Below are 50,667 nucleotides of genomic sequence, written 5' to 3'. Positions count from 1 at the left end.
TTCAATGACGGCATGCCACCTGTGGTCGCGGAAGAAAAACTTAAAATACTGTCCGGGATTAGTTGACCACTACAAGGCGTTACTGAGATCGGTTTGTTGACGATGGGTTAGGCAGCTTCGGATGACGCTTCAGATTCAATGAAGGGCTCATCGCTACTCTCTCCAGTACAGGAAGCCAGCCAATACTCGACTTCGGCCTGCAGCCAGCCTACCGAGGCACCTACCAGTGATACCGGAAGCGGAAATGCTCTCTCGTGAATGTATTTGTACACCGTGGCCCGAGCCAGGCCTGTTAGCTCAATAACTTGCTTTATTCGGAGGACCCGAAGGCCCGTTTGGCCTTTGCCTTCCTTTCCAATAGTGACGGCCCATGGCGTAGTGTGCTCTGCATTTCCGGCGACGGAATCACGCTCGCGAATTCGTTCAACAATCCATCGCTCTATTCGATCTGCTGTCCAGCCAACTGACATGCCACCAAGCTTTATGGGGCAGGGGAATAAGCCTTGGCCTGAAAACTTATAAATTGATGAGCGGCCAAGGCCTGTCTTTTGAATAACGTCTCTGAGCCTGAGGATTTGCATGATTGACCTCCCGATCTCTTGGTTCAAAAGATCGGAAGGGCATGTAGAAAATAATCAGATTGTCCGCTACCGAGGTTCGCTGGGCTTGGTTATCTGCAGTGAAAGACACCGCGTTCAAGGCGTGCTCACCAGTGGCATAAACGGTGGTCCGTCTGGTCCGGAATCATTTCTGCGCTCTCGGTATCGTGGAGAGCAAAGGGCAGGTCAGTGGTGGAGTGGCTATGCCCGTCGTTGCCAGTGCGCTGTGTTCTAGCTCATAGATATCGGTAATGCTGTTAGCCGTTACCTTTTCCTTCTTCGGATTGAAACCTAGAGCCAACGCAAACGTATTTGTTTGGGCCAACTGGTTTTGATCCGGCGTCGTAATCTCCAGTGCGAATTGACTGTGTTTGCCTTTGTGAGGGCTTGGGAGGATCTGGAAGTGGTAGTTGTGGATTTGCTCAGGTAGAACTTCCGAGTCCTTAAGAGCTTTTTTTATCCCAATAGCGATGCTACGCACGGTAGTCCTCAAGTTCACTTCGATCAAGTGAAGCAAAGGCAGGTTGGGTTGTTTGCTTAGTACGGCCTTTTTTTGTCCGGGATGCTCGTCGTCATCCACTTCGATGATTGCGCGATAGGCCGACAGCCACTCTCCTCGGATTTTCTTGCTGATGATGGCATCAAGGTCGACGACTGCCAGTTCTGATAGCTCCTTCCAGAGTTCCGATAATGTCCGTGAGGCTAGATCATGGCAAAGCCAGTTCAGGAAAATCCAAGGGGCGGAAGCGTTAAGATTGCCTGCCCGGTTTGCGAGCTTGACAAGCTCGTCACTTTCGCCAATCTGTCCTCTTGAAGCACGCATTAGCTTCGAAAGGTGATTGAGCAATTTCAGGCGTTGGTAGTGAAAAAAGTTAAGGTCTTCTTCTGTAAGCGGCGGAACTGATCGCTGAAAAAAAATCACTATGCCCCTACGTGCACACTGCTGACCGAAGCCAGGATGCCTTAGATTTAGTGCGTGGACGCTGTTATACCGTCCAGTTAGGCCTGTTGCGTTTCCGCCCGGGAGTGAAACCCGAACATAGTGAAACTCCCGGAGCTTCGTCATTTGGTTCTTAACCTGTCGGGTAGCCAACCCAGTCCTTTGAGCAAAATCAGAAAAACCGACATTTCTGATTATTCCCCCCGCGTCGGCCTCCTCAAGTAAGGCAATCATCAGCACCCGCTGCGGTATCGTTAACTGATGAGGCCGTGCACTAATCGAACGTGAACTCCATATCAGTAACTGGTCGATTTTGCGTTTGTGTAGGTGCGGTTGTTTGCTGAGGGTAAGCGAGCATATTTTCGGTTCTTCAATCTTGATCCGATACCGGACCTGAGGGACCTCCGTTGGTTCGGTCTTTAGGACTTCCAGAATGCCTAATGAACGCAGCTCTGTGACGACCGTGTAGAACCTCGACTTCGGTAACTCGATTGCGCGAATGATTTCCATCACCTGGTCTAGCCAAGGCGACTGATCGCCATAACGTGCCGTGAATTTCAGTAGAAAGAACTTCGAAAATGGTGAGCAATCGATGTGTGAAAGGCGTAGCAGCATGACAATTTTAGTATATTGAGTAGGTACGATATAGCATACTCATGCAACATAACGTTTGTACAACGTTTTGATCATGATATGGTCTTATGAGTGACGTTAAATGATAACGAGAGTCATTATCAAATTTTGGGGGTAGCCGCCAAGTGAGGTCAAGAATTGAGAAATGGGCTGATCGAGTTCAGAGAGATGGGCTTGAAGAATTCGCGGTCGGGTACCTTCAGGAACGCAAAGTGGACCTCCCAGTCAATAACCGTTGGAGGTCTGTGGCCGATATGACGCCACGAGCAAAGTTAGCCGAAATGGTTGCAGAAGTCCTGCGTTCGGAGGATGGAGAATTTCGGTTTAGATTGCTGCAGGATGCTGTAAGGCAAAAAAGAGCAGCTTTGGTCCGTGAAAAGGAGAAGCGATCGATCAAACGCCTGGATCTCAGAGACTCTGTGTGCGCCAAATTGGAGTCGCTGTCCAAGGTTAGCAGGCTGCGTCAATCGACACTGGTTGAGAATCTGATAAACGATGAAGCTGAGATCAGAAGGAGTGAGAGTGTTACCCTGAAGCATCAGCGCCAGATAATGAAAGAGCGTTCTCAAATACTGAAGGCGAAAGGTGATGAGCTCGAATTTCGTGAAAAACGGTTATCTCACCAGGAAGGGAGCCTCTCCAAGAGGCTGTCTCGGTTGGAGGCTTATGAAAGACTGGTAAACGCGATATTGGCTTGTGAGGCGAATGACCTCGATGGGGTGATGAATGTCTCCGAGAAAGGCATTGAATATGTGCATGCCTTCACAGCCTCGCGTGACTTGGCTTGTGAGATTCGGGACGTAAAAAATGCTTGGGAAGAGGTTTGTAACAAGCATGGCTCGGGCATCAAAGATGATTGATGCAAGCAGCAATCAGAGTATTAACTGGGTTTTTTAGTTCGATCTAGGTAATCAGCCCATTCCTGCATCATCACCTTCCGATCTTCAAGGCGCGCAGAGCGGTTGTAAGCAGCTGCAACCTGATTGCGTTGCTTGTGGGCCAATTGAAGCTCAATTATTTCCGGTAGCCAGCCCAGTTCATGCAAGAGGGTCGATGCGGTCGCTCGAAACCCATGTCCGACCATTGTGGAACCGTCGTAGCCCATCGACTTGAGTGCTACGTTAATAGTGTTCTCTGACAGTGGGCGGCCCCGTTTGACGGATTCGAACACCAGACTTTGATGGCCGGTAATGGCCTTGAGCTCTTTCAGGATTTCGACGGACTGTGTCGACAGGGGCACAATATGATCCGGCACTTGGCCTGCTCTCTTGGCCTTCTGAGTGCCTTTCATGCGCTTGCCTGGAACGACCCAGATGGCAGTGTCCAGATCGATCTCGCTCCATTCCGCGTTTCGCAGTTCGCCCGGTCTAAGGAACAGCATAGGCGCGAGTTTTAAGGCAGCTCTGGAGGATGCGTGCCCTCCGTAGGCGTCGATTGCTTTGAGCAGCTTGCCTAACTCATCCGGGTTGGTAATCGCGGATCTATGTCTTGTTGGCGTGGTTTTGAGTTGGCCTTTCAGCGTGGCTGTGGGGTCTACCTCAGCACGATCAGCTGCTACTGCAAAGCGAAAGATCTCGCCAATGCGTTGCCGGATTCGATGAGCGGTCTCGAATTTGCCCTGTTCTTCAATGGGTCTCAGAGCTTCCATGACAGTCGCTGGCTTGATTTCCCTGATCGGCACGTGACCTAGTTTAGGGAAGGCCCAGGTTTCAAGCCTTCGCTTCGAGACTTCCAGCGTGCTGTCGGCAAGTTCTCCTTTCTTGAGCTCGAGCCAGTCCTCCGCAACGGCCTTGAACGTGTCCGCTTGCTCCTTTTTGGCAGCTTTCTGCTCTTTTCTCACCTCGTTTGGATCAATGCCGTCGGCAATCTGCTCCCGGGCCTCCTTTCGACGCTCCCGAGCCAGTTTCAGCGAGACATCTGGGTAGACGCCAAGTGCAAGTGTTTTCTCCTTGCCGTCGAATCGGTATTTCATCCTCCAATACTTCCCAGATGGCTGGATGTCCAAGTAAAGTCCGGCGCCATCGGCGAGCTTGGTTCGTTTGCCGAGCTTCTCGAACTTGGCGGATTGGACCTTTTTGTCGGTCAGGAGGTTTATAGGCCTGGACATGGCGGGGCTTGAACTCTTTTTGGGGGTACAAAATCTACTATAGCGGGGTGTATTTCAGTTTGCACCCCAAATGTACCCCCAGAATGCGTAGATTGGGGCGGAATATTGTGGATCGATAAGGATGCGGGTTGTCGGTAAAGTACTTTAAAAACAGTTAGTTGATGCTTGCGATGGATCGGTACGGAAGGGTAAATGGTGCCCTCGGCAGGACTCGAACCTGCTACCTTCCCCTTAGGAGGGGGACGCTCTATCCAGATGAGCTACGAAGGCGCTTCTTTCAGAAGATCGGTATGATAACGGCCTGAGGCTTATGGCTCAAGGTGTTACCGTGTTTTCTGTTGGTCCGGGAGTTTGCTTTGTCTGACCCTTTCTCGCTAAGCATTGTTGTGCCAGTCTGGATGGAGGCTTCGGGCGTTGTGGAAACGCTTGGCGCTCTGCAACCGTTACGTGCCGCGGGGCACGAAGTGATTGTTGTGGATGCGGGGAGCACGGACGGCACAGCCAGACTGGCACGCCCGCTTGCGGATCGGGTGGTTCAGTCAGAAAAGGGCAGGGGCGCGCAGATGAATGCGGGTGCCTCTGTTGCCAAAGGCCGTGTTTTGATGTTTTTGCATGCGGATACCCGCCTTCCGTCAAATGCACTGGATTGCCTGAGTGAGTTTGTTGCAAGCGATAAAGCCTGGGGCCGCTTCGATGTGCGCCTGAGCGGCCAGGGTTCGATGTTCCGGGTGATTGCCTGGTTCATGAATCAGCGTTCGCGGTTAACAGGTATTTGTACCGGGGATCAGGCGCTGTTTGTGCGCAGGGAGATTTTTGAAGCTCTGCGCGGGTTTGATAGCCTGCCGATCATGGAGGATATAGGGTTCTCCAGGCGCCTCCGCCTGGTTTCCCGGCCCTTTTGTATTCACGATCCGGTGGTCACCGACAGCCGGCGCTGGGAGCAAGGTGGCGTCTGGCGTACGATTTTTCTTATGTGGCGTTTACGCTGGCGCTACTGGCGCGGCGAATCACCCCAAGCGCTTGTTCACTCCTACCGTTCGGATGTTCGTAATGGCAAAGATTGAAGCCCCCAGTGCGCTGTTAATGCAATTCGCCAAGTGGCCGGAAGCGGGGCGGGTGAAAACCCGCCTTATTCCGGCACTGGGTGTTTCCGGAGCGCTGGATGCGCACTTAACCCTCACGCTTGCTGTGCTGGATAACCTGTGTGGCAGTGGCCTTCCTGTACAGTTCTGGTGGGATAGGGCAGTTGAGGCTGTGCCAGAGGATGCGCAGGAGGTTGTTCGCGCCATCGAGCATCAAGGCCTGGAGCAACGAATACAGAAGGGCGCTAACTTGGGCGTTCGTATGCAGGGTGCGCTGGACAGCGGCCTGGAGTCGCACCCGTTGGCGATTATTGTGGGCAGCGATTGCCCTTCGGTTGAGCCGGGTTACGTGCACCAGGCCGTGGCTGGTCTGCAGGAATACGATGTGGTTTTGGGGCCGTCTGATGACGGTGGCTACGTGCTGATTGGCGCTCGCCGGGTGGTTCCGCACATGCTCGATGATATTGCATGGGGCACGGAGGGGGTTCTTGAGCAAACCTGTGAACGGCTCAAAGAGCTGGGGCTCAGCGTTGGTTTGCTGGAGCCCCGCTGGGACGTAGATGAGCCCGAGGATTGGGCGCGTTTTCAGCTTACTTTGCGGTGACCGGCGGTTGCTGAAGAATAAGATCGCGGGCTTTATTGGCACTCAATCCTTCGCCTCCGGTCACTACGCGCAGCGCCCTGTCACGCTTTAGTACCGAATGCCTGAAGGTGGCTTTCAGCTCTTCAAGGCTGACGGCTTTAACGGCTTTCGCGAGCTTCTCGCGAGAATCAAAGCCATCTGCACCGCGGTCAATCTCGCGCCAGTAGCGCTCCGAGATTTCCCCCAACTGACGATCCCGTTCCATAAGGCCGCTGACAACCGCCTGTTTTTCACGCTCAAGGCGCTCCTCACTCACCTTGCCAAGAGTGTTCTCGAAGCCGTCAGTGAACTCGCGAACCGCTTGGTCAATGGCCTCCTGGCTGGCAGTGGGGGATTGAACCACAAAGCCCAAGGCCGGAGTTTCGAGCATCTCGAACGGTGTCGCGTACACAATGTAGCCAAGCTGGCGCGTGGTACGGATTTCTTCATAGAACGGGCTGCTGATAATCTGCGCCAGCAGGCGGAAGCGGGCGCGCTCTTCAAAGCTGGTGGTCTTGCCCTGAGTGTAAAGCGTGTACCCGGTATCCGGATGTTCGACGTTCAGGGAAACCAGCATTTCCTCTGCCGGCAGCTTGCGCACACGGCTGCGCTCGACCGCTACAAAGTCACTCTTGCCCAGAACAATCGCATCAATCTGCTGCGCCAGGTTGAGTGCGTAGGCTTCTGTAATGTTGCCGTGAACCAGCAGCACGGGATCGACTTCCGAGAGCAGGGCCTCGGCAAAAGACATGAGTTCGTCGAGGGTTACGTCTCTGGCAGCGAGGAGCTTTTCTTCGGTGCTCCAGGTGTCCTCGAGCAGAGCTGTCTGGATGAACTCCGATGTCTGTTCCACCGGGCGGTCTTTGGCTTTGTTTTGTAGGCTGTCTATCAGGTTTTGTCGGGCGATATCAAACCGCTGTCGGGTGACCTCCGGGGTGGCAACCTGCATGAGGATGCGGTTCATCAGAGTGTGCAGTTTGTCGCTGTAACCACCAACCCGCACTGTAACGCCGCGCAAGTGCGGATAGATGCTGTAATCCAGCCCGGCAAGGCGTGCGGAATAGGCCCAGGCGTTCAGATTGTTGTTGATACTGTCGACCAAAAGCCGTGTGAGAACATGGCTGCGAGCAGATACCCGTGCCGCCGGCGTGCGCAGGCTGAAAAATACGTTGGCTTTTGGCGTGTTGAAGCGTGTATCCCGGGCAAACCAGATCGCCATACCCTCGTGATTACCCAGCAGTTCGGGCTTATCCATGGTTTTGCCCGGCACCATGGCCAGGTTTTCCGGCACAAACGGGTTGGGCAATGGAAGCTCGAGCGCTTTGGCGAGTGCGTCTGGTGCTTGGGTTTGCAGCGCTTCCGCATTCAGGGGCTCAATTTGCCAGGGTGTTTCATACCACTGAGTGAGGTTTGGATTCTTCAGCCCGAGCTGTGGTGCGAGCAAATACACCATTACGTTATCTGGAGTCAGTCTGGACAGAATATCCCGGTACTGATCCGGTGCGTAACGTTCCATCAACCAGGGTGCACTTAGAATGTCGTCTGCCGGGTAGTCCTGGAGTTGGCTCGACAGGCGCATGGCCTCATGCATGGGCTCGGCCTGTTCGCGAAAACGAAAGTCGATTTGTGCCAGCCGCTGCATTTCGTCAAAACGCTGTTGGTTGATGCCTTGCTCACGAATGATGTCTATGCACTGGAACACCAATGGGATGATCTCGTCATGCCGGCCCAGGCCTTCGGGCGTCAAGGCAATGCTTATGTCCAACGTAGCGTTTTCGCCCGTGTCCATACCAATGCCTGCTGACAGGCTATCGGCCAAGCCGTTTTTCTTGAGCACATCAAACAGGCTCCCGGGGCCTTCGTGGCCCAACAGATTGGCAATGTAGCTGGCGGGCTTTGTGCGGTAGTTTTCTTGCTGCGATGGAATCGGGAACGATAGCGTCAGGCTGCGTACATCCTTGATTGCTTCTGCAGTTACCTTGGCGGGCAGCACATCGGCTTCAAGTAGGCTGGCGGAGTGGACCCGTTGTTGCAGGTTGCGGTTCTCAATGGCGTCAAAGCGCGCTCGCACCATGGTTTCAAGCGTGTCGAGCGGCTGCGGACCATATACTGCGAGGGTCATCAGGTTGGCCGAGTAACGGGCTTTCCAGAACTCGATCAGATCGGGCCGAAGCGGGTTGTCGTCGGTGTTTTCAAGTGTGGTCAGGTTGCCGACGGCGAACTGGTGGAAAGCGTGCTCAGGATTGCTGGTGGCTTTCTTGACGGAATAGAAGCGCCGACCATCTTCCATTTGTTTGGAACTGAATTCTGAATGAACCGCGTTGCGCTCGCGGTCGACAAGTTCGGCCGTAAACAGTGGGGCTGCGAACTGTTGGGCGAAGCGATCCAGCGCGGGCTCCAGGTAATCGGCCTGGATATCAAAGAAGTAGTTCGTATTGCTAAAGGCGGTAAAGGCATTATGACTGCCGCCGTGGCTTTTGATGAACTGTTGATATTCGCCCGGCTCCGGATACTTTTCCGTTCCCAGGAATAGCATGTGTTCCAGAAAATGTGCGATACCCTCGCGCTCTTTTGGATCATCTCCACTGCCAATGCCGACGTTCATGGAGGCAGCGGCTTTGTCCGCGTCCTTATCGGATACCAGAATCGCTCGTAAGCCGTTATCCAGCTCAATGAAGCGGTATTCGTTGTTATCGTTCGGGCTCTTTTCCGGCGTTTGTGCCGCTGAAGCAAACGAACTGACAAATAACAGCAACAGCAACGCAAGCGCATTTGTCGTTAGAACCTGCATTCTAGCGTTCAAGTGAATACCAATTCGCATAGGGCCTCTGTTATCCGTTAAGGAGCTTCTGGAAAGTTATTCTGATATACGGTCTGGCGCAGAAACGATGTGCTCCGTTTCAATGCATCATTGCCTTACGGGTATTTTCTGGCTGTTGGTCCAGAGTCTTGCGAGCCAGATCTGCCGCTTTGTCACCATCAAGTTCGCCTGAAGCAATGCGCTCAAGCACGGTTGCCATGATAGCGACGGACTGGCGGTAATCGGCAAACTCTGCCTGGAAAGCGCTATCGATTGCTTGATAGACGGCCTGGATTTTCTGTTCCCGGTCTCCGGAATTTTTCGCAGTGTCGTTGATGGCTTTCAGGCAGGCACGGGCAATCGTGATGTAGCGTTCGGCGTTCGGGTTGTCATTCTGCATTGTCTGGTTTCCGGATATTGCTTGGTTTGTGAAAAGGGTTGACGCCTGAAGAGGCAGCAAGTTCCGGATTATCGCATTGCTGGCAGGCTGTTTCATTGCTTTGCGGTAATTCAGCCGCGGGGAAGGCATACGCGGATTACTGTGCTAATCTCAGATTCGTCATGTCGACAATAAATACAGGCACGCTGGCCAGATGTTAGAGTAATAGCTCTACTTAAAACAACAGGTTACAGAGTGAAAACTCTAAAAATTCCGATACATGAAAGCTGCATTTAGTTACAATGCCGCCTTACATGACCGCCATAAGACTTTGGTCTAATAAGGTCAGCTTTAACAGACAACAACAGAGCAATATGCAGGGTGGATTATCAATGAATTATTTCCTGACCGGTGGTACGGGGTTTATCGGCCGCTTTCTTGTAGAAAAGTTACTGGCGAGGGGCGGTACCGTGCACCTGCTTGTGCGCGAGCAGTCTGCGGGCAAGCTCGACGCGCTCAGAGAACGTTGGGGCGTTGACGAGTCCCGTGTTAAGGCTGTGTTTGGCGATCTTACCCGCGAAAACCTGGGTATTGATGCGAAAACCCTGAAAGCGCTGACAGGAAAGGTCGACCATTTTTTCCATTTGGCTGCCGTTTACGATATGGGTGCCGATGAGGCAGCTCAGCAAGCCACGAATATTGATGGTACCAGGGCCGCAGTTAATGCTGCCGGCGCGATGAAGGCCAAACATTTCCACCATGTTTCGTCTATTGCAGCCGCGGGCCTGTTCAAGGGCACTTTTCGCGAGGATATGTTTGAAGAAGCTGAGAAGCTGGATCATCCGTACCTGATGACCAAGCACATATCTGAAAAAGTTGTCCGTGAAGAATGCAAAGTGCCATTCCGTATTTATCGTCCGGGTATGGTGGTCGGTCACTCTGAAACCGGCGAAATGGACAAGACTGATGGGCCTTATTATTTCTTTAAAATGATTCAGAAGATCCGTCGCACATTGCCACAGTGGGTGCCGACGATTGGCGTGGAAGGTGGTCGCCTGAACGTTGTCCCCGTGGACTTTGTCGTTGATGCCATGGATCACATCGCGCACCTGGAAGGCGAGGACGGAAAGTGCTTCCACCTTGTTGATTCTGACCCATACAAAGTGGGCGAAATTCTTAACATATTCTGTGAGGCAGGCCACGCACCCAAGATGGCTATGCGTATCGACTCTCGCATGTTCGGTTTTGTGCCACCGTTTATCCGCCAAAGCCTGAAAAATTTGCCGCTGATTAAACGGCTGACCAGCGCTGTGCTGGACGATATGGGCATTCCCCGCTCAGTGTTGTCCTTCATCAATTACCCCACCCGCTTCGATGCCCGTGAAACCGAGCGCGCGCTGAAAGGAACGGGTATAGAAGTGCCCCGCCTCGAGAGTTATGCACCGGTGATCTGGGACTTCTGGGAGCGCCATCTCGATCCTGACCTGTTCAAGGATCACAGTCTGAAGGGCACTGTTGAAGGTAAGGTGTGTGTGATAACCGGTGCAACCTCCGGTATCGGCTTGGCAACGGCTGAGAAGCTGTCGGAAGCTGGCGCTATTCTGGTGATTGGCGCCCGCACCAAGAAAAAACTGGACGAGGTGGCCGCCGCCCTTGAGGCAAAGGGTGGCAGTGTGCACGCCTACCAGTGTGACTTCTCCGATATGGAAGACTGCGACCGGTTTGTGAAAACCGTTCTGGATAACCATGGCCATGTTGATGTGCTGGTGAACAACGCCGGGCGTTCGATCCGTCGTTCGCTGTCGTTGTCCTTCGATCGCTTCCATGATTTTGAGCGCACCATGCAGCTGAATTACTTTGGCTCTGTTCGCCTGATCATGGGCTTTGCACCGTCCATGCTGGAGCGCCATCGTGGGCATGTAGTGAATATTTCTTCCATTGGTGTTCTTACCAACGCGCCACGCTTTTCGGCTTATGTAGCGTCCAAATCGGCACTGGATGCATTCAGCCGATGCGCAGCGTCTGAATGGTCAGATCGCAACGTAACGTTTACCACCATCAATATGCCGTTGGTGAAAACGCCGATGATTGCGCCTACTAAAATCTATGACTCGGTACCGACGCTCTCGCCGGAAGAGGCGGCAGATTTAGTGACGAGCGCAATTGTTGAGCGCCCCAAGCGTATTGCTACGCGCCTTGGTATCTTTACTCAGGTGGTGCACGCATTGGCGCCGAAGATGGGTGAAATCATAATGAATACCGGGTATCGCATGTTCCCGGATTCATCTCCGGGAGTAGGTGGCAAGTCCATTGCAAGGCAGAAGGTATCCACGGAGCAGGTGGCATTCGCTGCTGTTATGCGCGGTATTCACTGGTAAACAGTATTTTTTGTAGCTTTGAATCGAAAAAACCCGCATTTTAATTGCGGGTTTTTTTGTGGGTGCTGTTTGTCGAAGTATAGCCTGTGCTATTCGGCTTCATCCGGAACCAGTGGAGGCGGAAACCCGCCCAGGTCTAGCCAGCGATTGACTATCCCGCAGAACAGGTCGGCTGTTTTTTCCGCATCGTAGGCAGCGGAATGGGCTTCTTTACTATTGAATGGAATGCCCGCCAGTTTGCAGGCTTGCGCCAGAACCGTGTGACCATAGGCCAGGCCAGCAAGGGTGGCCGTGTCGAATGTGGAGAAAGGGTGGAAAGGGTTCCTGTTGATCTCCGCTCGTTGTGCTGCAGCAAATACAAAGTTGTGATCGAAGGTGGCGTTGTGTCCCACGAGCACTGCGCGCTTGCAATCGTGTGCCTTGACCGCCTTGCGGATGGGGCTGAAAATTTCGCTCAGACCCTCGCGCTCAGGCACGGCTTCCCGTTCCGGGTTCCAAGGGTCGATCCCTGTGAAGTCCAGCGCAGACTGTTCCAGATTGGCGCCTTCAAACGGGTCAATCTGTTGCACATGGGTTTCGGCCCGTCGCAACCGACCGTCTTCGTCCATAGTCAGTATTACGGCAGCGATTTCCAGCAGCGCGTCGCGTTCCGGATTGAACCCGCCGGTCTCCACATCGACAACAATGGGCAAAAAACCGCGGAATCTGCGGGACATGGGGTGCGATTGTCTGTTTTCGTCAGTCACTAAAGCTCCGGTTGTGGCCGTTTATCAGGAAGTCAGAATAGGTTTATGCCAAGCGCCAGTTAATGGTTTCGCCGGCTTTCAACGGAACAATGGCACCACCCGCCAGTGGCAACTCATCGGGCATTGTCCAAGGTTTCTTCACCAGTGTAATGGTATCGGTATTTCGCGGAAGACCATAGAAATCCGCACCGTTCAGGCTGGCGAATGCTTCCAGTTGGTCAAGAATGCCGAGTTCTTCAAAAATCTCCGCATACAGTCCGATGGCGCCATAGGCCGAATAACAACCTGCGCAGCCGCAAGCAGCTTCCTTCTTGTCCTTGGCATGCGGTGCGGAGTCGGTTCCCAGAAAGAATCGCTTGTCGCCGCTGGCAATGGCATCCCTCAGGGATTGCTGGTGCCGGTTACGCTTCAGGATCGGGAGGCAGTACAGGTGAGGGCGTATGCCACCGACCAGCATGTGATTGCGATTGTACATCAGATGTTGAGGCGTAATCGTTGCCCCAAGGTTGTCGCCCTGATGATGCCGAACAAACTCCGCGGAGTCGGCGGTGGTTATATGCTCAAGTACAACCTTGAGGTTGGGGAAGGCGTCCAGTGTGGGTGCCAGAACGCGTTCGAGGAACACCTTCTCCCGATCAAAAATATCGATGTCTGCATCGGTGACTTCTCCATGAACAAGCAGCAACATGCCGCATTCAGCCATGGCTTCGAGTACCGGATAAATGTTGCGGATGTCCTGCACGCCGGAAGCGGAATTTGTGGTGGCTCCCGCCGGGTACAGTTTTGCTGCAACAACGCCATCTGCACTGGCCTCAAGGATGTCTTCGCGGGACGTGGATTCTGTCAGATAAAGCGTCATCAGAGGCCGGAAGTCTGTGCCCTTGGCTGCTGTCAGTATGCGATCCCGGTACGCCGAGGCTTCAGCGGTGTTGGTTACCGGCGGAACAAGGTTCGGCATAATGATGGCGCGGCCGAAACAGGCGGCGGTTGCAGGCACAACATCCGTTAGAACATCGCCGTCTCGAACATGGAGGTGCCAGTCGTCGGGGCGCACAAGGGTAAGCTGTTCGGTCATTTGCTGGCTTCCGCAATACCTTCAAAGGGAAAAAAAGAGGCGTGAAAGGCGCGTTCGCTTTGGAAGGCGCTTTGGCTCGGAAAAATTTTGCAGATTATAGCAGAACGCGCCGGTGATTGTTTTTCCTCTCACCGATTAAAGAACACTGAATCGGTGCCGATAAACAGGGAAACCACGAAACATCCGTGAAACAACGGTATGACCGCTATGGCACTCGTTTTCACCAAAAAATCGCGAAATCTGCTGGGAATGCTGACGCTAGGTATCTTTTTGCCCGGGTCAGGCCTGGCTGGAAGCTATGGCGCGGGAATCTCAAACAGTCAGTGGTACCTTGCCGAATCCGTGTTCGAGTGCTCTATGGTGCATGAAGTTCCGGGTTATGGCCGGGCTGTTTTTCGTCACAGAGCGGGAGAAAGTCTGTCATTTTTCCTGGAGTCTGAATCTCACCTTATGCGCCCCGGGCGAGGTGCCCTGGTTGTTGAGGCGCCTGCCTGGCGGCCGGGTATCGCACCAAGGCCTGTGGGGGTGGTAGACATATCCGAGGGGCGCCGTCAGGTATCTCTTGAAACGCGACAGGCTATGATTCTCGCACAAAGCCTTCTTGAGGGCATGCGCCCCACGGTTACCCGTGCTTCCTGGTACGATGGCAGCCCGGTTCGTGTGCAGGTTTCCAATATCAATTTCAACGGCCAGTATCAGCGCTATCGTTCGTGTGTTGCGAATCTGCTGCCGGTCAATATCGATCAAGTCGGGAGATCACGAATTGCCTTTGCCAGCGGCAGCAAGAGTCTGTCTGAAACGGATATGAATACGCTGGACGATATCGTTGCTTATCTCATGGCCGATTCCACGATTGAGCGGGTATTTGTTGATGGGCACAGCGACAGCATTGGAAGCCGTATTGATAATCGCGCATTGTCTGAGGATCGCGCCAACGTGGTAGCGGATTACCTGAAAAGCCGGGGAGTGGATCCGAACCTGATTACGGTGAGGGCCCATGGCGATCAGTACCCGGTATCCAAACGGCCTGCCGATAATCGCCGCACAACCATCCGCTTGCAGCGCGAGGGCGAGCGCCCGGGATTGCAGCAGGCGAATGGATATGGTGGTGCCTCTGCGGGCTAATACTGCTGGCCTGAGAGTCTGCCACCTTCAATAAATCAGTAGATCGAACTCAGTACTTCCAGGTGAGCATTCACGCTTTCCGCGAGTGCCTTCAGGTGGTAACCACCTTCCAGTGTCGAAATAATCCGATCGTTGCTGTGCTCGGCCGCTACGCCAGCCAGAATTTCGGTTAGCCAGCGGTAATCCTCGGTTTCCAGATTGAGTTCCCCCATAGGATCGAGGCGGTGAGCATCAAATCCTGCGGATATAAGAACAACCTGGGGTTTGAAGGCGTTCAGGCGCTTGATCCACCCGGATTCCACCCGTTTGCGGAAGTCTGCAGCGGAACAGCCCGCTTCAATGGGGACGTTCACAATATTATCGGCTTGCCGGTGCACGTGCGAGTGCGGATAGAAGGGGTGCTGGAAGCTGGAGCACATGAGTATGCGTTCATCTCCGCTCACAATGTCTACCGTGCCATTACCTTGATGCACATCAAAATCAATGATGGCTACCCGCTCAAGATGATGGAAGTTGAGTGCGCGCATGGCGGCGAGTGTGATGTTGTTGTAAAAACAGAAACCCATGGACCTGCTGCGCTCAGCGTGGTGCCCGGGAGGCCGTGCACAGATAAACGCATTGGTGATCTGGCTGCTCATGACCATATCCACAGCCTGAATGTTGGCACCGGCTGCGAGTTTTGCGGCGCGCAGGGTGTCCGGCATCATGGCAGTATCGGGATCGGTGAATACCCGCCCTCTTGTGGGCTGCATCATGTCGAGCTGTTGCAGGTAGCGCTCGGGATGCACACTTAATAGCTGGTCGCGGGTGATTTCTTCGGGCCGCACCCAGTCGAGTTTCTCAGCAATTCCAGTGTCGGCTATATAACTGATGATGGCTGCCAAACGACCGGGGCTTTCCGGATGCTCCGGCCCCATGTCGTGCTTCATGCAGTCATCGTGGGAAAAAAATGCGGTGGTCATAAATCTCGAGGCGCCCCACTATCTATACTTGTATTTTCTTTAATCCTATCAGGGATAATCCAATGGTGCCGCGTTTCTTTGGTCTTACAGGACCGGTAGGCATTTCACATAGGCTCGTCTATGCCTAAGATAGGGCAGTCACATATCAAAGGAGAGTCAGCTTGAGCACCCGGTACCTGGAAAGTCTGTTCAATCCTGCTTCCATAGCGGTGATAGGGGCGTCGGAACGGTCAGACAACCTTGGCGGTATGGTGTTACGAAATCTGATGAGTGGCGGCTATCCCGGCAAGCTGCTGGTAGTAAACCAGAACGATTACGATAATGTGCACGGTGTGCCCTGTGTCAAAAAAGTGTCCAGAATGGAGTTTTCGCCGGACCTGGCCATTGTCTGTACCCCGCCGGATACGGTCGCCAAAACCATAAGGCGCCTGGGCGACGCGGGCGTGCGCACAGCCATTGTGATGACCGGCGGCATGTCTCGTACTCACAGTAAAACCGATCAGCCGCTGATGTATTCTGTTCGGGAGGCGGCCAAGGAAACCGGCATCAGAGTTTTGGGCCCCAATACCATCGGTCTTATAGTGCCGGCCAGGAGCCTGAACGCCACTTATGCACACATGGGTGTCCTTCCCGGTCGTGTGGCGTTTGTAGGGCAGTCTGGCACCATTGCCAGTACAGTGATTGACTGGGCATTTGCCCGCGGAGTTGGATTTTCTTGCTTCCTCACGCTCGGCGATGGCATGGACATCGATCACGATGACTTGATTGACTACCTTGCCCAGGATACCCAGACCCGCGCCATTCTTCTGCACATTGAACATATTCCAAATGCACGGCGGTTCATGTCGGCTGTGCGGGTGGCGTCCAGAACCAAGCCTGTGATTGCTGTAAAGTCCGGAAGAGTGCCGGAATCCGAGTGGCTAACCCATGAGTTGCCTGACGGCATCAGGCGCAGTGACCCCATATACGATGCCATGCTGCAGCGTGCTGGTGTTCTGCGGGTTGACGGTCTTGGGCAGATGTTTGATGCACTGGAAACGCTCACACGTATGCGACCGCTGCGCCGGGAGTCCCTTGCGATTATGGCCAACGGCGTGGGCCCCGGGGTGCTGGCGGTTGACCGGCTGGCCGATCTGGGCGGGGAGCTTGCCGGCCTTTCGGAATCCAGTACTAAGGCTCTGGCGGAGTTATTGCCGCCATACTGGACGCGCAAGAACCCCATCGACCTCAACTACAATGCGTCCCCTGAGTTGTACGGAAAAGCAATCAAGATTTTGGCCAAGGACCCCGAAATAGCCAACCTGTTAGTAATGTATGCACCCAGCCTGACAGAAGACAGCCTGCAGATTGCCGACGCTGTGGTGCAGGCTGCCAAGGGCACGCGGCTCAACATTTTCACCTGCTGGCTTGGACAGAGTACGGTGATGGAAGCCCGGGAGGAATTCTATCGTGCCGGATTGCCATCGTTTTTTAATCCGGAAAAAGCGGTCGTAGCCTTTATGCAGCATGTGCGGCACCAGCGTGTTCAGCGCCTGCTGACTGAGACTCCCGATTCCTTTACCGACCACTTCTCTGATCACGCCAAAACGCGGCGTGTTGTGATGAACGCGCTTCGCGCAGGTCGCAAACATTTGTCGAGCCGGGAAGCCCGGGACGTGGTCCGTGACTATGGCATTAACGCTATTGAGACGGTTTATTGTGATGACGTAGAAGAAGTTCTCGAGGCGTTCTCCATAGAGCGGCGTCCGGTGGACGTGACGATTATTCATGAGCAGGCCTGCCACCCGTTTGTAACCCTCACTGTCGCCCAGCGCCGCTATAAAGGCACGGTACAGAAGCTGAACAGTGAGAACGCGATTATCGATGCCTGCCGTTTCCTGATGGAGGAATACCAGAAGCACTTCCCGGACAGCGGATTTCTCGGCTTTGCCATGCAGCGGTCTTATCAGCACGTTGGAGGCATTGAGTTCAGTGTAGGGATCACGAGGGACGCCCAGTTCGGTCCACTGGTGGTCTGCGGAGCCTCGGGTGCTCACATCAACGTAATGACGGATCGTCAGATTGCGCTGCCGCCGCTGAACATGGTTCTCGCCCGGGAGTTGTTGCGCCGTACCTATATGTACAAGTTGCTCAGGGAGCATAGCCTGAAGCCTGAATCGGATATCCAGGCCGTCTCGGAAACGCTGGTAACCCTTTCCCAGATTGTGATCGATATACCCGAGATCCGCGGGCTGGAGATTTCGCCGCTGTTATTCAACGAGCAGGGCGCAGTCGCCGTTAACATTGCGATCAACCTGTCTGAAACGCCCGGCCGACCGATTATTCAGCCTTACCCGAGAGAGCTTGAGGAGTGGCTGGTGCTTCCCAAATCCGGCCGTCGGGTGATTATCCGCCCGGCCTTGGCAGAAGACGAACCCTCGCACCGGGTGTTCCATGAGCTACAGTCGCCGGAATCCATTCGCTATCGGTTCTTTCAGTACCGCAAACATTTCTCCCGGGAAGATGTCGCGCAGATGGTGCAAATCGACTACGACAGGGAAATGGTCTTTATTGCCAACGCACCGAAAGAAGACGGTGAGGGGGAAGAAACGCTCGGCACTGTAAGAACCTGGACAGACGCAGACAACCTTCAGTGCGAGTTTGCCGTGATGGTGCACGATAAAATGAAGGGTGAAGGCCTGGGTGTCGCGCTGATGCAGAAAATGATCGATTACTGCCGCGCCCGGGGCACGGTGGAAATGGTTGGCAACGTATTGGCAGATAACCGCCCCATGCTGCAGCTGGCGGAACACTTGGGCTTCGAGATCAAATATAACCTTGAAGAAGAGGTTATGGATTTGCGGCTGGTACTGAATGAACCAAAGAACGACTGGCAGAAGGAGCGGCTGGGAGCGATTGCCCACTGAAGCCTTACGTTGGAAGGCTTCAGTGGCGCCTGAGTGATTACTCCTCGACGATCGCGGAACGGTCTTCACCGCCCATGGCTTCGAGCAATCCAGGAATCAGTTTCGCCAATTCCAGTGTCATGAGGGTGAAGGCCGCATCGAACTTTGCGGCCGCATCATCTACATCCACGTCGTCGAGCTGATCCTGAAGCGTTTCGCCAAATTTCAGCCGACGGATGCCCATTTCTTCATCCAGCACGAAGGACACGTTGTCGTCCCAGGTCAGGGCCAGCTTGGTCACTTCCATTCCTGCGTCGAGGTGATTACGGATTTCGTCTGCCTTGAGGTTCAACCCCTTGCAGCGAACCACGCCACCGTCTTCGGAGGGGTCTTTGAGCTCACACTCATCACCGAGCACCACGGTGCCGGGCAAGTCGATGGTTTCATTCAGCCAGCCCGTAAACGTGAAGATCGGAGCCTGTTCCAGAACAGGCGGGCGTACGGGCAGCGAGCCCAAGCTTTTACGCAGGGTTGAAGCAAGGTCTTCCGCCTGTTTTGCAGAGCCGGCATCGACCACCAGAACACCGTCCTGCGGCGCCAGATACGCAAAGCAACGACGGTTCCGCGAAAATGCCTGGGGCAGCATTTCCAGCATCACCTGCTCTTTGATTTCTTCTTTCTCCTTACGACGAACCTTGCGGCCCTGCTCGATCTCAATGGCTTCGGCTTTGTCTTCTACCGCATCCTTTATCACTGGCCCGGGCAGGATTTTTTCTTCCTTGCGCAAGGCAATCAGGTGGTAGCCATTGGCGCTGTGAACCAGCTGCTCGCCGTGCTTGCCAAGAGGCGGAACCCAGCCCTGGCGCGCGGTTTCTTGTGGGCCACAGGGTTTGAACGCATCGCCGCTGAGCTTTTCTTCCAGCTCTTCAGCAGAAATATCAAACGGTTTGGTAAAACGGAAAACGCGGGCATTACGAAACCACATCAGGCTTGATCCTTGTCTTTCATATTTGGATGATTTCTACGAGCACTGTCTTGACGATAAAACCGAACACTCCCGCCCCCAGCACAGTGAACAGGGCGATGGTGCCAAACTTTCCGGCCTCTGATTTTTTGGCTAAATCCCAAACAATAAAGCCCATCCAACCAATAAGGCCTGTCAGAAACACCAGCATGGCGATCTGCGAAAAAACTGCTTCATTCATGATTTGCTCCGAGCTTAATCTGGATTAGTGTTCGTCTCGCAGGAAAACCCAGCTATTTTTGTCGGATTGGTCTTCACTGAAATAGTAGCCATCAAGGTCAAAACCCTTGAGGTCGTTTGCATCGGTAATACGGTTCAGGATGGCGTAGCGACACATAAGGCCGCGGGCCTTTTTGGCGTAGAAACTGATCATTTTGTACTGACCGTTCTTCCAGTCCTTGAATTGGGGGGTGATCAGCCGTCCTTCGAGGTCTTTTTTCTTCAGGCTTTTGAAATACTCGTTCGAGGCCAGGTTTACCAGCACCTCGTCATCGCTCTTGAGCAGGCGATTTATCTCCCGGGTGAGGCGATTGCCCCAGAACGCATAGAGGTCCTTGCCGCGTTTGTTCTCAAACTTTGTGCCCATTTCCAGCCGGTAAGGCTGCATCAGGTCGAGCGGTTTGAGAATGCCGTACAGCCCGGACAGCATGCGCAGATGCTTCTGGGCGAAACTGAAATCCTGCTCGCTGAAACTCTCGGCATCCAGCCCTGTATAAACGTCACCCTTGAACGCCAGAACTGCCTGCCGGGCGTTCTTCGGAGAGAAGGGGGTGTGCCAGCTTTGAAAACGCTCGGCGTTCAATTGGCCCAGCTTGTCGCTGATGCTCATCAGGTTGCTGACCTGGTGGGGCTCCAGTTCTTTGAGCTGATCAATCAGTTCGCAGGCATCGTCCAGAAAGTCCGGCTGGGTATAGGTTTCCGTTGCCAGCGGGCTCTCGTAGTCGAGGGTTTTAGCAGGTGAGATAACCATCAACATGTCAGGTAATTCCTCATTGCAGAAACGTGAGTAACTGTTCCCGGGTAAATGGCCAGTCGAGTTCATGCCCGGTATCGTTCCGCCGCAGCACGGGAATCCGCGTGCCGTAGCGCTCTACCAACTCTTCGGACTGTGCAATATCCACCACGTCTACCGGTATCGGGGCGGGCATAGGCGTGCTGATAAGCAAGGCTTCGGCCAGCTCACACAGGTGGCATTGGGAGGTCGTATAGAAAAACAGTTCCATTACCTTGGTTGAGCGTCTACTTGCTGGCCGTTTACACCTGCGCTGTCTCTGCCCATAAGGTACAGGTAGACAGGCATCAGCTCTTCCGGTGCCGGATTCTGCTGCGGGTTTTCTGCCGGGTAGGCATGGGCTCGCATATTGGTTCTGGTAGCACCGGGGTTCAGGCTGTTTACGCGCACGTTGTGATGTTTGTCGTCAAGCTCATCAGCGAGGAGCTGGCTCAGGCCTTCAACGGCAAACTTGGATACTGCGTAGGCGCCCCAGTAGGCTTTAGCTTGGCGGCCAACACCGGAGGACGTGAAGATAACCGATGCAGCGTCTGATTGGCGCAGCAGGGGGATCATTGCCCGGCTCAGCAGGAACGGCGCCGTAGCATTCACGTGCATGACCTTGTTCCAGGTTTCCGGGTCGTACATTTCTACCGGGCTGCGGTCGCCAAGAATACCGGCGTTATGCAACAGACCATCGAGTTTCCCGAAATTGTCTTCCAGGGTCATGGCCAATTCTTCGTAGTCTTTTACAGCTGCGCCTTCAAAATTCATCGGCACAATGGCGGGCTTCGGGTGTCCGTCGGCTTCGATTTCGTCGTAAACCGACTCAAGCTTGCTCACGGTTCTTCCAACAAGAATCACAGTGGCGCCGTGGGCAGCATAGGTTTTTGCGGCTGTCCGGCCGATACCACTGCCTGCACCGGTCACCAGTATGATTCGGTCTTTCAGAAGATCAGCGGGTGCCTGGTAATCTTGCATAACCTGTCTCCGTATCAACCTGAGCGTTGGCCAAAATTGGTCTGTTTCAGAAGCGCGCTATTGTAACAGCTTTGCGAGATCGTTGACGGTATCGGCGATGATGTCTGCATGCCATAGGTCAACGGTTTCTGGCTCTTCGATATAGCCGTAACGCACGGCGATGGTTTTCATGCGGGCATTGCGACCGGCTTCTATGTCCCGTTCATGGTCGCCTACGTAAACCGCCCGGGCAGGATCCACCCCGATCTGTTTGCAGGCGAGAAGCAGGGCTTCAGGATGAGGTTTGCGATTGGTGACGTGGTCGGGGCAGACCAGCGAGGCGCAACGTTCCGCAAGGGCAAGCGCCTGAACCAGTGGCGCAGCAAAGCGTACCGGTTTGTTGGTCACAATGCCCCAGGGGATTCCACGTTGTTCCAGGGACTGAAGAAGTAAATCCATGCCTTCGAAAAGACGGGTTTCAACGGCGACACCCGCCTCGTAAAGATCCAGAAAGGCGGTGTGTTTGGCAAGGTAGTCCGGGTGCTCAGGTTCCAGCCCAAAGCCTACTCTCACCATGGCCCGGGCGCCGTTGGAGACCGATCGGCGTATGTGCTCCGCCGGGAGTGCCGGAAAGCCGTGCTGCTGGCGCAATTGGTTGAGACAGCGGATAAAATCCGGCGCTGTGTCGATCAGTGTGCCGTCCAGATCGAACAGAACGGTGGAGGGCTGTTCAGTCTTCACGAATGTCCCTGGCGTGCATCAGGTAGTTTACATCCACGTCCCGTCCCAGCTTGTAAGAGCGGGTAATGGGGTTGTAAGTCATTCCGGTCAGTTCACGCACATCCAGCCCGGCGTGGCGCAGGTAATCGGACATTTCTGATGGCCGGATGAATTTTTTCCATTCGTGGGTGCCCTTGGGCAGCATGTTCAGAACGTATTCTGCGCCAACAATGGCAAACAGGAAGGATTTTGGATTGCGGTTGATGGTAGACACAAACAGGTGTCCGCCGGGCTTGAGCAGGGCAGAGCAGGCTTTGATAACCGAAGCCGGGTCGGGCACGTGCTCCAGCATTTCAAGGCAGGTAACCGCATCGTACTGGCCGGCATGTTCGGGGTCCCGTGCCAGTTCTTCAGCGGTGATTTGCTTGTAATCCACCTTGATTCCGCTTTCCAGGCCGTGTAACTGCGCAACGGCCAGAGGCGCTTCACCCATATCTATGCCGGTTACATGAGCACCGCGCAGTGCCATGCCTTCCGAGAGCAAGCCACCGCCGCAGCCGATATCCGCAATACGCTTGCCAGCGAGTGATACGCGCTCGTCGATATAGTTCAGCCGCAACGGGTTAATGTCATGCAATGGTTTGAACTCGCTGGTAGGGTCCCACCAGCGGCTGGCAAGGGCTTCAAACTTGGCGATTTCGTTACGGTCAACGTTCTGGTTTGTCATGTTACCTTCTGCCTGATCAATCTATCGAAATTCGGTTAGTCAGCCTGTTGTTCTCGGATTTTCCCGGCCCAGTCTTCTACACGAAGCATAAGATCCGGAACATCTATGCGCGTCAATTTTCCATCCTGTACCTGAGGTACACCGTTAATCCAGCTATGGGTTACTGCACGACCGTGGTTGCTGTAAACCAGATGAGAGGCGGGGTCATAAACCGGCTGAATAAACGGATCGCTGAGATCGATGGCGATAAGGTCGGCCAGCTTGCCCGCCACCAGTGAGCCCAGCTCGTGTTCACGGCCCAGCGCTTTGGCACCGTTGAGTGTCGCCATCTGCAGAGCTTGGTGCGCAGAAAGAGCGGCTGCATCGCTGGCGACCACTTTCGCAACCATGGCAGCGGTGCGGGTTTCGCCGAACAGGTCCAGATCGTTGTTGCTGGCGGCCCCGTCTGTTCCAATTGCCAGGTTTACACCGCTTTCCATAAGCCTGTGGACCGGGCACAGGCCGCTGGCGAGCTTGAGGTTGGATTCAGGGCAGTGGATAACGTGCGCACCTGTGTTTGCGAGCCGGGCAATGTCCGAGTCGCTGGCCTGGGTCATGTGAACGCACTGGGTTCCGGGCCCAAGAACGCCGAGCTCCGCAAGTCGTTCGACGGGGCGTTTGCCCTGTTTTTCCACGGCCTCCGCCACTTCAAATTCGGTTTCATGCAAGTGAATCTGGATGCGTACACCGGTTCTTTCGGAGAGCGCGACGGCTTTGGTCAGGGGTCCATCAGATACGGTATAAGGCGCATGTGGGCCGATCGCGGGCATGATGTAGCTGTCACCTTTCCAGCTATTGATCAGTGCACCGCCTTTGCTGAGATATTCATCAGGTCCCGCGCCCCAAACCGTGGGAAAGTCCAGTAACGGAAAGCACACCTGTGCGCGCATGCCGGTGTCGTGAGCCATTTGGGCGACAATCTCCGGGAAAAAATACATATCTGAAAAAGTGGTCGTGCCGGTTCTCAGCATTTCTGCCATGGCCAGCTGAGTGCCGTCGGCAATAAACTGTTCGCTGACAAAACGACCTTCTGCGGGCCAGATATGATCATTAAGCCAGGTACTCAGCGGAAGGTCATCTGCCATTCCGCGAAACAATGACATGGCCGCATGGCCGTGCATGTTGATCAGCCCGGGCATAACCACGTGGTGGGACAGGTTAATCGTCTCACGGGTACGAAACTCGCGATCTGCCTGCGCCACGGGTAACACAGCTGCAATTTTGGCGTCCTGTATGATTACAGCCTGATGCTCAAGCACGACGCCGTGCGGTTCGATCGGAATCAGCCAACGGGCGTTGATGCGAATATCGGCTGCGGTAATGGTATCTGCCGTCATTAACCCTGCCTTGCAGTGCCGGCGACGAATTTGGTTGAGCACAAAATGTGCACAGGGCCGCCGGATAATGAAATGTAGCCCGGGAGTATAACCGTTATACTGGCCGTTTTCAGCGTTATGAAATCGGAGCTATACAATGACTAATTCCAGGGAATCTACTCCCCTACGTGTCCCTTCTTCTGATGCCTCAGGCACGGTCGCGCTGAAGTGGCATGGCAGTAGCCTGGAATTACTGGACCAGCGCCTTTTGCCGGCTCAGGAGCACTGGATAACCCTGAAAAGCGCTTCCGGCGTTGCACAATGTATCCAGGATATGGTGGTACGCGGTGCGCCGGCTATCGGTATCAGTGCAGCCTACGGTGTGGCATTGGCCGCCGGCCGCGCAGAGGGCGAAGACTGGCAAGCTGAAATCAACCGGGCGATGCGCGAATTATCCTTGTCCCGGCCAACGGCAGTGAACCTTTTCTGGGCCCTGCAGCGAATGGCGCGAGTGTTTGACGGCTGCGGCTCTCTCTCTGAGGCGCAGAAACAGCTGTCCGATGAAGCGGTTGCGATTCATGAGGAAGATATTGCTGCAAACCTGTCAATGGCAGAGCACGCCCTTGAGGCAATGGGGCTGTCTTCAGGCGTCGGCAATCCTGCTCCCATTTCGGTTCTAACCCACTGCAATACAGGTGCGCTTGCAACCGGTGGCTATGGCACCGCGCTGGGTGTTATTCGCCGGCTCCATGAAAATAAGTTGCTCAAACGGGTCTATGCAGACGAGACCCGACCCTGGCTTCAGGGCAGCCGCCTTACGGCATGGGAGCTGATGCGGGATGGTATTCCGGTGACTTTGAATGCCGATGGCGCTGCGGCGGCCATTCTGGCAGCGGGCGAGGTTCGGTGGATCATTGTAGGTGCTGACCGGATTACCGCTAACGGCGATGTGGCTAACAAGATTGGCACCTACAGCCTTGCGGTGCTGGCACGGTTTCATAAGGTCGGGTTTATGGTTGTCGCGCCCTCAAGTACCGTGGACATGGCTCTGGAGTCTGGTTCAGACATACCGATTGAGGAGCGTGATGGCGGCGAAGTTCGTGAGATACGCGGTATCCCTTTGGCTCCGGAAGGTGTGCCGGTATTCAATCCGGTGTTTGATGTGACGCCTGCAAACCTGATTGACGTCATCATCACTGAGAAGGGGGCCGTGCGGAATCCGGATGTCCAAGGGATGCGAGACTTATTTGGATGAGGGCTTCTTCCCGGTGAGAGCCTTGTCTTCAGCCGGCTTGTTCTCCGGGTTCTCTAAGCTGGCGCGGAGCTCCGCAACCTGCTTTTCCTGATCTTCCGCAAAGTGCAGAGACATTTCGAAACTCTGTCGGGTGAATTCCAGCACTTTGTGGAAGCCTTCGTCTGAGAGAGTGCGTGCGGAGTCATGCCGACGGAAAATATTGATAAATTCCCGCTCCCGCTCGAATTGCAGAGGCACTCTGCCTATGCCCCAGTCGTTCAGGATCTGCCAGACCTCCGGATTGTAATTCCGGGTGGTGCGCATGATGAAAGGAATGGGATCGTTCCGTGCAATCAATGCCGCCAGGCGGAGAATCAGCTCGAAGGACAGCGTGGCCGTTCCGTTCTCAATGGCTTCAAGAACGGACTTGTCGCGCAGATCAAGAGCTTCGCTCATCTCCGATAGCGTCAGCCCGGCCACTTCCCGTATATCTTTCAGGGATCGGCCAGCGGCCAACATGGTTCGGAGCTGATCCTGAGAGTTGATGAGCGCGCGACCGACCCGCAAGGATGTATCGGTCGCGCGCGCGCCCAAGCGGAACGCCGATCCGGTCAGGCTGGCCAGCCGGTCAATAAGGCCTTCTGGCGTCTTTTCCGTTGCTGCCGGCTTGCGAAGATCATCAACCTCTTCCAGCGAGCGCATAGCATGGAGTGCATCCAGCAGCATGCCCTGCAGAACGCGGGCCTTGTTCTGACTTTCCTGGTCTTTGTTGACCAGTTTGTCGTTCTTCTCGCTCATTACCGTGCTTCAGCCTGAGCAGCAAACTGTTGTGGAGTGAGAATAGAAGCCATTCGCTTATCCAGTTCGAGCATATCCGCCATGATGTCGCCGCCTTCACGAATCACAAAATCCAGCTCTTCATCGGTAGAACCCAGGTCTGCAGCTTGCAGGTCCTGCCAGTCCTCGAGCTCTTCCAGAGACTCGAACGGCTCTTCGTCACGCAGTTCCCGGCGCGCATTGGCAATGGCCAGCCGGGTGCGACCGATCTGCTCCTGCTGAGAGGTGCGCTCGACCAGATTGAGGCTTACGGTATCTCTTTGACGCTGCTCTTTGAGGAAATTGATCTCCTGCTGAAGAAGGCTGAAGTCCGGGCTGCTGGCAAAGCGATCCTCATGACGTTTACGGAGTTCATCAATAATGCCGCTGAAATCAAAATACCGGGCATGAGGAACGGCGTCGATCTGATCCCAGGGCAGGGCATGATCGAGTGCATCTTCACCAATGCGGGTTTTGTCGATACGTGAAGGGATTTCGATATCCGGAATCACGCCTTTGTGCTGAGTTGACCCCCCGGACACACGGTAGAACTTTGACTGGGTAATCTTGAGCTGGCCGTGGTTGAGCGGGCGAACGGCCTGCACTGTGCCTTTGCCAAATGTTTGCGAGCCAACCACCAGGCCGCGGCCATAATCCTGGATTGCACCCGCAAAAATTTCTGATGCCGAGGCGCTCATGCGGTTGGTAAGCACAACCAAAGGCCCGTCATAGGCAACTGACGCATCGTCGTCATTAAGCACCTGAACTTCGTTGCTGGAGTTGCGAATCTGCACGGTGGGGCCCGTGTCGATAAACAGGCCAACCAGGTCGTTGGCTTCGTGCAGCGCGCCGCCGCCATTGTTGCGCAGATCCATTACCAAACCGTCTACGCCGTCTTGTTGCAGCTCCGCTATCAATTTGCGGACGTCGCGGGTAGTGCTCTTGTAGTTGGGGTCTCCAGCCTGCATGGCGCGAAAATCCGCGTAAAACGTAGGGATGGTAATCACACCAACGGTGTATTCCTGACCATTGCGCTCAAACTCGATGGTATCTTTGCTGGCGCTTTGCTCTTCCAGCTTGACTTCATCGCGGCTGATGGCAATGGATTTCGTTACGGTTTCATCGGTTGAGCTGGCCGGAACTACCTCGAGCGTCACCACGGAGTTACGTGGGCCGCGAATAAGGTCGACTACTTCATCAAGGCGCCAGCCGATCACGTTGACCGGTTTTTCGTTCTCCTGCATAACCGACACGATTCTGTCTGCAGGCTGGAGTTGGCCTTGCTTGGACGCTGGGCCGCCCGGAACCAGTCGGACGACTTTGGTGTACTCGTTATCCGCCTGTAAAACCGCACCGATGCCTTCGAGTGAAAGGCTCATGTTAATATTGAAATTCTCGGAGGTGCGTGGCGAAAAGTAGGAGGTATGTGGGTCCCACATGCCGGTAAAGGCATTCATGTAGGCCTGGAAAGCATCTTCGCTGCGAGCCTGATAGGCACGTTTCAGTTGGCCTTCATAACGACGCTTCAGGCTGTCGGTGATGGCCTCGTCGTCTGTGCCGTTGAGTCGTTGCGCAAGCACCGCATTTTTGATGCGTTTCACCCACAGCTCATCAAGTGCCTTTTCGTCCGGCTCCCATTGCGCTTCTGAGCGATCAAGAAGAATGCTTTCATTGGTGTCGAAATCGAGATTTTCGATGCCGTCATCAAGGGTCTCAAGCGCAAACTGAAGGCGCTCGATAACACGCTGTTGAACCAGGTTGTAGATATCAAATCCGGGCTGTAGCTGGCCGGTTTTAAGGGCAGATCCCAGCCGGCTTCGGACTCGGCCGAGTGTCTGAATATCGCTGCCCGTCAGATAGACCCGCTGGCCATCGAGGTAATTCAGGTAAGCATCAAACACATCGCCGGAGAGCTTGTCGCTGATACCCAGATCACGGAAATGGGTGAACTGCAGTTGCCTGGCAATGAGTATGTTGGCGCGTGCCTGATCAATGGTTGGGGCAACCGGAGTATAGGCTTCTGTGTCGGTCGCTTTCGCCTGAATGCCGAAAGGTGTTGAAAGCAGCAGGGCAACGGTGAGCGCTTTGCACACACCCATCCTGCCGGCTTTTAGCGGCGCGCGACGGACAGATGTTTTTTCCGCGATGGTCATATAGACATACCTGACGATACTGGGTGCCTGCCAGACGGATCTGGAACCGGTTTACCCGTGGGCTGATAGATTTATTGTAGGCAAGGGCTACACCCGTTGCTATAGGCATGACGTATCGGATCGTGACAATATGTCCATAACTTGTCACGTTTTCTCTGGAAATATATTCTATTTCAGTCGGTTGAAAGTTAATTTCGCGTACGGGCAGTGCCGTGAATGGCGATACTTGCTGTTTCTTGAAAGCACTGCGAATTGAGAGAGTTGCAGATAGCGCTGTTGCCAGGTAGCGGTTAAATAGTGCGGCGGAGGGGCCGCCCCTCCGCCTTTCAGCCAATTCAGATAAAGGGTTTGTCCTGTTCAGCATGCTCAAGCAGCAGTGCCGGTGGTGCAAAACGCTCGCCATAGGCGGCCGTCAGCTCTCGGGCCCGCTCTGCAAAGGCCCTCACGCCGTACTGGTTGATAAACTGTATGGCGCCGCCGGTCCAGGGCGCGTATCCGATCCCGAAGATGCTGCCGATGTTGGCATCTTCCACGGTGCGTAACACGCCTTCTTCCAGGCAACGAATGGTCTCAATTGACTGAATGAACAGAATGCGATCTTTCAGTTCCTGCAGTTTCACTTTCCGGGCTTTTTCGCTATCCACATACAGAGTTTCAAGCTCTGGCCACAGGTACTTCTTGCCTTTGGCAGGGTATTCATAGAAACCGGCGCCGGCAGCCTTGCCTTTGCGCCCGTGGTCGTCAACCATCTGATCGATGATCGCCTCTGCCGGGTGTGGTTTCCAGATGCCACCGGCTGCTTCCATATCCCTTTTACTCTGGCTGCGGATGTGCTGCATCAGAGTCATGCTGACTTCATCGGAGATGCTCAGTGGGCCCACAGGCATGCCGGCCAACAAACCGGCATTCTCGATGCTGGACGGGTGAATACCTTCACCCAGCATACTGATTCCCTCGTTAACAAAGGTGCCGAACACGCGGGAAGTGAAAAAGCCACGGCTGTCGTTTACAACCACGGGAATCTTGCCGATCTGCTGAACGTAATCGAATGCTCGCGCCAGAGTCTCGTCTGAGGTTTTCTCGCCCACAATGATTTCCACAAGCATCATTTTGTCTACCGGTGAAAAAAAATGCAGCCCAATGAAGTTTTCCGGCTTGGTGGAAGCTTCTGCCAACTGGGTAATGGGAATGGTGGAGGTGTTTGATGCAAAAATGCCGTTGTTAGCCAGCTTCGGCTCGGCCTCGGCTGTAACCTTGGCTTTCAGATCGCTGTCCTCAAACACGGCTTCGATCATCAGGTCGCAACCTTCCAGATCGGCGTCAGAGTCTGTTGCCTTGATGCGGCTCAGAACTTCTGCTTTCTTCCCTTCGGTCATGCGGCCGCGGCTGACTTGTTTCGCCAGCAGGTTTTCAGAGTAACTTTTGCCTTTTTCCGCATTTTCGAGAGAAACGTCTTTAAGCACCACCTTGATGCCACGGCTGGCGGTGGAGTAGGCGATGCCTGCCCCCATCATTCCGGCACCCAGTACCCCAACCTTTTTGAAGCTCTCTTTCTCCACGCCTTCAGGTCGGCTGCCACCGGCATTAATGTCATTCAGCTGGAACCAGAAGGTGCCAGTCATGTTTTTGGCGACCTGACCAATCACCAGTTCAGCAAAATAGCGGGTTTCAATCAGGCTGCCGTTATCGAAGTCCACCTGGGCGCCTTCCACAGCCGCAGCCATAATGCGCTCAGGCGCCGGATAACAGCCTTTGGTTTTCTGCTTCAACATGGCGGGCGCAATCGCCAGCTTTTGTGCCATGGCAGGGTGGTGGGGCGCGCCACCTGGCAGCTTGAAGCCTTGCTTGTCCCAGGGCTGTTGGCATTTGGGGTTGGCATCGATAAACGCCCGAGCCTTGGCCAGCATGTCTTCCGGGGAGTCCGCCAACTCGTCGATAATGCCGGCTTTCAGGGCAGCAGAAGGGCGTAGTTTTTTGCCTTCCATCAGAAGCGGGAACGCCGCTTCCAGGCCAATCATTCGAGGCAGGCGCTGAGTACCGCCACCGCCGGGAAGCAGGCCAAGCGTTACTTCCGGAAGTCCCAGCTGGATGCTGTTGTTGTCCAGCACTATACGATGGTGGCAGGCGAGGGCGATTTCGAAACCGCCACCCAGCGCAGTACCGTTGATTGCCGCGACCACGGGCTTGCCACAGGTTTCCAGTGCCCGCATCTGGGCCTTCAGGCCGTTGACCATGCCTTCAAAGGTTTCGGCGTCGTCGCGGGTAACTTTGTGAAGTTCTTTCAGGTCGCCACCGGCAAAGAAGGTTTTCTTGGCAGAGGTAATGATGATACCGCGAATGTTTTCGAGGTCGCCCTGAACCTTACTGACGGTTTCGTTGAGGGCTTCCCGGAATGCCGCGTTCATGGTGTTCGCGGACTGACCCGGCATGTCGATGGTGAGGGTCAGAATCTGATCTGAACCCAGTTCATAACGGATGGCACTCATAATCGGTTCTCCTTACAGAAAAAGTGTGGGGTTCAGACCCGCTCAATGATGGTGGCAATGCCCATGCCGCCGCCGACGCAAAGCGTCGCCAGCCCAAAGCGCAGTTCACGGCGCTCCAGTTCATCCAGCAGAGTGCCCAGAATCATTGCGCCTGTAGCGCCAAGGGGGTGGCCCATAGCGATTGCGCCGCCGTTCACATTCACTTTTTCATCCGGAACCGAAAGCTCCTTCTGGAAGCGCATTACCACGGAGGCAAAGGCTTCGTTCACTTCAAAAAGATCAATCTGATCAACAGTCATGCCGGCTTTTTCCAGTGCCTTCAGGGTCGCCGGAGCAGGGCCGGTTAGCATAATGGTCGGGTCGGTGCTGGTGACCGCAGTTGCAACGATGCGGGCACGGGGCTTGAGACCCATAGCCTTACCCTTTGTTTCGCTACCAATGAGAATGCCGGTAGCGCCATCCACCATGCCAGACGAGTTGCCGGCGTGGTGCACGTGAGTGATTTTCTCGACGTAGTGGTATTTTTCACTGGCGACACTGTTAAAGCCCATTTCGCCCATCATCTGGAAGGATGGCTTGAGGCCCGAGAGGGACTCAACCGTGGTATCTCCTCTCACGTGTTCGTCGCGATCCAGGATCACTACGCCGTTCTGATCTGTGACGGGAATGATCGACTTGGAAAAGTAATCCTGCTTCCAGGCATTGGCCGCCTTTTGTTGGGACCTTACCGCGAAACCGTCAACGTCCTCGCGACTGAAGCCTTCCAGGGTTGCAATAAGGTCTGCGCCAATACCCTGAGGCATGAAGCCGGTATGCAGGTTGGTGTGCGGGTCCATCGCCCAGGCGCCACCATCGGACCCCATAGGTATGCGGGACATGGATTCCACGCCGCCGGCAACGACCATATCTTCCCAGCCTGAACGCACTTTCATCGCGGCCATGTTAACCGCTTCCAGGCCCGAGGCGCAGAACCGGTTCAAAGTTACGCCCGCCACCTTTTCGTCCCAATCGGCTGCCAAGGCTGCGGTTTTAGCGATGTCAGCGCCCTGATCACCAACGGCAGTGACACACCCCATCACGATGTCGTCCACCTGCGCGGTATCCAGATTGTTTCTCTGCTGCAGCGCATTGAGCACCGTGGTCAGTAAGGTAATGGGTTTTACACTGTGCAGTGATCCGTCTTTCTTTCCACGCCCTCTGGGAGTGCGGACCGCGTCGAAGATATACGCCTCGGTGGTCATTGCTTTTCCTCTGATGATTATTGCTTTGTGATTTACCTGTAAGAGACATCACCATAGCTCGTTGATAGCACTGAGGGTAATGACGCGGCCTGCCAATCGGATTGGCGGAATTGCTCAGAGACCATGACAGGTGAGGCCGGGGGTTCTATTGTTCAGGTACAGGTGGGGGCTTTCAGAGGTTCCCATGCAGAATCAGGAGGCACAGAGCCATGTCTTTCAGAGATGCCATCGATAATTTTTACGAACGCCTGGTACTGGACGCCACTGATGCAACGAGGGAGCCGGGGGATACTGCGGATTTTCTGACGGACGTGATGTGCGTTGCCCTGAACCGGCTACCACCACGCTATTACAGGCACACCATTGATATGATGTTTTATCTGGCTGACGAAGAGCTCAGGGGTATGAAAGAGAAATCCCTGGCTGCTGTTCAGGGCGCCAGGGAGTTTGTCAGGGAGCATCAGCGGGAGTGATGTTCTCAGTGCTCAGGTTCTGATCAGGTATTGATCAAGGGACGATCAATTAGCGATCAGATTGTTCAGGACGTTGTTCAAACGGCTTGCCAGAGCCGGGTCGGCAGGCTGGGCCGCCGACTGAATGCACCAACTGGCGACCAGGGCTTCGATGTTCTGGAGCGCGCTGTCAGCTTTTTCTGCTGAACCCATGCCTTCCGCCAGGCGCCGAACCTGTATTTCCATCCGCTTGTTCTGGTCTTCTTCGGGTGATGACACGCCGGCCAGGATTTCTGCACGAATAACCAGTTCTTGATCATCCAGCGCCCCTGCGCTTTCTGCAAGCGCGGCCCACTTGCCGGGGAAATCACGATCTGCAGGTGCTTCGCCCGCTGCGCGGGCAAGCACAAACGCTTGCCATTCCGATATGCCCGTTCTGAGTTTTTGGGCGGCCACAGCCTGGCTTATGCGTTGTTTCTCTTGCTGGACCCGCTCTTTAACCCCGGCAGATACTTGCGCAACATCGAGGCCGCGCAGTGCTGCCGCCGCCTGCTCCAGCGACTGAGCGTCCTGATCGGAGCTTACACCGGCTACCTGTTGCAACACCGTTTCCGCGGATGAGTCTGCCTCTTTCGACGCTTGCTGCTGTTCCGAACGCTCGGAGTCGCGGCGTGCAAACACCTCATCGCAGGCTTTGCGGAATGCCTGCCACAGTTTGCGATCTTCCCGGTGGCGGGTAATGCCAACGGCCTTCCAGTCTGATTGCAGTGCTTTGGCTTTGTTCATCGCCTCTTGCAGGGGTTCGTGTTCAGTCAAAGCCTGTGCCTGTTCGACGATTGCCTGTTTCAGGGCCTCGTTTTTCAGGCGCTCCTGATCAATAGGGGCTTCCAGCTTTTTAAGCAAATCGTCAAATTGTTTCTGCACCTGACGGTTGTCCCGGAACTCTATAGGCCAGGCAGATTTCCATTCCTGGCGGGCAGTCTGCAAAATACGGTCGACAGCTTTCCAGTCGACCGTGTTCCAGTCTGCTCCGTTAACAAAATGCTCCAGCTCGGCACAAATGGTTTTGCGCTTTTCCAGGTTCGCCTGCTTCAAGCCAGACTTGGCTTTAAAATAGGTTTTGCAGGGTTCATAGGCTTTGTCGGATGCCTGCTTGAAACGAGACCACAGAGTGCGGTCTGACGATCCACCCAACTCCTGCCATTCCTTCTGAAGTTCTTTTATGTGTTCTGCCTTCGCTTCCGGCTCAATCGGTTGCTCTGCCAGATGTTCCATCTGCTCACATAACGCCACTTGCTTGGGTTCGGTCGCAAATCCCTGCCAGTCCGTCAGTTCTCGGAGCTGACCGGTAAGCAGTTGCATGCGTGCCTGAAAGCCCTTGCCATGGCGATGATCAAGCGCTTTGTAATACTGTTGCGCGGTTTTCATAAGCTGTCTGGATTCTTTCAGCTGTTTGGCTTCAAGAGCGCTTTCCAGCTGATCCAGAGATGTTTTCAGGCTATCGGCTGAAGCCTGGTGCTGCTTCGAGTCATCATTTGCATCAACCGGAGCTTTGGGCTTTCCAGCCAGCTTGTGCACGGGCTCCAGTAGATCCGGAGCCAGAAAGCCTTGAGGCCAGTCGATTTCGTTTAGCAGAGCCCGAGCGCGCTCCTGGTCTTCCGGGCTAGCCTCTTCCTGTTCAACAGTGGCAGAGAGGGCGAGAAGCGAATCTTTTGCCTGGCTTATCTGTCGGATCGCAGAAATATAGTTACGCAGTATCATCATCGACGCTTCGTAGGTTTTCTGCTGTTGCTTTTCAACCTGGGTGTCGCGGGTCGCCTCAATCCATCGGTTTTCCTGGGTTTTTTGAAGCGCGTCCAGTGAGGCGAGGGAGGCGAGCTCTTCGGCAGGTTGATGGCGCAAGTCTTCGAGGGTTCGAGCTATAAGAACCAGAGTCTCATTGCGCTGAAGCTGCTGTTCACGCTGGCGTTGCTCTTCGACCCGGGCAGCCTCCATATCGGTAAGGCGTTCCCGGCAGCGGTGTGCCGACTGCAAGAACTCACTGAGCTGATCCGGCGTTGCGCTGGTCTCTACCCTGGCCCATTGGTTCATGAGCGTTTCCAGGCGGGCTCCATAGAGGTTCGTGTCGTCGCTTTTTGCCTGGTCGTGGGCATTGCGGATCAGCGCAGCTATGGTTGCGGAAACAGCTTCCTGGCGAGTCTGCTCATCCCGAATAACCTGCAGCTTTTGCCGCACAACCTGATAGACACCTTTGTCTCGGCCTTTTGCCTGCTTTTGGACGCGTGTAAGGAGCTCTGCTTCCTGAAGCTGGTTTACCGCCCTGAGCCGGATGTCCGCTGTTAAACCTTCAATCGCGAGACCGGCAGCGACTTCCTGAGTCGGGGTCGCTTGCAGCGCCTGAAGCTGCTCTTCCCTTAGCTCTGCACGCTTATCCTCCACTGGGGGGGCAACCGGCTGCATTTGAGTTTTGGTTTTGCGGTCAGTTGCGGTGGTGGATTTGCGGGATTTAAACAGTTTCTGGAGGAATGCAGCCATGAAGATGTCCTTTGGGATTGAAACCAGTCTGCGGTGTCGGGCAAAGTATTCCGGCACCGGTCGTCGGAGATTCGGAAATCCGCGCCGACGGTTGAAATTGGGGCTAGTCTAGCGTTTTGTGAGCGTTTGCGGGAAGGGCTGAATGGCAAAACAGGAAAATAGTGACGATCAGGAGTACAAGGCGCGCTCGGTGGCGCTGAGGCTGCTTGCCCGCCGCGAACACAGTCGCCAGGAACTGACGCTGAAATTACGACAACGCAAGCTTGATGGCCCGGTTATCTCAAGGGTCCTGGATGATTATGAGCGCGAGGGCTGGCTGGATGATAATCGCTTTGCGGATGTTTATTCACGTCAGCGGATTGATCTCGGCTACGGCCCCCTGAGAGTGCTGGCGGAACTCCAGCAGCGCGGTATTCATCAGTCTCCGGGCTGCCTTGAAGAGCTTGCCGATGCAGACTGGATTCGCAATGCGATTTTGTTGAGGGAGAAGCGTTTCGGCTTGTCGGACCTGAGAGACGATTGGGATGAGACGGTGCGTCAAGCCCGCTTCCTTACTCGTCGTGGATTCTCTGCAAGCCAGGTGGAACGGGCGCTAGAGGTCAGTGAGCCAGACGATTCTCGCATGTAAGCGTCAAAGTGTTGGCGGTATCATTCCCAGCTCAGGGGGCAGGCCGGCTCGCATGTCAGCCCCGTCTTCTGACAACTGGCCAGTAGAGCTGCCTTCAGAGCCCTGCTCCAAGTCGACAAATGACGAGTCTGTAGTAGCGATTTCTTCAGTCGGCTTCATCATCCGGGCGAGCACATCATAGTAACGGCGGATATTCTGCACATAGAGGACAGGCTCGTGGCCACGGGCATAACCGAAGCGGGTCTTCTTGTACCATTCCTTCTGCGCCAGCAAAGGCAAAAATTCCTTAACATCCATCCAGCGGTCAGGGTTTTTGCCAGCACCTTCAGTTAACCTGCGGGCATCTTCCAGGTGCCCGTAGCCTACGTTGTAAGAGGCCAAAGCAAACCAGGTTCGATCCGGCTCAGCGATGCGTTCGGGAATTCTTTCGTGGACCATGCGGAAATACTTGGCCCCGCCCTGAATGCTTTCTTCAGCGTCCAGTCTGTTATTGATACCGATGTAGTTCGCGGTGTTGCGCGTCAGCATCATCAGTCCCCGGACACCGGTTGGCGAGACCGCATTGGGGCGCCAGTGTGACTCCTGGTAGCCAATGGCGGCGAGCAGACGCCAGTCCATACTGAATATCGACGCATTGTCCCTGAACAGGGTTTCGTAGTTGGGCAAACGGTTTTCCACGTGGTGCATGAACGTACGGGCGCCCACATAGTTCAGGTGGTCCAGGTGGCCGTAAAAGCGTTCAGCGAGCTGCGCGATGGTGCCGTCAGCCTGCAATTTCTCGATAAATGCTTTTGCTGCGGTAATCAGTGAGTCGTCCTGATTTGCCGGGAACAGCCATGCCAGCTCCTTGGCATCGCCAAGGGCAAAGCCTTGTTTTACCTGAGGGAAAAATACGTGGTTAAGCTCAAGTTCATTGGAGGAGACGATCGCGTAAGAAAGCTCGCCGGTCTCGACGCGAGCAAGAACACCGGCGGCATCCAGGCCGGGATGAACCTGCCAATGGATATCAGGAGCTGTGTCTGTAAGGGCCTGTAGCTGATACTCATGATTGCTGTCAGAGACCAGATGCAGGGTCTGGCCGGCAAGATCCCCAAGAGTCTCTGGGCGTTCCACGTCGCGATTGTAGACAACGATGGACTGGGCTTTGATGCCGGTCGGAAGCGTTTTGTACTGGTTTTCGAACAAGGGTTGCGCAGAGAGGCCAGCCAGGCCGATATGGGCAAAGTCTTTGGATAGTACGGAAAGCACTTCCGTGTTGTCCTCGGCAACCCGGAGCCGGAGTTTAACGCCAAGTTCTTCAGCAAAGAGCTTGGCCAGCTCGTAGTCATAACCGGTTGGCCCGTTGCGCCCTTCGTAATATATGGATGGTGCAACCCGGGTAATAACGTGCAACACACCCTCGTTCCGGATTTCCTGCAGCGTGCTTGGCTGACTGCACCCGGAGAGGGTCAGCAGGGCGAAGGTGCAAGCGATGAGATATTTATAGGCCGTCGCTGCATAGCGTGCAGTCAGGATTCTGGGCAAGTCCCTGTTCTCCGTTACCGCTGGATCATCGGGATGCACGCAAACTTGCTGGCGGCATCCGGTGTCTTTTCGGGCGTGGTCTCCATGTCCACATCCTAATAATCCCTGCTGCTGGAAGAGGGGTCAATAAAGTTGATCAAGAACTATGCAAAACAATGTTAATTGTACGTCAAGGGAATAACGTTTCCACGCTGTATCCCGGCACTGCTTTCAAGTATCATGTGCGCCTTCTCAGAATGCACCCGGACTTCCCCGTTTCGCGCGATACAGGTTGATATCATGCTTGAACTTCGCGGCGCACCCGCGCTTTCACCCTTCCGCTCTCATAAATTGTTTGCCAAAATTCAGGCCATTGTGCCGGAGATTGAGCATGTTTATGCCGAATTCATGCACTTTGTGGATCTGGAGGGCGCACTCTCTGATTCCGAGCAGGCCATTCTTGATCAGCTCCTGACCTACGGGCCCAGCGTACCGGGTGAAGAGCCGGATGGCGTGCTGTTTCTCGTTGTGCCACGCCCAGGAACCCTGTCTCCCTGGTCCAGCAAGGCAACCGATATTGCACGTAACTGCGGTTTGCGCCAGATTCAGCGCATCGAGCGCGGCACGGCTTTTTATATCAAGGCGAGCAAGAAGCTTGGTCTGGATCAGCGCGAAAAGGTTGCCGCGCTGTTGCATGACCGAATGACTCAGAAAGTCTTCCACGAAATGGGCGGTGCGCAATTGCTGTTCAGTCATGACGAGCCGCGCCCTCTTGATCGAGTTTCGGTTCTGGTTGGTGGCCGAAAGGCGTTGGTAGATGCAAACAATCGCTTGGGTCTTGCGCTGGCAGATGACGAGATTGATTACCTGGTGAAATCGTTTATCGGCCTTGAGCGCGATCCGACCGACGTTGAGTTGATGATGTTTGCTCAGGCAAACTCCGAGCACTGCCGCCACAAGATATTCAACGCATCCTGGGACATTGATGGTGAGGGGCAGGAGAAGTCGCTGTTCGCCATGATCCGGAACACTTTCGAGATGAACAGCGAAGGTGTGTTGTCTGCCTACAAGGATAACGCCTCGGTTATTCGCGGTAGCCGCGGCGGGCGTTTTTTTCCGGATTCTGTAACCGGCGTTTACGGTTATAATCAGGAAGACATCCACATTCTTATGAAGGTGGAGACTCACAACCACCCGACCGCGATTGCGCCCGCCGCAGGCGCCGCAACGGGGTCTGGCGGTGAAATTCGTGATGAAGGCGCAACCGGCCGTGGCTCCAAGCCGAAGGCGGGTCTTTCAGGCTTTACGGTCTCCAACCTCAACCTGCCAGACGACCCCCAGCCCTGGGAAATCAATTACGGTAAGCCCGACCGGATCGCTTCCGCTCTGGACATCATGATTGAGGGGCCGATTGGCGGCGCAGCATTCAATAATGAGTTTGGCCGCCCGAATATAGCGGGCTACTTCCGGACATTTGAAGAGCAGGTTGCCGGCCCGGCAGGTAACGAAGTGCGGGGCTATCACAAGCCCATCATGATCGCCGGCGGTCTTGGTAATATCCGCGCAGAACATGTGGAAAAAGGCGATATACCGGTAGGGGCCAAACTTATCGTACTGGGCGGGCCCTCCATGCTAATCGGCCTTGGAGGCAGCGCCGCATCTTCCATGGATTCTGGCGCCAGTAATGAGAATCTTGATTTCGCCTCCGTGCAGCGTGATAACCCTGAGATGGAGCGCCGCTGTCAGGAAGTGATCGACAGCTGCTGGCAGATGGGCGAGAAGAATCCCATGTGCTTCATCCACGACGTTGGCGCTGGCGGCCTTTCCAACGCCATGCCGGAACTGGTTAAGGATGGTGGCCGTGGCGGAAAGTTCGAGTTGCGGGATGTTCCCAGCGACGAACCAGGCATGTCGCCACTTGAAATCTGGTGCAATGAGTCCCAGGAGCGCTACGTTATGGCGGTCGCTCCTGAAAACCTGGAGCTTTTTGATGCGCTGTGTCGCCGGGAACGCTGCCCTTATGCAGTGATTGGTGAGGCAACCGAAGCCCATCATCTCGAGCTGAGCGATTCCTATTTTAACGACAAACCCGTCGATCTGCCGATGGATGTGCTCTTTGGCAAACCGCCTCGCATGCATCGGAGTGTTAACCGGACATCGTTTACCAAGCCGGTATTTGATTCTACGAAAGTTGACCTGAATGACGCGATTCGCAGAGTGTTGCGGCTTCCTTCAGTAGGTTCGAAGAGTTTCCTGATAACCATCGGTGATCGTACGATTACCGGGCTTGTCGCCCGTGACCAGATGGTTGGCCCCTGGCAGGTGCCGGTCAGCGATGTTGCGGTTACTGCAAGTTCCTTTGATGTGCTGGCCGGGGAAGCCATGGCTATGGGTGAGCGCACGCCGATTGCGACCATTGATGCGCCCGCATCTGGCCGAATGGCTGTGGGTGAGGCCATTACCAACATGGCTGCTGCTGCTATTGGCAAGCTCTCTGATATTCGCCTGTCGGCAAACTGGATGTCGGCAGCCGGCCACCCGGGTGAGGACGAAAACCTCTACGAAACAGTGCGTGCCGTTGGGATGGAGCTGTGCCCGGAACTCGGAATTACCATACCCGTGGGCAAGGACTCCATGTCCATGAAGACCATGTGGGAGGAGGATAACGGCGAGCAGAAGAGCGTTACGGCGCCGCTGTCGTTGATTGTCAGCGGCTTTGCGCCGGTTATCGACGTTTCCCGCACCTTGACTCCACAGTTGATAAAGGATGCGGGCGAAACCGACCTGATTCTGGTTGACCTGGCCGCAGGGCAGAATCGCCTGGGCGGGTCAGCTCTGGCTCAGGTGTATAGTCAGGTTGGCGCTGTGGCTCCGGATCTTGACGATCCTGAGGACATCAAAGCGTTTTTCGCTGTCATTCAGGGGCTGAACACCGACGACAAGATCCTCGCCTATCATGACCGTTCGGATGGCGGCTTGTATGTGACTCTCGCAGAGATGTGTTTTGCCGGTCGCACCGGTGCGGACATCAAGCTGGATGGTCTGGCGGACGAATCCAGTCAGTTTGCCCGGGAGCTGTTCAATGAGGAGCTGGGTGCGGTTATCCAGGTACGCAGAGAAGATACCAATTTTGTGCTTCAGCAGTTTTCAGCGGCCGGGCTGGGCGACACTATCAGCGTCATCGGCACCCTGAACGATAACGATCACCTGCGCCTGACCTTTGAGGGTGAAACGGTTGTGGATGACGCTCGAACTGAACTGCAGCGCCTGTGGTCCGAGACCAGCTATCGTATCCAGTCTCTGAGGGATAATGCTGACTGTGCCCTCGAGGAGTTTGACAATCTGCTGGACGCGGACGATCCGGGGCTGCATGTAAAGCTGTCTTACGATGTAAATGGAGACATTGCAGCATCGTATATTAATAAGGGTGCGCGCCCGAAAGTTGCGGTTCTCCGTGAGCAGGGTGTCAACGGGCAGGTTGAAATGGCCGCCGCATTTGACCGGGCTGGCTTTGAATCTTTCGACGTGCACATGAGCGACCTGCTTTCCGGGCGGGTGAACCTTGAGGCGTTCAATAGTCTTGTGGCTTGTGGCGGCTTCTCATATGGAGACGTGTTGGGTGCCGGTGAAGGCTGGGCCAAGTCCATACTCTTCAACGACCGTGTTCGTGACCAGTTTGCAGCGTTTTTTAACCGTCAGGACACTCTTGCACTTGGTGTGTGCAATGGTTGCCAGATGTTTTCAAGTTTGCACGAGTTGATTCCGGGTAGTGAAGGGTGGCCGCGCTTTGTCCGCAACCAGTCCGAGCAATTTGAAGCGAGGCTGGCTATGGTTGAAGTGATGCCGTCGCCGTCTGCTTTCCTGGAAGGCATGGCCGGGTCGCGTATGCCTATAGCCGTTGCTCATGGCGAAGGCAGGGTGGAGTTTTCAGGGAGCGCGTCTGCTGCGGATCTGGGAGAAAGCGAGCGAATAGCACTTCGCTTCGTGGATAACAGAGGTCAGGCAACGGTTCGTTACCCCTATAACCCTAACGGCTCTGAGAATGGCATTGCAGGTGCCACCACCCGCGATGGTCGCATCACCATTATGATGCCGCATCCAGAGCGGGTATTCCGCTCTGTTCAGCACTCGTGGCGTCCGAAGGATTGGCAGGAAGATGGTTCCTGGATGCGCATGTTCAGAAATGCGAGACGCTGGTTCGGTTAACCGAATTCTGGTTGAAAACCGGCTTTGGAGGGCCCCGACAGGGTGCCATTCAAGAGTCGGTTTTTTTGTGGGTGCGGCCCGGAGTTTTTTATGTTTTTCAAGTGAAAAACATTGTTATATTTCAGAAATAGCCCTTGACTCAATATCTTTATGCACATTTCTGGCGGTTCCCTGTGCGTTCTCTGAACAATGCAGGTGATACAGGTTCATTTTTTGATCATTGGGTTTAAGGTATTGAAAATTAAGAATAAAATATATCGGGTGAATTTGTCGCCAATTTAACGTGAGGGCAGTAAATACGGGGTTTGGAGAGGGGTTCCCTAAAACTTTCCCCAGACTTATCCACAGAATCTGTGGGTAAGTACCTAAGCTACTAATCTGTACAAAAAATATCCGGTTCGGAGAGGATCTGCATGTACAAAATATGCTATTTCGTGCCAGAAACGCACCTGGAGAAAACCAAACAAGCACTCTTCGATATTGGTGCCGGGTGCATTGGTGATTATGATTCTTGTGCGTGGCAATGTCGTGGGCAGGGACAGTTCAGGCCGCGGGAGGGGAGTAGCCCTTTTCTGGGAGAAAAAGGTAGGCTGGAAATTGTGAGTGAGTTCAAGGTTGAGCTCGTTTGTAAGGATGATCTGATCAGGCAGGCGGTTAAAGCACTCAAGCAGGCCCATCCTTATGAAGAGCCTGCCTACGAGATTTATCGAATGGAGATGTTATAGATCGTCCTTGGCTCGGGTGGCGGCCATAGGGTGCCGGATGTCACTTACATGAACGCCGAAGGACTCTTTTTTCAGATCCTCGAGAAAAAACTCCAGAGTTTTGCGCACGGTGGGGAAAGAGATGTCATCCCACGGGATGTCATCCAGCGCAAACAGGCGGCTTTCAAGAGACTCTTCGCCCGCACCAAACGTTCCGTCTTTAAGCGTCGCCCGATAGAACATGTGTACCTGGTTTATGTGGGGGACGTCGATAATGGAATAGAGCCCTTCAATATTTACTTCGGCCAAGGCCTCCTCCAGAGTTTCTCGCTCAGCAGCCTCGACAGTGGTTTCGGCGTTCTCCATATATCCGGCGGGAAGAGTCCAGTACCCGTATCGCGGCTCAATTGCTCGGCGGCAAAGCAGAATCTGCCCTTCCCATACAGGGACTGTGCCCGCAACGATGCGCGGGTTCTGATAGTGTATTGTGCCGCAATCTACGCACACATAGCGGTGGCGATTGTCGCCCTCGGGGATACGCTGTTTAACCTGATGGCCGCATGTGCTGCAGTACTTCATGTTTTTCCCCGTATACTTGAATTGGTCGTACGTTCAGTTTAATGATCCTTGCTGTCGCTGTCTCATTCAACACCGGATTTACTCAGGAGTTCCGATTTGCGTGATTTACTTGTTCATCGTTTAACTGACTATGCGCCCCGGAAGCTCGATCTGGATTATCCCGAGGCTGGTATCCTTGTGCCGGTTACGGATGATCCTGGTAATCCCGAGATGATATTTACGTTGCGCTCGGCAAATCTGAGCACCCATCGCGGGCAGGTTGCCTACCCGGGCGGGAAGCGCGACCCTGGGGATGTATCGCTGGTTGCGACTGCCTTACGGGAGACGCATGAAGAAATCGGCCTGCCGCCTGATCAGGTAGAGATCATCGCGCCGCTTGGCCAGGTGATGTCACGTTACGGGATCCTCGTATCTCCCTATGTTGGCGTTGTGCCCGAGGGGCATCCGTTGGATCCGAACCCGAACGAGATCGAAAGTGTATTTCGTGTGCCGCTGTCCTTCTTTCTGGAAGACCGGCGCGAGCGCACAGATGCGTTGCACTTTCAGAACCATACCTTTTACGTGCCTTGCTATCGCTGGGAACGCTATCAGATCTGGGGGCTGTCTGCGGTGGTTCTGGTCGATTTTTTGAATGCTGTGTACGATACCGGCATCGATTTGCTGGAATCCCCCAAGTGAGTCTCACCTGACTCCTCTGATTTTTATCCCTTTCTGATTTTTCCTGCTGTCGGGCACGCTCATCCTGGCCGGCACTGCATCCTTACTTAACATCATTTCCTCGTCCCCTAGTGCTTTTATACAGGTCGGGACCGCATAGTCATGTGCTCAAAAAATAACCGGTAATTAGACTTAGGTCTAATATGGTTAAAGGGTAAACAGGTATTACATGGTGAATACTGTATGCAAACGGTAGTCAGGGAGATGTGTCGTGGAGTTTGAGCAATGAAAAAAATCCAAACCGAGAAGAATCTGCCGGAGCTGATATACGACTCTGTGGTCAATGCCATCGTGGAAGGGTTGCTCAAACCGGGTGAACGAGTGACCCAGGAAAGCCTGGCCGAGCGACTGGATGTCTCACGGTTGCCGGTAAGCCAGGCCATGCAGCGCCTTCGGGATGATGGATTTCTTTCCAGTGTGGGGCGTCGGGGCCTGATGGTGTCAGTGCTTGATGAGAATTTTGTGGCGCAGCTGTACGAATTCCGGTGCGGGATTGATTTGATCAGTGCCGGGCTCGCGGCCCAGCGGGTAGATGCAGCGTCGCGGAAGCGTGGAGAGGACATTATTGATGAAGGATACGCAGCCGGGAAGGCTCATGACCTTCCTGCACTTATTGATGCGGATATGCGCTTCCACGGCTTTATTTACGAACTGGCAGGAAACACCTTCATTCTGGATTCAATGGAAGCTCACTGGAACCACGTAAGGCGGGTTATGGGTGACATCCTCATCGTTGAAAAAAACCAGAAACAGATATGGGAAGAGCACGCGGCAATACTTGATGCGGTATTGACCCGCGATGTGCGGACTGCTGAAACGCTTGCAAGGCAGCATGTGGAGACGGCATCAAGATGGCTTCAGCAAGAAATTCAAGGCTGCCGTGAACCCCTGAAAAAAAATGGTAACGCGATTCTTTAATCCAAGGAAAATACGATGCAAAACAAAGACAAAAACGCAAATGTGATTCGAGTAATGTTGGCCAAAATCGGTCTGGATGGCCATGATCGAGGCATAAAAGTTGTCGCGCGTGCGCTCAGGGATGCCGGTATGGATGTGGTCTATACCGGTTTGCATCGCACGCCGGAGGAAGTCGTGGACGCCGCTATCCAGGAAGATGTGGATATCCTTGGTATCAGCCTGCTCTCGGGCGCACACATGCACATTTTTCCCAAGGTACTGGAGCTCCTGAAAGCCAGAGAAGCGGACGACATGATTATTGCGGGTGGCGGTGTCATCCCGGACGACGATGTCGAAGAGCTTTACCAGATGGGCGTTCACAAGATTCTTCTCCAGGACACGCCTCCTCAGGAAATCATTGATTCGTTCCGGCAATTAGTCGCAGACCGTGGTGCCCGATAAATACAGTACGTTGGCGGCCGGGCGCTTATGACAGGTTTCCTCAGATGACAACCAATAACAATATCAGGAGTCTCCGATGGAAGATTGGAATTTCCCTCCAAGTTACAATAACGACTACTTTCCTGACTCGAACAGCGCTTACTGGTTTCGGGATCGCGAAACGATGGATCCTGACAAGCGCGACGAACTGATTGTTGCGCGTATTCGGGACGTAATGACGTATGCCTACGATCACTCTCCGTTTTACCAGCGTAAATGGGACGCAGCCGGTATAAAGGCAAACGACGTCCGCACCCTTGCCGACTTCGAACAGGTTCCTGTCGTTACCAAACAAGAACTGCGTGACTCCCAGGCGAAGCATCCACCATTCGGGGACTATCTCTGTTGCCCTGATAGCGACATCCATCATATCCACGGTACCTCTGGCACAACCGGTCGACCGACCGCCTTTGGCATCTCCCGGCGTGACTGGGAAACCATTGCGAACAATCATGCCCGGATTATGTGGGGTATGGGCCTGCGTCCAGGGGATACCGTGTTTGTAGCTGCCATCCTGAGTCTGTACATGGGATCCTGGGGTGCTTTGATCGGCGCTGAGCGGTTGGGCTGCAAAGCCTTCCCATTTGGCGCCGGTGCCCCGGGGATGACGGCGCGCGCGGTCACCTGGCTGGCAATGATGAAGCCCGCTGGCCTCTACTCCACACCTTCCTATGCGCTGCGGCTGGCAGAAGTAGCCCGTGAGGAAGGGATTGATCCCAGGGTTTTCTGTATCAAGGTGCTTTTCTTCTCCGGTGAGCCTGGCGGCTCTATTCCATCCATCCGGGACAAGATTCAGGATATCTACGGTGCGAAGGTGGTTGATTGCGGAACCATGGCTGAACTTACGCCATGGATGCACGCCGCCGGCAGTGCCGACACCGAAGGCATGCTTCTGTGGCAGGACATTGTCTACACCGAAGTGGCGGACCAGAATACCCATCGTCGTGTCCCCTTTGGTGAGCAAGGCACACCGATCTATACCCACCTCGAACGTACCTCTCAGCCGATGATTCGCATGGTTTCCGGCGACCTGACCTATTGGGTGATGGAAGACAACCCGTGTGGCCGAACCTATCCGAGGTTACCAAAAGGTATCTATGGCCGGATCGACGACATGTTCCAGATCCGTGGTGAAAACGTGTATCCCAGTGCCATCGCAGAAATTCTGGAAGGTCTTGCCGGTTATGGCGGCGAGCACCGGATCATCGTTTCGCGCGGTGGTTCAATGGACGAATTGGCTGTGCAGGCAGAGTTTGACCAGGAAACCGCGAATAGGGGTCCGGATGCAGTAAGGGCGTTGTCAGAACGAGTAGAGGCTGAGTTCAGTCGCGTGTTGGGCGTCCGGGCAAGGGTTGTGATGGTCGAGCCGGACACCTTTCCGCGTACCGACTTTAAAGCTCAGCGGGTGGTTGACGACCGGGATCTTTACCAGAGCCTTAACCAGAAGCGAGGAGGTTAAATGATTAATCGCATATCCTCGATGAAGCTGGCCGAACGGGTGCGAGAAGGGCATGTCCGTGCCATCGCCAGGCTTATTACGCGGGTTGAAAGTGGCGATCCTGAAGTACGCCAGGCCATGGCTGAACTCTACAAAAGTACCGGGCGCGCCCATGTTGTGGGCATTACCGGTGTTCCGGGGGCAGGGAAGTCGACCCTCGTTACACAGTTGGTGCTCGAATACCGGGCCAGTGGCCGCACTGTCGGTGTCGTTGCCATTGACCCCTCAAGTCCTTTTTCCGGTGGTGCGATCCTTGGGGATCGCATTCGCATGGGAGAGCTGGTTTCCGATCCGGGTGTTTTCATCCGCAGTATGGCGACCCGGGGAACTCTGGGAGGCCTGGCCAGACCGGCCCTGGATGCAGTTGACCTCCTGGATGCAGGCGGGTTCGACGTTGTACTGATCGAGACAGTCGGAGTGGGTCAGGACGAAGTTGATATTGTGCGTGCGGCTCACACCACCGTTGTAGTCAATGCACCGGGCTTGGGCGACGACATTCAGGCCATTAAGGCTGGGGTGCTGGAGATTGCCGATATCCATGTGGTGAGCAAAGCCGACCGGCCGGATTCCAATAAAACCATCCAGGAGCTTAAGGCCATGTTGATGATGAGTCTTGAGCCCGGCGAGAGAGTCTGGCGAGTGCCGGTGGTGCCTACCAGTTCTGAAAAACACACCGGTTTCGGCGAGTTGATGGCCGCGATCGATCTCCACGCCGAACGCCTTGAACGAAGTGGCGAAATCACCGAAAGGCGTCGCCAGATTGCGTTAACCCGAGTGGTGAAAGTTGCCGAGGAAATCGTCCGGGATAATTTTGCACGTGATAGCAGGTCGCAAACCGAAGAGCTGCTCAAAAAGGTTACTCAACGCCAACTGGATCCCCATGGAGCCGCAGTGACCCTGTTAAAAGCCATGAAGGAGACGATTCATGAATCACACTGACCAGTATGCCCCCGCTGCACTCAAGCACATTGAAAAAGAGTTCGACGAGTGGGAAAAGAATGAAGTGTCGTCTTTCATCAAGCGCGCTCCAGAGAGCAAATCAGAGTACACCACCGCTTCCGGGATGCCGACGAAACGCACTTACACACCCCTGGATGTTAAAGAGACGTCTTTCGAGGATATTGGCTTCCCCGGGCAGTACCCGTTCACCCGTGGGCCATACCCCACCATGTACCGGGGCAAGAACTGGACCATGCGCCAGATAGCCGGTTTTGGTACGGCGACGGAAACCAACGGGCGGTTCAAGTATCTCATAGCCCAGGGCCAAACCGGGCTTTCGATTGACTTCGATATGCCTACCCTTATGGGGTATGACTCCAGCCACTCCATGAGTCAGGGCGAAGTGGGCCGTGAAGGTGTTGCCATCGACACTCTGGCTGATATGGAGGAGTTGTTCGACGGAATCGATCTGACGAAAATTTCAGTATCCATGACGATCAATCCGTCAGCATGGATACTCTACGCGATGTACATCGCCCTGGCGCAGAAGCGCGGTTACGACCTGAATGACCTTTCTGGCACTATCCAGAACGACATTCTCAAGGAGTACATTGCCCAGAAGGAGTGGATATATCCGGTGCGACCGTCTGTTCGCCTGGTCCGCGACTGTATCCAGTACGGATCCGAGAACATGAAGCGGTATAACGCCATCAATATTTCCGGATACCATATATCGGAAGCTGGCTCGACAGCTGTCCAGGAAGTGGCCTACACCATGGCCACTACCATGGTGTACGTCCAGACTGCTATCGACGCAGGGGTGGATGTTAATGAGTTTGGGCCCCGCCTCTCGTTCTTCTTCGTGAGCCAGGCAGACTTCTTTGAAGAAATTGCCAAGTTCCGTGCGGCCAGGCGGATATACGCCAAAATTATGCGCGAAAAGTTTGGAGCCACGAACCCCGAGGCCAGTCGGCTTCGCTTCCACGCACAAACTGCGGCAGCGACCCTGACCAAGCCACAATATACGATCAACCCGATTCGCACCGCGCTCCAAGCGCTTTCTGCCGTATTGGGCGGAGCGCAGTCGCTACATACCAACGGCATGGACGAGGCTTTTGCCATTCCTACTGAGGAGGCGATGCGGATTGCCCTGCGCACGCAGCAAATCATCGCCTACGAGACCAATGTTACTCAGGTGGTGGATCCACTGGGCGGTTCCTATTTTGTCGAAAGCCTCACCGACGAGATTGAGAAGGAAGTGTGGAAAATTCTTGATGAGGTCGAACAACTTGGTGGCACTCTGCAGTGTATCGACGACGGCTATTTCCAGAGAGGCATATCCGATTCCGCTTATGATTTCGCGTTACGCAAGGCCAGCGGAGAAAGACCGGTTTTAGGCGTGAATATGTTCGTTCAGAAGGAGGAGGACGTTAAAATTGAAATCCATCCCCACGATCCTGAAACAGAGCGCCGGCAGATTGATCGCCTGAACAAGGTCAGGAATAATCGCGATGAGGAAAAGGTTCAGGCCATGCTCAAGCAGTTGAAAGAACAGGCCGAAGACGAATCAGTAAACCTCATGCCGATCACCATTGAGTTGGTGAAGGAAGGGGCGTCGATGGGTGATATTGTTGAAACCCTCAAAGGTATTTGGGGAACCTATCGCGAAAAGCCTGTTATTTAATAGGTACTTACGGAGTGAAGCGGGTAACGGGGCAGTTGCTGACCTAACCTGGATTAGAAGGAGAGCCCAGGAAAGGTTAAAGTAATGACTTTTCTGGGCACATGGTGGTAACCGCAGATGCAGTCAGTTGAGGTAGCGGGATGAATGTCGCTGATAAGGTGCGCTCGCCCTGTGTGAGCATTTGTGCTTTAGATGAAAATGACCTGTGTATTGGTTGTCAACGCAGCGGAGATGAAATCACGCGGTGGTCTCAGATGAGCAACGAGGAGCGCCGTGAAGTGCTGCGAAAAGTTGCAGAGCGGGAGAGCAAGGTTGCGAACTGATGTCTCTCGCTGCAACTCAGGGACTCACAAATTTTACACAGGGCTTGCAAAATCATGACTGACACAGTTCGGATAGGTACTCCGCTGAAAGAAAACGCCTTCAGGGTTCTTTTTTGCGGTGCGGGGGAGTTAGCCAAAGAAGTCGTTATCGAGCTTCAACGTTTCGGCGTGGAGATTATCGCGGTTGACCGTTATGCCAATGCACCGGCCATGCAGGTTGCTCATAGAAGTCACGTTGTCGATATGCTGGATGGACAGGCCCTTCGCCGCATTATCGAATTGGAAAAACCTGACCTGATTGTGCCTGAGATAGAAGCCATTGATACTCCCGAGCTCGTGAACCTGGAACAAGAAGGCTATCAGGTTATTCCCACTGCCCGGGCTGCCAACCTGACAATGAATCGAGAGGGTATTCGTCGCCTCGCAGCTGAAGAGCTTGGTCTTGTCACCTCGCCGTACCGGTTTGTAACATCGAGAGAGGAATACCTTGCTGCGGTGGACGCAGTTGGTCTGCCATTGGTGGTAAAACCGGTCATGAGTTCATCGGGAAAGGGGCAGAGCACTGTAAAGACTCCAGCCGATATTGAAGCGGCCTGGGAGTACGCGCAGACGGGTGGGCGTGCTGGTAAGGGTAGGGTGATTGTAGAGGGCTTTGTAGACTTTGATTACGAAATAACCCTGCTTACTGTAAGGCACCGGGGCGGCATCACCTTCTGCGCGCCGATTGGTCACCGCCAGGAAGACGGGGATTACCGTGAATCCTGGCAGCCGCAGCCAATGAGTGATAAAGCTCTGGCTCGCTCGAAAGAGGTTGCAGAGGCTGTTGTTGAAAACCTTAGTGGTTACGGCGTATATGGTGTTGAGTTGTTTGTTCGGGGTGACCAGGTGTGGTTCTCCGAGGTGTCGCCCCGTCCTCACGATACGGGTCTTGTAACCCTGGTTTCGCAAGACTTATCGGAGTTTGCTCTGCATGCCCGAGCAATACTTGGGTTGCCAATACCGGCTATACGTCCGCAGGGGCCCTCGGCGTCTGCGGTGATACTCCCCCAGGGATCTTCGGAGGCCGTTGCCTACTCGGGCCTGGAGATTGCTCTGTCAGAGCCTGACACCCAGGTCCGATTGTTCGGGAAGCCGGAGTTGAATGGGCGTCGCAGAATGGGCGTTGCACTTGCCAATGCACCATCAGTTGCACAGGCCAGGGAAAAAGCCACCAAGGCGGCTGCGGCGATCAAAATCGATCTATAACGTTAAATTGTCGGAATTCCGGAAAAATCACCAACGAAGCGTTGACAGTCTGAACAGGCTCTGTAGAATACGCATCTCCTTCGAGGGACACACCGCTGAGGCGGGGTGATCTGGGAAGGGCAACTGTTTGAAAGTATTGAAGAAAACGAGTTTGAAGTTTCTTTAATTAAACGGTTGACAAGGCGGCGAGACGATGTAGAATACGCCACCTTGATT

The 50,667-nt window shown here is 54.5% G+C and carries 42 protein-coding genes and 1 tRNA gene; 19 read left to right on the top strand and 24 right to left on the bottom strand.

Going from position 1 to position 50,667, the window contains the following annotated elements:
- Nucleotides 1-107 precede the first annotated feature (107 nt).
- Both ACN0V1_RS19125 and ACN0V1_RS19120 read right to left on the bottom strand, forming a co-directional pair.
- Nucleotides 108-581, bottom strand: a complete 474-nt coding sequence (locus tag ACN0V1_RS19125; protein WP_417519293.1) for an AlpA family phage regulatory protein — start codon at nt 579-581, stop codon at nt 108-110.
- Between the two features lie 163 nt (nt 582-744).
- A complete protein-coding gene (locus ACN0V1_RS19120) occupies nt 745-2,049 on the bottom strand; it encodes a hypothetical protein (RefSeq protein WP_417519291.1) in 1,305 nt (434 codons plus the stop codon).
- Nucleotides 2,050-2,417: 368 nt separating this feature from the next.
- Here ACN0V1_RS19120 and ACN0V1_RS19115 point away from each other — a divergent pair, with 368 nt between their 5' ends.
- Entirely contained in the window at nt 2,418-3,032 is a 615-nt protein-coding gene (locus ACN0V1_RS19115; RefSeq protein ID WP_417519289.1) for a hypothetical protein, read from the top strand.
- A gap of 20 nt (nt 3,033-3,052) precedes the next feature.
- Here ACN0V1_RS19115 and ACN0V1_RS19110 read toward each other — a convergent pair whose 3' ends face one another.
- Complete coding sequence (locus ACN0V1_RS19110) at nt 3,053-4,279, bottom strand: tyrosine-type recombinase/integrase (RefSeq protein ID WP_417519287.1); 1,227 nt, start codon at nt 4,277-4,279, stop codon at nt 3,053-3,055.
- A gap of 193 nt (nt 4,280-4,472) precedes the next feature.
- Nucleotides 4,473-4,549 (bottom strand) — tRNA-Arg (locus tag ACN0V1_RS19105).
- An 86-nt stretch (nt 4,550-4,635) separates the two neighbouring features.
- On the opposite strand from ACN0V1_RS19105, the gene ACN0V1_RS19100 reads away from it, so the two are divergent.
- Nucleotides 4,636-5,343, top strand: a complete 708-nt coding sequence (locus ACN0V1_RS19100; RefSeq protein ID WP_417517529.1) for a TIGR04283 family arsenosugar biosynthesis glycosyltransferase — start codon at nt 4,636-4,638, stop codon at nt 5,341-5,343.
- Nucleotides 5,330-5,965, top strand: a complete 636-nt coding sequence (locus ACN0V1_RS19095) for a TIGR04282 family arsenosugar biosynthesis glycosyltransferase (RefSeq protein WP_417546525.1) — start codon at nt 5,330-5,332, stop codon at nt 5,963-5,965. Before ACN0V1_RS19100 ends, ACN0V1_RS19095 begins: the two co-directional genes overlap by 14 nt.
- Here the strand turns inward: ACN0V1_RS19095 and ACN0V1_RS19090 are convergent.
- Nucleotides 5,952-8,774, bottom strand: coding sequence for an insulinase family protein (locus ACN0V1_RS19090; protein WP_417546524.1), 2,823 nt, complete (start codon nt 8,772-8,774; stop codon nt 5,952-5,954). The genes ACN0V1_RS19095 and ACN0V1_RS19090 overlap by 14 nt on opposite strands.
- A gap of 109 nt (nt 8,775-8,883) precedes the next feature.
- Nucleotides 8,884-9,183, bottom strand: coding sequence for a hypothetical protein (locus ACN0V1_RS19085; RefSeq protein WP_417546523.1), 300 nt, complete (start codon nt 9,181-9,183; stop codon nt 8,884-8,886).
- A gap of 371 nt (nt 9,184-9,554) precedes the next feature.
- Here ACN0V1_RS19085 and ACN0V1_RS19080 point away from each other — a divergent pair, with 371 nt between their 5' ends.
- Entirely contained in the window at nt 9,555-11,540 is a 1,986-nt protein-coding gene (locus ACN0V1_RS19080) for an SDR family oxidoreductase (RefSeq protein WP_417546522.1), read from the top strand.
- Between the two features lie 89 nt (nt 11,541-11,629).
- Here the strand turns inward: ACN0V1_RS19080 and rnt are convergent, their stop codons facing one another.
- A complete protein-coding gene (gene rnt / locus ACN0V1_RS19075) occupies nt 11,630-12,286 on the bottom strand; it encodes a ribonuclease T (RefSeq protein ID WP_417546521.1) in 657 nt (218 codons plus the stop codon).
- 43 nt (nt 12,287-12,329) lie between these two features.
- A complete protein-coding gene (pyrC, locus tag ACN0V1_RS19070; protein ID WP_417546520.1) occupies nt 12,330-13,361 on the bottom strand; it encodes a dihydroorotase in 1,032 nt (343 codons plus the stop codon).
- 249 nt (nt 13,362-13,610) lie between these two features.
- On the opposite strand from pyrC, the gene ACN0V1_RS19065 reads away from it, so the two are divergent.
- The gene (locus ACN0V1_RS19065; protein ID WP_417546527.1) at nt 13,611-14,486 is read left to right on the top strand and encodes a flagellar protein MotY; all 876 of its coding nucleotides are present in this window, start codon (nt 13,611-13,613) and stop codon (nt 14,484-14,486) included.
- A 35-nt stretch (nt 14,487-14,521) separates the two neighbouring features.
- Here the strand turns inward: ACN0V1_RS19065 and ACN0V1_RS19060 are convergent, their stop codons facing one another.
- The gene (locus tag ACN0V1_RS19060) at nt 14,522-15,448 is read right to left on the bottom strand and encodes a histone deacetylase family protein (RefSeq protein ID WP_417546519.1); all 927 of its coding nucleotides are present in this window, start codon (nt 15,446-15,448) and stop codon (nt 14,522-14,524) included.
- A 161-nt stretch (nt 15,449-15,609) separates the two neighbouring features.
- On the opposite strand from ACN0V1_RS19060, the gene ACN0V1_RS19055 reads away from it, so the two are divergent.
- Nucleotides 15,610-18,354 carry a GNAT family N-acetyltransferase gene (locus ACN0V1_RS19055; RefSeq protein ID WP_417546518.1) on the top strand — a complete coding sequence of 915 codons (2,745 nt, stop codon included), beginning with the start codon at nt 15,610-15,612 and terminating at the stop codon, nt 18,352-18,354.
- Nucleotides 18,355-18,391: 37 nt separating this feature from the next.
- On the opposite strand, the gene rdgC is transcribed toward ACN0V1_RS19055, so the two are convergent.
- From rdgC to ACN0V1_RS19015, 8 genes are read right to left on the bottom strand one after another with little or no spacing between them, the layout of a single operon-like run.
- Nucleotides 18,392-19,318 carry a recombination-associated protein RdgC gene (rdgC, locus tag ACN0V1_RS19050; protein ID WP_417546517.1) on the bottom strand — a complete coding sequence of 309 codons (927 nt, stop codon included), beginning with the start codon at nt 19,316-19,318 and terminating at the stop codon, nt 18,392-18,394.
- Nucleotides 19,319-19,337: 19 nt separating this feature from the next.
- Entirely contained in the window at nt 19,338-19,538 is a 201-nt protein-coding gene (locus tag ACN0V1_RS19045) for a DUF2788 domain-containing protein (protein ID WP_417546516.1), read from the bottom strand.
- Nucleotides 19,539-19,562: 24 nt separating this feature from the next.
- Complete coding sequence (gene yaaA, locus ACN0V1_RS19040) at nt 19,563-20,333, bottom strand: peroxide stress protein YaaA (RefSeq protein ID WP_417546515.1); 771 nt, start codon at nt 20,331-20,333, stop codon at nt 19,563-19,565.
- Between the two features lie 13 nt (nt 20,334-20,346).
- The gene (locus ACN0V1_RS19035; RefSeq protein WP_417546514.1) at nt 20,347-20,580 is read right to left on the bottom strand and encodes a glutaredoxin family protein; all 234 of its coding nucleotides are present in this window, start codon (nt 20,578-20,580) and stop codon (nt 20,347-20,349) included.
- Nucleotides 20,580-21,329 (bottom strand): YciK family oxidoreductase, encoded by a 750-nt coding sequence (locus ACN0V1_RS19030; protein ID WP_417546513.1) that lies wholly within the window; start codon nt 21,327-21,329, stop codon nt 20,580-20,582. Before ACN0V1_RS19030 ends, ACN0V1_RS19035 begins: the two co-directional genes overlap by 1 nt.
- A 57-nt stretch (nt 21,330-21,386) precedes the next feature.
- A complete protein-coding gene (locus ACN0V1_RS19025; RefSeq protein ID WP_417546512.1) occupies nt 21,387-22,049 on the bottom strand; it encodes an HAD family hydrolase in 663 nt (220 codons plus the stop codon).
- The gene (ubiG, locus tag ACN0V1_RS19020; RefSeq protein ID WP_417546511.1) at nt 22,039-22,755 is read right to left on the bottom strand and encodes a bifunctional 2-polyprenyl-6-hydroxyphenol methylase/3-demethylubiquinol 3-O-methyltransferase UbiG; all 717 of its coding nucleotides are present in this window, start codon (nt 22,753-22,755) and stop codon (nt 22,039-22,041) included. Before ubiG ends, ACN0V1_RS19025 begins: the two co-directional genes overlap by 11 nt.
- Before the next feature lie 35 nt (nt 22,756-22,790).
- On the bottom strand, nt 22,791-24,131 hold the full coding sequence (locus tag ACN0V1_RS19015; protein WP_417546510.1) for a TRZ/ATZ family hydrolase: 1,341 nt from the start codon (nt 24,129-24,131) through the stop codon (nt 22,791-22,793).
- 136 nt (nt 24,132-24,267) lie between these two features.
- On the opposite strand from ACN0V1_RS19015, the gene mtnA reads away from it, so the two are divergent.
- Nucleotides 24,268-25,365, top strand: a complete 1,098-nt coding sequence (gene mtnA / locus ACN0V1_RS19010; RefSeq protein ID WP_417546509.1) for an S-methyl-5-thioribose-1-phosphate isomerase — start codon at nt 24,268-24,270, stop codon at nt 25,363-25,365.
- On the opposite strand, the gene ACN0V1_RS19005 is transcribed toward mtnA, so the two are convergent.
- From ACN0V1_RS19005 to ACN0V1_RS18990, 4 genes are all read right to left on the bottom strand, one after another.
- Nucleotides 25,354-26,142: a helix-turn-helix domain-containing protein gene (locus ACN0V1_RS19005; protein WP_417546508.1), complete on the bottom strand. Its 789-nt coding sequence runs from the start codon at nt 26,140-26,142 to the stop codon at nt 25,354-25,356. The genes mtnA and ACN0V1_RS19005 overlap by 12 nt on opposite strands.
- Nucleotides 26,142-28,313, bottom strand: a complete 2,172-nt coding sequence (locus ACN0V1_RS19000) for a carboxy terminal-processing peptidase (protein WP_417546507.1) — start codon at nt 28,311-28,313, stop codon at nt 26,142-26,144. Before ACN0V1_RS19000 ends, ACN0V1_RS19005 begins: the two co-directional genes overlap by 1 nt.
- A gap of 335 nt (nt 28,314-28,648) precedes the next feature.
- Nucleotides 28,649-30,799 carry a 3-hydroxyacyl-CoA dehydrogenase NAD-binding domain-containing protein gene (locus tag ACN0V1_RS18995; RefSeq protein WP_417546506.1) on the bottom strand — a complete coding sequence of 717 codons (2,151 nt, stop codon included), beginning with the start codon at nt 30,797-30,799 and terminating at the stop codon, nt 28,649-28,651.
- Nucleotides 30,800-30,831: 32 nt separating this feature from the next.
- Nucleotides 30,832-32,040, bottom strand: a complete 1,209-nt coding sequence (locus ACN0V1_RS18990) for an acetyl-CoA C-acetyltransferase (RefSeq protein WP_417546505.1) — start codon at nt 32,038-32,040, stop codon at nt 30,832-30,834.
- A gap of 209 nt (nt 32,041-32,249) precedes the next feature.
- Here ACN0V1_RS18990 and ACN0V1_RS18985 point away from each other — a divergent pair, with 209 nt between their 5' ends.
- Nucleotides 32,250-32,513: a late competence development ComFB family protein gene (locus ACN0V1_RS18985; RefSeq protein ID WP_417546504.1), complete on the top strand. Its 264-nt coding sequence runs from the start codon at nt 32,250-32,252 to the stop codon at nt 32,511-32,513.
- Nucleotides 32,514-32,558: 45 nt separating this feature from the next.
- On the opposite strand, the gene ACN0V1_RS18980 is transcribed toward ACN0V1_RS18985, so the two are convergent.
- Nucleotides 32,559-35,027, bottom strand: a complete 2,469-nt coding sequence (locus ACN0V1_RS18980; protein ID WP_417546503.1) for a DUF349 domain-containing protein — start codon at nt 35,025-35,027, stop codon at nt 32,559-32,561.
- 142 nt (nt 35,028-35,169) lie between these two features.
- Here ACN0V1_RS18980 and ACN0V1_RS18975 point away from each other — a divergent pair, with 142 nt between their 5' ends.
- Nucleotides 35,170-35,655, top strand: a complete 486-nt coding sequence (locus tag ACN0V1_RS18975; protein ID WP_417546502.1) for a regulatory protein RecX — start codon at nt 35,170-35,172, stop codon at nt 35,653-35,655.
- Nucleotides 35,656-35,658: 3 nt separating this feature from the next.
- On the opposite strand, the gene mltF is transcribed toward ACN0V1_RS18975, so the two are convergent.
- Complete coding sequence (gene mltF / locus ACN0V1_RS18970) at nt 35,659-37,128, bottom strand: membrane-bound lytic murein transglycosylase MltF (RefSeq protein WP_417546526.1); 1,470 nt, start codon at nt 37,126-37,128, stop codon at nt 35,659-35,661.
- Between the two features lie 330 nt (nt 37,129-37,458).
- Between mltF and purL the strand changes: the two genes are divergently transcribed.
- Both purL and ACN0V1_RS18960 read left to right on the top strand, forming a co-directional pair.
- The gene (gene purL / locus ACN0V1_RS18965; protein ID WP_417546501.1) at nt 37,459-41,364 is read left to right on the top strand and encodes a phosphoribosylformylglycinamidine synthase; all 3,906 of its coding nucleotides are present in this window, start codon (nt 37,459-37,461) and stop codon (nt 41,362-41,364) included.
- A gap of 413 nt (nt 41,365-41,777) precedes the next feature.
- A complete protein-coding gene (locus ACN0V1_RS18960) occupies nt 41,778-42,089 on the top strand; it encodes an NGG1p interacting factor NIF3 (RefSeq protein ID WP_417546500.1) in 312 nt (103 codons plus the stop codon).
- On the opposite strand, the gene ACN0V1_RS18955 is transcribed toward ACN0V1_RS18960, so the two are convergent.
- On the bottom strand, nt 42,084-42,647 hold the full coding sequence (locus tag ACN0V1_RS18955) for an NUDIX hydrolase (RefSeq protein ID WP_417546499.1): 564 nt from the start codon (nt 42,645-42,647) through the stop codon (nt 42,084-42,086). The two genes, ACN0V1_RS18960 and ACN0V1_RS18955, sit on opposite strands and share 6 nt — an antisense overlap.
- Nucleotides 42,648-42,743: 96 nt before the next feature.
- Here ACN0V1_RS18955 and ACN0V1_RS18950 point away from each other — a divergent pair, with 96 nt between their 5' ends.
- The 8 genes from ACN0V1_RS18950 to purT all read left to right on the top strand — a co-directional run bounded on the left by ACN0V1_RS18950 (nt 42,744) and on the right by purT (nt 50,451).
- On the top strand, nt 42,744-43,325 hold the full coding sequence (locus ACN0V1_RS18950) for an NUDIX hydrolase (RefSeq protein WP_417546498.1): 582 nt from the start codon (nt 42,744-42,746) through the stop codon (nt 43,323-43,325).
- 264 nt (nt 43,326-43,589) lie between these two features.
- Nucleotides 43,590-44,282, top strand: a complete 693-nt coding sequence (locus ACN0V1_RS18945) for a GntR family transcriptional regulator (RefSeq protein WP_417546497.1) — start codon at nt 43,590-43,592, stop codon at nt 44,280-44,282.
- 15 nt (nt 44,283-44,297) lie between these two features.
- Nucleotides 44,298-44,723 carry a cobalamin B12-binding domain-containing protein gene (locus ACN0V1_RS18940; protein ID WP_339782366.1) on the top strand — a complete coding sequence of 142 codons (426 nt, stop codon included), beginning with the start codon at nt 44,298-44,300 and terminating at the stop codon, nt 44,721-44,723.
- A 76-nt stretch (nt 44,724-44,799) separates the two neighbouring features.
- Nucleotides 44,800-46,221 (top strand): phenylacetate--CoA ligase family protein, encoded by a 1,422-nt coding sequence (locus ACN0V1_RS18935; protein WP_417546496.1) that lies wholly within the window; start codon nt 44,800-44,802, stop codon nt 46,219-46,221.
- The gene (meaB, locus tag ACN0V1_RS18930; RefSeq protein ID WP_417546495.1) at nt 46,222-47,199 is read left to right on the top strand and encodes a methylmalonyl Co-A mutase-associated GTPase MeaB; all 978 of its coding nucleotides are present in this window, start codon (nt 46,222-46,224) and stop codon (nt 47,197-47,199) included. It begins immediately after the preceding gene.
- On the top strand, nt 47,186-48,883 hold the full coding sequence (locus ACN0V1_RS18925) for a methylmalonyl-CoA mutase family protein (RefSeq protein WP_417546494.1): 1,698 nt from the start codon (nt 47,186-47,188) through the stop codon (nt 48,881-48,883). Before meaB ends, ACN0V1_RS18925 begins: the two co-directional genes overlap by 14 nt.
- Nucleotides 48,884-49,023: 140 nt before the next feature.
- Entirely contained in the window at nt 49,024-49,206 is a 183-nt protein-coding gene (locus ACN0V1_RS18920) for a DUF1289 domain-containing protein (RefSeq protein WP_417546493.1), read from the top strand.
- Nucleotides 49,207-49,260: 54 nt separating this feature from the next.
- Nucleotides 49,261-50,451, top strand: coding sequence for a formate-dependent phosphoribosylglycinamide formyltransferase (gene purT, locus ACN0V1_RS18915; protein ID WP_417546492.1), 1,191 nt, complete (start codon nt 49,261-49,263; stop codon nt 50,449-50,451).
- Nucleotides 50,452-50,667 lie beyond the last annotated feature (216 nt).

This window comes from Marinobacter sp. (assembly GCF_048266785.1).
GTDB lineage: Bacteria > Pseudomonadota > Gammaproteobacteria > Pseudomonadales > Oleiphilaceae > Marinobacter.
Note: the sequence above shows the minus strand (reverse complement) of the source record. Positions and strands in the feature narration are given on the sequence as shown.

Coding starts and splice junctions, on each gene's coding strand:
- ACN0V1_RS18940 (WP_339782366.1), top strand. CDS start 44,298: ATGCAAAACAAAGACAAAAACGCAAATGTGATTCGAGTAATGTTGGCC.
- rdgC (WP_417546517.1), bottom strand. CDS start 19,318: ATGTGGTTTCGTAATGCCCGCGTTTTCCGTTTTACCAAACCGTTTGAT.
- meaB (WP_417546495.1), top strand. CDS start 46,222: ATGATTAATCGCATATCCTCGATGAAGCTGGCCGAACGGGTGCGAGAA.
- ACN0V1_RS19065 (WP_417546527.1), top strand. CDS start 13,611: ATGCTGACGCTAGGTATCTTTTTGCCCGGGTCAGGCCTGGCTGGAAGC.
- ACN0V1_RS19110 (WP_417519287.1), bottom strand. CDS start 4,279: ATGTCCAGGCCTATAAACCTCCTGACCGACAAAAAGGTCCAATCCGCC.
- mtnA (WP_417546509.1), top strand. CDS start 24,268: ATGACTAATTCCAGGGAATCTACTCCCCTACGTGTCCCTTCTTCTGAT.
- ACN0V1_RS19035 (WP_417546514.1), bottom strand. CDS start 20,580: ATGGAACTGTTTTTCTATACGACCTCCCAATGCCACCTGTGTGAGCTG.
- purT (WP_417546492.1), top strand. CDS start 49,261: ATGACTGACACAGTTCGGATAGGTACTCCGCTGAAAGAAAACGCCTTC.
- purL (WP_417546501.1), top strand. CDS start 37,459: ATGCTTGAACTTCGCGGCGCACCCGCGCTTTCACCCTTCCGCTCTCAT.
- ACN0V1_RS18985 (WP_417546504.1), top strand. CDS start 32,250: ATGTCTTTCAGAGATGCCATCGATAATTTTTACGAACGCCTGGTACTG.
- ACN0V1_RS18935 (WP_417546496.1), top strand. CDS start 44,800: ATGGAAGATTGGAATTTCCCTCCAAGTTACAATAACGACTACTTTCCT.
- ACN0V1_RS18995 (WP_417546506.1), bottom strand. CDS start 30,799: ATGAGTGCCATCCGTTATGAACTGGGTTCAGATCAGATTCTGACCCTC.
- ACN0V1_RS19030 (WP_417546513.1), bottom strand. CDS start 21,329: ATGCAAGATTACCAGGCACCCGCTGATCTTCTGAAAGACCGAATCATA.
- ACN0V1_RS19015 (WP_417546510.1), bottom strand. CDS start 24,131: ATGACGGCAGATACCATTACCGCAGCCGATATTCGCATCAACGCCCGT.
- ACN0V1_RS18980 (WP_417546503.1), bottom strand. CDS start 35,027: ATGGCTGCATTCCTCCAGAAACTGTTTAAATCCCGCAAATCCACCACC.
- ACN0V1_RS18975 (WP_417546502.1), top strand. CDS start 35,170: ATGGCAAAACAGGAAAATAGTGACGATCAGGAGTACAAGGCGCGCTCG.
- ACN0V1_RS19080 (WP_417546522.1), top strand. CDS start 9,555: ATGAATTATTTCCTGACCGGTGGTACGGGGTTTATCGGCCGCTTTCTT.
- ACN0V1_RS19095 (WP_417546525.1), top strand. CDS start 5,330: ATGGCAAAGATTGAAGCCCCCAGTGCGCTGTTAATGCAATTCGCCAAG.
- ACN0V1_RS18920 (WP_417546493.1), top strand. CDS start 49,024: ATGAATGTCGCTGATAAGGTGCGCTCGCCCTGTGTGAGCATTTGTGCT.
- yaaA (WP_417546515.1), bottom strand. CDS start 20,333: ATGTTGATGGTTATCTCACCTGCTAAAACCCTCGACTACGAGAGCCCG.
- ACN0V1_RS19045 (WP_417546516.1), bottom strand. CDS start 19,538: ATGAATGAAGCAGTTTTTTCGCAGATCGCCATGCTGGTGTTTCTGACA.
- ACN0V1_RS19120 (WP_417519291.1), bottom strand. CDS start 2,049: ATGGAAATCATTCGCGCAATCGAGTTACCGAAGTCGAGGTTCTACACG.
- ACN0V1_RS18990 (WP_417546505.1), bottom strand. CDS start 32,040: ATGACCACCGAGGCGTATATCTTCGACGCGGTCCGCACTCCCAGAGGG.
- ACN0V1_RS18960 (WP_417546500.1), top strand. CDS start 41,778: ATGTACAAAATATGCTATTTCGTGCCAGAAACGCACCTGGAGAAAACC.
- ACN0V1_RS19125 (WP_417519293.1), bottom strand. CDS start 581: ATGCAAATCCTCAGGCTCAGAGACGTTATTCAAAAGACAGGCCTTGGC.
- ACN0V1_RS18925 (WP_417546494.1), top strand. CDS start 47,186: ATGAATCACACTGACCAGTATGCCCCCGCTGCACTCAAGCACATTGAA.
- pyrC (WP_417546520.1), bottom strand. CDS start 13,361: ATGACCGAACAGCTTACCCTTGTGCGCCCCGACGACTGGCACCTCCAT.
- ACN0V1_RS19000 (WP_417546507.1), bottom strand. CDS start 28,313: ATGACCATCGCGGAAAAAACATCTGTCCGTCGCGCGCCGCTAAAAGCC.
- ubiG (WP_417546511.1), bottom strand. CDS start 22,755: ATGACAAACCAGAACGTTGACCGTAACGAAATCGCCAAGTTTGAAGCC.
- ACN0V1_RS18955 (WP_417546499.1), bottom strand. CDS start 42,647: ATGAAGTACTGCAGCACATGCGGCCATCAGGTTAAACAGCGTATCCCC.
- ACN0V1_RS19090 (WP_417546524.1), bottom strand. CDS start 8,774: ATGCAGGTTCTAACGACAAATGCGCTTGCGTTGCTGTTGCTGTTATTT.
- ACN0V1_RS19085 (WP_417546523.1), bottom strand. CDS start 9,183: ATGCAGAATGACAACCCGAACGCCGAACGCTACATCACGATTGCCCGT.
- ACN0V1_RS18945 (WP_417546497.1), top strand. CDS start 43,590: ATGAAAAAAATCCAAACCGAGAAGAATCTGCCGGAGCTGATATACGAC.
- ACN0V1_RS19060 (WP_417546519.1), bottom strand. CDS start 15,448: ATGACCACCGCATTTTTTTCCCACGATGACTGCATGAAGCACGACATG.
- ACN0V1_RS19005 (WP_417546508.1), bottom strand. CDS start 26,142: ATGAGCGAGAAGAACGACAAACTGGTCAACAAAGACCAGGAAAGTCAG.